At 57.8% G+C, this 43,174-nt stretch carries 32 protein-coding genes, 1 tRNA gene and 3 pseudogenes (1 of these 36 running past the window's edge); 17 read left to right on the forward strand and 19 right to left on the reverse strand.

Translation table 11 applies throughout. The features are described 5' to 3' along the window. On the forward strand, positions 1 to 1,089 hold the 3' portion of the coding sequence (locus CWM61_RS14505; protein WP_074386709.1) for an inosine/guanosine kinase. The gene continues 216 nt to the left of window position 1, outside the view; only the last 1,089 of its 1,305 coding nucleotides appear in the window; its start codon lies off the left edge, out of view; the stop codon is at positions 1,087 to 1,089. Positions 1,090 to 1,123: 34 nt separating this feature from the next. Here CWM61_RS14505 and ybaL read toward each other — a convergent pair whose 3' ends face one another. Further along, positions 1,124 to 2,800, reverse strand: a complete 1,677-nt coding sequence (gene ybaL, locus CWM61_RS14510) for a YbaL family putative K(+) efflux transporter (RefSeq protein ID WP_061155513.1) — start codon at positions 2,798 to 2,800, stop codon at positions 1,124 to 1,126. Between the two features lie 225 nt (positions 2,801 to 3,025). Beyond that, positions 3,026 to 4,246, reverse strand: a complete 1,221-nt coding sequence (locus tag CWM61_RS14515) for an MFS transporter (RefSeq protein WP_100631441.1) — start codon at positions 4,244 to 4,246, stop codon at positions 3,026 to 3,028. A gap of 369 nt (positions 4,247 to 4,615) precedes the next feature. Between CWM61_RS14515 and ushA the strand changes: the two genes are divergently transcribed. Then, the gene (gene ushA, locus CWM61_RS14520; RefSeq protein ID WP_032734896.1) at positions 4,616 to 6,268 is read left to right on the forward strand and encodes a bifunctional UDP-sugar hydrolase/5'-nucleotidase UshA; all 1,653 of its coding nucleotides are present in this window, start codon (positions 4,616 to 4,618) and stop codon (positions 6,266 to 6,268) included. A 105-nt stretch (positions 6,269 to 6,373) separates the two neighbouring features. On the opposite strand, the gene ybaK is transcribed toward ushA, so the two are convergent. The 3 genes from ybaK to copA all read right to left on the reverse strand — a co-directional run bounded on the left by ybaK (position 6,374) and on the right by copA (position 10,480). Continuing rightward, positions 6,374 to 6,853 carry a Cys-tRNA(Pro)/Cys-tRNA(Cys) deacylase YbaK gene (gene ybaK / locus CWM61_RS14525; protein ID WP_004204728.1) on the reverse strand — a complete coding sequence of 160 codons (480 nt, stop codon included), beginning with the start codon at positions 6,851 to 6,853 and terminating at the stop codon, positions 6,374 to 6,376. Positions 6,854 to 7,054: 201 nt separating this feature from the next. Beyond that, positions 7,055 to 7,849, reverse strand: a complete 795-nt coding sequence (locus CWM61_RS14530) for a TraB/GumN family protein (RefSeq protein WP_074386707.1) — start codon at positions 7,847 to 7,849, stop codon at positions 7,055 to 7,057. A 129-nt stretch (positions 7,850 to 7,978) separates the two neighbouring features. Beyond that, positions 7,979 to 10,480: a copper-exporting P-type ATPase CopA gene (gene copA / locus CWM61_RS14535; RefSeq protein ID WP_100631442.1), complete on the reverse strand. Its 2,502-nt coding sequence runs from the start codon at positions 10,478 to 10,480 to the stop codon at positions 7,979 to 7,981. Between the two features lie 107 nt (positions 10,481 to 10,587). Between copA and cueR the strand changes: the two genes are divergently transcribed. Further along, the gene (gene cueR / locus CWM61_RS14540; RefSeq protein ID WP_002892208.1) at positions 10,588 to 10,998 is read left to right on the forward strand and encodes a Cu(I)-responsive transcriptional regulator; all 411 of its coding nucleotides are present in this window, start codon (positions 10,588 to 10,590) and stop codon (positions 10,996 to 10,998) included. Here the strand turns inward: cueR and CWM61_RS14545 are convergent. After that, the gene (locus CWM61_RS14545; RefSeq protein WP_061155507.1) at positions 10,995 to 11,453 is read right to left on the reverse strand and encodes an NfeD family protein; all 459 of its coding nucleotides are present in this window, start codon (positions 11,451 to 11,453) and stop codon (positions 10,995 to 10,997) included. The two genes, cueR and CWM61_RS14545, sit on opposite strands and share 4 nt — an antisense overlap. Next, on the reverse strand, positions 11,450 to 12,367 hold the full coding sequence (locus CWM61_RS14550; protein WP_074386705.1) for an SPFH domain-containing protein: 918 nt from the start codon (positions 12,365 to 12,367) through the stop codon (positions 11,450 to 11,452). The genes CWM61_RS14545 and CWM61_RS14550 overlap by 4 nt, the downstream gene beginning before the upstream one ends. Positions 12,368 to 12,507: 140 nt before the next feature. Between CWM61_RS14550 and fetA the strand changes: the two genes are divergently transcribed. Together fetA and fetB are read left to right on the forward strand one after the other, a co-directional pair. After that, positions 12,508 to 13,185: an iron efflux ABC transporter ATP-binding subunit FetA gene (gene fetA, locus CWM61_RS14555; protein ID WP_074386704.1), complete on the forward strand. Its 678-nt coding sequence runs from the start codon at positions 12,508 to 12,510 to the stop codon at positions 13,183 to 13,185. Further along, positions 13,172 to 13,954 carry an iron efflux ABC transporter permease subunit FetB gene (fetB, locus tag CWM61_RS14560; protein ID WP_012968803.1) on the forward strand — a complete coding sequence of 261 codons (783 nt, stop codon included), beginning with the start codon at positions 13,172 to 13,174 and terminating at the stop codon, positions 13,952 to 13,954. Before fetA ends, fetB begins: the two co-directional genes overlap by 14 nt. A 96-nt stretch (positions 13,955 to 14,050) precedes the next feature. Here fetB and CWM61_RS14565 read toward each other — a convergent pair whose 3' ends face one another. The 3 genes from CWM61_RS14565 to tesA are packed head-to-tail and all read right to left on the reverse strand — an operon-like array spanning position 14,051 to position 16,386. Then, entirely contained in the window at positions 14,051 to 14,905 is an 855-nt protein-coding gene (locus tag CWM61_RS14565; protein ID WP_074386703.1) for a co-chaperone YbbN, read from the reverse strand. A gap of 58 nt (positions 14,906 to 14,963) precedes the next feature. Then, entirely contained in the window at positions 14,964 to 15,773 is an 810-nt protein-coding gene (locus CWM61_RS14570) for an SDR family oxidoreductase (protein ID WP_165785110.1), read from the reverse strand. Next, positions 15,763 to 16,386 (reverse strand): multifunctional acyl-CoA thioesterase I/protease I/lysophospholipase L1, encoded by a 624-nt coding sequence (gene tesA / locus CWM61_RS14575; protein WP_165785270.1) that lies wholly within the window; start codon positions 16,384 to 16,386, stop codon positions 15,763 to 15,765. The genes CWM61_RS14570 and tesA overlap by 11 nt, the downstream gene beginning before the upstream one ends. On the opposite strand from tesA, the gene ybbA reads away from it, so the two are divergent. Both ybbA and ybbP read left to right on the forward strand, forming a co-directional pair. Continuing rightward, positions 16,357 to 17,043, forward strand: a complete 687-nt coding sequence (gene ybbA / locus CWM61_RS14580) for a putative ABC transporter ATP-binding protein YbbA (protein WP_074386810.1) — start codon at positions 16,357 to 16,359, stop codon at positions 17,041 to 17,043. The genes tesA and ybbA overlap by 30 nt on opposite strands. Beyond that, on the forward strand, positions 17,040 to 19,454 hold the full coding sequence (gene ybbP / locus CWM61_RS14585) for a putative ABC transporter permease subunit YbbP (RefSeq protein ID WP_100631444.1): 2,415 nt from the start codon (positions 17,040 to 17,042) through the stop codon (positions 19,452 to 19,454). Before ybbA ends, ybbP begins: the two co-directional genes overlap by 4 nt. Here the strand turns inward: ybbP and CWM61_RS29260 are convergent. Beyond that, positions 19,416 to 19,544: a hypothetical protein gene (locus CWM61_RS29260; protein WP_165784178.1), complete on the reverse strand. Its 129-nt coding sequence runs from the start codon at positions 19,542 to 19,544 to the stop codon at positions 19,416 to 19,418. The two genes, ybbP and CWM61_RS29260, sit on opposite strands and share 39 nt — an antisense overlap. A gap of 91 nt (positions 19,545 to 19,635) precedes the next feature. On the opposite strand from CWM61_RS29260, the gene CWM61_RS14590 reads away from it, so the two are divergent. After that, positions 19,636 to 20,781 (forward strand): porin, encoded by a 1,146-nt coding sequence (locus CWM61_RS14590; protein ID WP_074386700.1) that lies wholly within the window; start codon positions 19,636 to 19,638, stop codon positions 20,779 to 20,781. Positions 20,782 to 20,888: 107 nt separating this feature from the next. On the opposite strand, the gene mnmH is transcribed toward CWM61_RS14590, so the two are convergent. The 6 genes from mnmH to ppiB form a co-directional block, all read right to left on the reverse strand. Then, positions 20,889 to 21,965: a tRNA 2-selenouridine(34) synthase MnmH gene (gene mnmH, locus CWM61_RS14595; RefSeq protein ID WP_100631445.1), complete on the reverse strand. Its 1,077-nt coding sequence runs from the start codon at positions 21,963 to 21,965 to the stop codon at positions 20,889 to 20,891. Positions 21,966 to 22,076: 111 nt separating this feature from the next. Continuing rightward, positions 22,077 to 23,144, reverse strand: a complete 1,068-nt coding sequence (gene purK / locus CWM61_RS14600) for a 5-(carboxyamino)imidazole ribonucleotide synthase (RefSeq protein ID WP_008805468.1) — start codon at positions 23,142 to 23,144, stop codon at positions 22,077 to 22,079. Beyond that, entirely contained in the window at positions 23,141 to 23,650 is a 510-nt protein-coding gene (purE, locus tag CWM61_RS14605) for a 5-(carboxyamino)imidazole ribonucleotide mutase (protein ID WP_074386698.1), read from the reverse strand. Before purE ends, purK begins: the two co-directional genes overlap by 4 nt. Positions 23,651 to 23,746: 96 nt before the next feature. Beyond that, on the reverse strand, positions 23,747 to 24,085 hold the full coding sequence (locus tag CWM61_RS14615) for a hypothetical protein (protein WP_060876188.1): 339 nt from the start codon (positions 24,083 to 24,085) through the stop codon (positions 23,747 to 23,749). 107 nt (positions 24,086 to 24,192) lie between these two features. After that, positions 24,193 to 24,915: a UDP-2,3-diacylglucosamine diphosphatase gene (gene lpxH, locus CWM61_RS14620; RefSeq protein WP_074386697.1), complete on the reverse strand. Its 723-nt coding sequence runs from the start codon at positions 24,913 to 24,915 to the stop codon at positions 24,193 to 24,195. A gap of 3 nt (positions 24,916 to 24,918) precedes the next feature. Further along, positions 24,919 to 25,413 (reverse strand): peptidylprolyl isomerase B, encoded by a 495-nt coding sequence (gene ppiB / locus CWM61_RS14625; RefSeq protein WP_008805471.1) that lies wholly within the window; start codon positions 25,411 to 25,413, stop codon positions 24,919 to 24,921. Positions 25,414 to 25,588: 175 nt separating this feature from the next. Between ppiB and cysS the strand changes: the two genes are divergently transcribed. Continuing rightward, the gene (cysS, locus tag CWM61_RS14630; RefSeq protein WP_100631446.1) at positions 25,589 to 26,974 is read left to right on the forward strand and encodes a cysteine--tRNA ligase; all 1,386 of its coding nucleotides are present in this window, start codon (positions 25,589 to 25,591) and stop codon (positions 26,972 to 26,974) included. A 45-nt stretch (positions 26,975 to 27,019) separates the two neighbouring features. Here cysS and ybcJ read toward each other — a convergent pair whose 3' ends face one another. Continuing rightward, positions 27,020 to 27,232, reverse strand: coding sequence for a ribosome-associated protein YbcJ (gene ybcJ, locus CWM61_RS14635; protein WP_004143016.1), 213 nt, complete (start codon positions 27,230 to 27,232; stop codon positions 27,020 to 27,022). Between the two features lies 1 nt (position 27,233). Further along, positions 27,234 to 28,100, reverse strand: a complete 867-nt coding sequence (gene folD, locus CWM61_RS14640) for a bifunctional methylenetetrahydrofolate dehydrogenase/methenyltetrahydrofolate cyclohydrolase FolD (RefSeq protein ID WP_004143017.1) — start codon at positions 28,098 to 28,100, stop codon at positions 27,234 to 27,236. A 339-nt stretch (positions 28,101 to 28,439) separates the two neighbouring features. On the opposite strand from folD, the gene CWM61_RS14650 reads away from it, so the two are divergent. The 8 genes and pseudogenes from CWM61_RS14650 to CWM61_RS30155 form a co-directional block, all read left to right on the forward strand. Next, positions 28,440 to 28,516: transfer RNA gene (locus CWM61_RS14650), tRNA-Arg, on the forward strand. 287 nt (positions 28,517 to 28,803) lie between these two features. Then, complete coding sequence (locus tag CWM61_RS14655; protein ID WP_100631447.1) at positions 28,804 to 30,465, forward strand: ShlB/FhaC/HecB family hemolysin secretion/activation protein; 1,662 nt, start codon at positions 28,804 to 28,806, stop codon at positions 30,463 to 30,465. A gap of 12 nt (positions 30,466 to 30,477) precedes the next feature. Continuing rightward, entirely contained in the window at positions 30,478 to 39,582 is a 9,105-nt protein-coding gene (locus CWM61_RS14660) for a hemagglutinin repeat-containing protein (protein WP_100631448.1), read from the forward strand. 9 nt (positions 39,583 to 39,591) lie between these two features. After that, a complete protein-coding gene (locus CWM61_RS14665) occupies positions 39,592 to 39,918 on the forward strand; it encodes a hypothetical protein (protein ID WP_032732632.1) in 327 nt (108 codons plus the stop codon). A gap of 324 nt (positions 39,919 to 40,242) precedes the next feature. Beyond that, positions 40,243 to 40,608 (forward strand): annotated as a pseudogene (locus tag CWM61_RS30150) (hypothetical protein); the annotation flags it as partial. Beyond that, positions 40,604 to 41,961: pseudogene (locus tag CWM61_RS30055) on the forward strand (VENN motif pre-toxin domain-containing protein); the annotation flags it as partial. The pseudogenes CWM61_RS30150 and CWM61_RS30055, both read left to right, overlap by 5 nt. 55 nt (positions 41,962 to 42,016) lie before the next feature. Beyond that, positions 42,017 to 42,367, forward strand: coding sequence for a hypothetical protein (locus CWM61_RS14685; protein WP_100631450.1), 351 nt, complete (start codon positions 42,017 to 42,019; stop codon positions 42,365 to 42,367). A gap of 24 nt (positions 42,368 to 42,391) precedes the next feature. Continuing rightward, positions 42,392 to 43,174: pseudogene (locus tag CWM61_RS30155) on the forward strand (VENN motif pre-toxin domain-containing protein); the annotation flags it as partial.

Genomic DNA, 43,174 nt, shown 5'->3' on the forward strand with positions numbered 1-43,174 from the left:
GCCGAGGCGCTGTACCAGGAGCTGGTACGCAACAATCTCATTACCCATCAGTTTGCCGGCGGCACCATCGGCAATACCATGCACAACTACTCGGTGCTGGCGGACGATCGCTCGGTGCTGCTTGGCGTGATGTGCAGCAATATCGACATCGGCGGCTATGCCTATCGCTACCTGTGCAATACCTCCAGCCGCACCGATCTGAACTACCTGCAGGGCGTCGACGGCGCCATTGGCCGCTGTTTTACCCTGATCAGCGACAGCGGCGAGCGCACCTTCGCCATCAGCCCGGGCCATATGAACAAGCTGCGCCCGGAAAGCATTCCGGAAGCGGTGATCGCCGGCGCCTCGGCGCTGGTGCTGACCTCTTACCTGGTACGCTGCAAGCCGGGCGAGCCAATGCCGGACGCCACGATGAAAGCCATCGAGTACGCCAAAAAGCACGATGTGCCGGTGGTGTTAACTCTCGGGACCAAATACGTGATTGCCGATAACCCGGCGTGGTGGCAGCAGTTCCTGCAGGAGCATGTCTCGATTCTGGCGATGAATGAAGAGGAAGGGGAAGCCCTGACCGGTTTTGCCGATCCGCTGTCGGCGGCGGATAAAGCGCTGGACTGGGTCGACCTGGTGCTGTGCACCGCCGGGCCGGCGGGCCTGTATATGGCGGGCTTTACCGAAGAAGAGGCGAAGCGGAAAACCCAGCATCCGCTGCTGCCGGGGGCGATCCCGGAGTTTAACCAGTTTGAATTCAGCCGTGCGATGCGCCACCAGGATTGCGTTAATCCGCTGCGTATCTATTCCCATATCGCCCCGTATATGGGCGGGCCTGAAAAAATCATGAATACCAACGGCGCAGGCGACGGCGCGCTGGCGGCGCTGCTACATGACATCACCGCCAATAACTACCATCGTAATAATGTGCCCAACTCCAGCAAGCACAAATGCAACTGGCTGACCTACTCGTCGCTGGCGCAGGTGTGTAAATATGCCAACCGCGTGAGCTATCAGGTGTTGAACCAGCACTCGCCGCGTTTAACCCGCGGCCTGCCGGAACGTGAGGACAGCCTGGAAGAGGCATACTGGGAGCGTTAAGCGAGCCCCTCTCCCGATGGGTGAGGGGAGTGCATCAGCCGGTGACCACTTCACCGGCCGGTGGCGTTTCCAGAAGCTGTAGCATGGCACGGGCAATTTCCCGCTCGCCCATCACCACCTGATTGGCCCCGCGTTCAATAATGTAGTCCACTTCATCATCATAATGGGCGCGGGCAATGATCTCGATGTTCGGGCATTTTTCCCGTGCGGAAGCGACAATCTCTCCGGCCTCGTAGCCGTTGGGGATAGTCAGCAGCAGCCAGCGGGCGCAGTCGAGATGCGCCAGCTCCATGATCTCTTCATTGGCGGCATTGCCCAGCACCGCGCTGATCCCGCGCTCGCGTAGCTCATCCACGCGGGTGCGCGAAGTCTCAACCACTACCAGCGGGATCCCCTGGGCCATCAGCTTCTCGCCCAGCAGGCTGCCGACGCGACCGAAGCCAACCAGCAGCGCGTGGTTGCAGATATCGACTGGCACCTGCTTCTCATCTTCCAGCACCTCTTCCAGTGTCTGCTCGTCGAGGGTTTCGGTTTTATCGAGATATTTTTCCAGCAGGGTAAACAGCACCGGGTTGAGCATAATCGAGATGATCGCCCCGGCCAGCACCAGGTTTTGTCCGGCCTGCGGCAGCAGGTTAAGCGCCATCCCCAGACCGGCGAGAATAAAGGCAAACTCACCAATCTGCGCCAGGCTGGCGGCAATGGTCAGTGCGGTACGCGGCGAATGACCAAACATACGCACGAGGAAAAAGGCGGCGGCGGATTTACCAAAGATAATAATCGCCAGCGTTGCCAGCACCGCCAGCGGCTGCTGGACCAGCACCATCGGGTCAAACAGCATGCCGACGGAGACAAAGAACAGCACCGCGAAGGCGTCGCGCAGCGGCAGGGTGTCATGGGCGGCACGGTGGCTCAGCTCAGATTCGTTAAGCACCATGCCGGCGAAAAAGGCGCCAAGGGCGAAGGAAACATCAAACAGCTCCACGGCGCCGAAGGCGATGCCCAGCGCCAGGGCCAGCACTGACAAGGTGAACAGCTCGCGTGATCCGGTGGCGGCGCTGCGCGACATGATCCACGGCACCAGCCGGCGACCGACCAGCATCATGATGGCGATAAAGGCTACCACTTTACCAATGGTGATCCCGAGGTCGAGGGCCAGAGAGGCGAAGCCGACGTCACCTTTCTCCGTCATCCCGGCAATCGCTGGCAGCAGGACCAACGTCAGGACCATCACCAGGTCTTCCACAATCAGCCAGCCGATGGCAATCTGCCCGCGCTGACTGTCAATCAGCTGTCGCTCCTCCAGCGCGCGCAGTAGCACCACGGTACTGGCGGTGGAGAGACACAGGCCAAAGACGATGCCGGTCATCAGCGACCAGCCAAGGGCGGCGGAGAGTGCCATACCCAGCAGCGTCGCCACGGCTATCTGGGCGATGGCCCCGGGAATGGCGATCGACTTTACCGCCATCAGATCTTTCAGGGAAAAATGCAGCCCGACGCCGAACATCAGCAGGATCACGCCGAGTTCTGCCAGTTCAGGAGCCAGTTTGGTGTCAGCAACAAAACCAGGGGTGAAAGGTCCGGCCAGCACGCCCGCTAAGAGATATCCCACCAGAGGAGAAATACGTAGCTTGTTGGCAATCATGCCGAGAATAAAGGCGAGCACGAGGCCGCCGACAATGGTGGTGATAAGCGGTGTTGCGTGGTGCATTCCGTCTCCTTTCCAGTGATGTATCGGTCCATTTTGCTACCCTATCCGGGTAATAGTTTATGACAAAAACGTTCACTTTGTTTATGAATAATTCTTGAATTGTGCAAAAAAATGGAATTAGCCAACTAAAAGGCACAGAAGGGAAAATCGCGGGGGCTATGTGCGCACCAGGCTGATGGCGCAAGGGATAACGGCGGCCAGCGTTGCACTTTGGCCGCCGGATAATCAGACTTTTTGCCGGTTATCAGGAAGAAATATCGTCAGGAAACCCAGCAGCGGCAGGAAGGCGCAGATTTTATACACCAGATCGATGCTGGTATGGTCCGCCAACAGGCCCAGCACCGCGGCGCCAAGGCCACCCATGCCAAAGGCGAAGCCGAAGAACAGGCCAGAAACCATGCCGATTCGGCCCGGCAGCAGCTCCTGCGCATAGACCAGGATAGCGGAAAAGGCCGAGGCGAGGATAAAACCAATAATCACCGTCAAAATCCCCGTCCATTCAAGGCTGGCGTAGGGTAAAACGAGGGTAAACGGTGCTACGCCGAGGATAGAGCCCCAAATCACATATTTACGTCCAATTTTATCGCCAACCGGCCCGCCGATCACCGTCCCGGCGGCAACCGCGAACAGGAAGGCAAACAGATGAAGCTGCGCGTTTTGCACCGATAATCCGAACTTATGCATCAGATAAAAGGTGTAATAGCTACTGATGCTCGCCATATAGAAATATTTCGAGAAAATCTGCATCAGCAGAATGCTTACCGCCAGAATGACCTTATTGCGCGGCAGCGGATTGACGATGACCGGCTTCGGTTTGCCCTTATTCATCCGGTGCTGCGCGGCATACCAGCGGCTGATTTGCGATAGCACCACAATAGCCAGCAGGGCGGCCAGCACGAACCAGGCGACATTGCCTTTGCCATAGGGGGCGATAATCACCGCCGCCAGCAATGGGCCAAGCGAGCTGCCGAAGTTGCCGCCGACCTGGAACAGCGACTGGGCCAGGCCGTGACGGCCACCGGAGGCCATCCGCGCCACGCGGGACGATTCCGGATGGAAAACCGAGGAGCCAGTACCTACCAGCGCGGCAGCCAGCAGCACCATGCCGAAACTCCCTGCCAGCGCCAGGAGAATCAAACCGCAGAGAGTGAAGCACATGCCCACCGGCAGGGACCACGGCATCGAGCGCTTATCGGTAATGTAACCAATCACTGGCTGGAATAGCGATGAGGTCAGCTGGAAAGTGAGGGTGATCATCCCGATCTGCACGAAGGAGAGGGAGAATTCAGCCTGCAGCAGCGGATAGATAGCCAGAATGAGCGACTGGATCATATCGTTAAGCAGATGGGACAGGCTGATCGCGCCTAAGATGCCAAACGAGGTGCGTGCTTTTTGCGGCGGCGCGTCGGTACTGGGTAAGGTCTGAGCGGATTGGTTGGTTGTCATAGGTTCACTTCAGCGAGTTCTATTTGTTGTAGAGAATGCAGGTTGATACCCTAAATAATTCGAGTTGCAGGAAGGCGGCGACGCAGCGAATCCCCAGGAGCTTACTCAAGTAAGTGACTGGGGTGAGCGAGGACAAATTCGTCAGGAACGAATTTGAACGCAGTTCACTGCGCCCGTAAGGGCGAGGCCCAGGGATGGGCCGAGTTATTGCCAACGCACATGCAACTTGAAGTATGACGGGTAGAATTATTATCCAACTAACATACCTGTTGATAAGGTTTGAAGGAAGTCGCAATTCTGAAAACATATTTGTCAACGCGGCTAACTCGCTATACTTTCGGCACTTGGGATTAAGTCAGGGAGTGAAGCATGCATTATTTCAAACACAGCGTGGCGCTGGCGTTATTTGCCGCCTTATCGCTGGGCAGCCTGTCCGCGCAGGCCTATGAGCAGGATAAAACCTATAAAATTACCATCCTGCACACCAACGATCACCACGGCCATTTCTGGCGCAATGACTATGGCGAATATGGTCTGGCGGCGCAGAAAACGCTGGTCGATGGCATCCGCAAAGAGGTGGCGGCGGAAGGGGGGAGCGTCCTGCTGTTATCCGGCGGCGATATTAATACCGGCGTGCCAGAATCTGATTTACAGGATGCAGAGCCCGATTTTCGCGGCATGAACCTGATCGGCTACGACGCGATGGCGGTGGGTAACCATGAATTTGATAATCCGCTGAGCGTGCTGCGCCAGCAGGAAAAGTGGGCTAAGTTCCCGTTCCTGTCGGCCAATATTTATCAGAAAAGCACGGGTGAACGGCTGTTTAAACCCTGGGCGCTGTTTAAGCGCGGCGGGCTGAAAATCGCGGTGATTGGCTTAACCACCGACGATACGGCCAAGATCGGTAATCCGGAATATTTCACCGATATCGAATTCCGCAAACCGGCGGAAGAGGCGAAGCTGGTTATCCAGGAGCTGCAGCAGAATGAAAAGCCGGACGTGATCCTGGCCACCACCCATATGGGTCATTACGACAATGGCAACCACGGCTCCAACGCGCCGGGCGACGTTGAAATGGCGCGGAGTTTACCTGCCGGATCGCTGGCGATGATCGTCGGCGGTCACTCGCAGGATCCGGTGTGCATGGCGTCGGAAAATAAAAAGCAGGTCGATTATGTGCCAGGTACGCCGTGCGCCCCGGATCGTCAGAACGGCATCTGGATCGTCCAGGCGCATGAGTGGGGAAAATATGTCGGCCGCGCCGATTTTGAGTTCCGCAACGGCGAGATGAAGCTGGTGCATTACCAGCTGATCCCGGTGAACCTGAAGAAAAAAGTGACTTACGATAACGGCCAAAGCGAGCGGGTGCTGTATACGCCGCAGATCGCGGAGAACCCGCAGATGATGTCGCTGCTGACGCCGTTCCAGAACAAAGGCAAAGCGCAACTGCAGGTCAAAATCGGCAGTGTGAATGGTCATCTGGAGGGCGATCGCAGTAAAGTGCGCTTCGTGCAGACTAATATGGGTCACCTGCTGCTGGCGGCGCAAATGGCGCGCAGCAACGCGGATTTCGCGGTGATGAGCGGCGGTGGGATCCGCGACTCCATCGAGGCGGGCGATATCACCTACAAGGATGTGATGAAGGTCCAGCCGTTCGGCAATGTGCTGACTTATGTCGATATGAGCGGCAAGGAGGTGGTGGATTATCTGACCGCCGTCGCGCAGATGAAGCCGGATTCCGGCGCCTATCCGCAGTTTGCTAACGTCAGCTTCGTGGCCAAAGATGGCAAGCTGAACGATCTGAAAATCAAAGGCGAACCGGTGGATCCGGCGAAGACCTACCGGATGGCGACGCTGAGCTTTAACGCCACCGGCGGCGATGGCTATCCGAACATCGCCGATAAACCCGGATATGTGAATACCGGCTTTATCGATGCCGAAGTGCTGAAAGAGTATATCGAGAAGAACTCGCCGCTGGATGCGGCAGCCTACGAGCCGAAAGGCGAGGTGAGCTGGCAGTAAGCCTGGGCTTCAGGTTGGCGATTTCCCCGGTGGCGCTGCGCTTACCGGGGCTACGAGTTGGGTAACCCGGATAAGGCGCGTGCGCCGCTATCCGGGATGGTGTGCTCAATCGCGGCGGGCGATATCGGCGAACTTAGCGTCCAGAAGCTGCGCCAGATCGCTGGCCGCCAGCTCAATATCCAGACCGCGTTTGCCGCCGGAAATATAGATGGTGGCAAATTCCTGCGCCGGAGCGTCAATCACCGTCGGCAGGCGCTTCTTCTGCCCCAGCGGGCTGATGCCGCCCACCAGATAGCCGGTGATACGCTGCGCCACCATCGGGTCGGCCATGTCGACTTTCTTAGCGCCCAGCGCTTTAGCCACTTTCTTCAAATCCAGCTGCCCGGCGACCGGGGTGACGGCGACCGCCAGATGCTTCATATCGCCGTTAACGGCGACCAGCAAGGTCTTGTAAACCTGGTCGGCATTGAGGCCGAGCTTGCGCACCACTTCATCACCGAAGTTGGTCTCATTGGGATCGTGATCGTAACTGTGGATTTGAAAGGGGATTTTGTTTTTTTCGAGTAATTTAACGGCGGGAGTCATAGCTATCCTTCTTACCAACCGGTTTTGCGTGGCGTCAGAATACGCCCGCAGGTTGTATAAAAAATAGTACCATCTTGCGCAATAGTATTGGCAGTGATGGTCACTTTGAGCGACAATCAGACGATCCGGGATGTATATCCCGGGATAATAATAATGATGAAATTCCTCTTTGACGGGCCAATAGCAATATTGGCCATTTTTTTATGTCAGCATGTCCGGCAGATTCCCTTCGCCATACAGGTGCAGCGCGCCGACGGCAACCACGTAGCGCCCCGGCGGCAAGGCCAGCAGCGTCTCGCGCCAGGCGAGATTGCGCTGGTGCATCAGCACATCATATAAAGACTGGCTGAAAGTCGTCGGCAGAGATACCGCACCGCGCGATGGCGGTTGTTCCAGCCACCAGCCGATCATCACCTGTAGCAGGCGGGCATTGGTCCGCCAGTGGCTCAGTGTGTCTTCCAGCAGGGCCATCCCCCCGTCGGGCAGATCGCGCAGCAGCGCGATTTGGCTGTCGGCGCCTTCCAGTTCCATCACCGTTATGTTGCTCTCGCGGGCGGCCATCAGCAACTGATAATCGATGCCGTAATCCGGTCGCAGTCCCAGCTTTTGCGCCTGGGTGGCCTGCAGGACCATCGCCACCTGCCACAGCGGCTGGTTATCGAACAGCCCGACCGACAGGCCCAGCTCGCCGGCTCGCGCCTCTAGCTCGCTCAGCTGCGCATCGCTCAGGCGTTCCGCCAGCGGTGGGTAAGTGGGGAGATTGCTAAAGGGGGTTTCATTGCCGCTGATATCGGCCTCGACGATTAACGCATCGGCCTGGCGTATTTTTTTCAGAAGCTTCGCTGGCGGCGGCGCCATGTCGCGGGTACCCATATGGATACTGCCGACGAGGTGCAAATAACGTTCGCCGGGCAGGACGATATCCATTGCAGGCCAGGAATAAGACGGGCCGACGGCGGCTCGCCACAGCATTTTTATCCGGTTTAACAGGCCCATACGCGCTCCGAAGTGTGAGGACTTCATGCTAGCGCATATGGTGATACACGTCACCCTTCCGGCGGGCTTTTCTTGTCTCAGCAAAAAACGGGCGCCGAACAACGTCGGTGCCCGTTTCATGTGACGGGTTTACTCTTTCGGTTTAAAGCGCAGCAGGCGGTTGGCGTTACTCACCACGGTGATCGATGACAGCGCCATCGCCGCACCGGCGACCACCGGGTTCAGCAGGGTGCCGGTCAGCGGCCAGAGGATCCCGGCGGCAATCGGGATACCCAGCGAGTTGTAGACAAACGCGCCCAGCAGGTTCTGCTTCATATTGCGTAACGTTGCTTTCGAAATTGCCAGCGCATCGGCCACGCCGTTGAGGCTATGGCGCATCAGGGTGATCGCCGCGGTTTCAATGGCGACATCGCTGCCGCCGCCCATGGCGATCCCGACATCGGCCTGGGCCAGCGCCGGAGCGTCGTTAATACCGTCGCCGACCATCGCGACTTTATGTCCCTGGCTCTGCAGACGTTTAATGGCATCGGCTTTACCGTCCGGCAGTACGCCAGCGATCACTTCATCAATGCCCGCTTCTTTGGCGATGGCATTCGCTGTAGTGGGGTTATCCCCGGTCAGCATCACCAGACGGTAACCCTGACGATGCAGGCGCGCCAGCGCGTCGACGCTATCCTCACGTAACGGGTCGCGGATGGCGAACAGCGCGGCGGCCTGGCCATCCACCGCCAGCAGCACCGGCGTGGCGCCGCGCGAGGCCTGCGCCGTCATCTCGCTTTCTATATCGCCGGTGGCGATATGCTGCTCGTTGAGCAGTGCCTGGTTGCCGAGCAGCAGGCGATGACCTTCCGCTTCGCCGCTGACGCCAAGGCCACGCAGGGTGCGGAAGCCACTGACTTCCGGCAACGAACTGTCGGCGGCTTTATCAAGGATCGCTCGCGCCAGCGGATGGCTTGAGCCCTGTTCCAGCGCGGCGGCAAGACGCACGACGGTGGATTCATCAAAGGTTGAGAAAGTTTTCACCGCCACCACCTGCGGCTTGCCTTCGGTCAGGGTGCCGGTTTTATCGAACACCAGGGTGTCGAGTTCGCTGGCGCGCTGCAGGGCATCGGCATCGCGCACCAGCACACCGTATTCCGCCGCCCGGCCAACACCGGAAATAATCGACATCGGCGTCGCCAGGCCTAAGGCACATGGACAGGCGATAATCAGTACCGTGGTGGCAATGACCAGGGTATAGACGATCTGCGGCGCCGGGCCGAAGAAGTACCAGATCGCGGCGCTGATCAGCGCAATGGCGACTACTGCCGGAACAAATACTGCAGAGATTTTATCCGCCAGCTGGCCGATCTCCGGCTTGCTGCTCTGCGCCTGGCGCACCATACGGATAATTCTTGCCAGCGTGGTCTGACTGCCGACGGCGCTGGCGGTGAACAGCACGCTGCCGTCCTGCACCACGGTGCCGGCGTGAATGGCATCGCCATCGCCTTTTTGCTGTGGCACCGGTTCGCCGGTGAGCATCGCTTCATCAAACCAGGCTTCGCCCTGGCTTATCACGCCGTCGACCGGAACGCGGTCGCCGGTGGTCAGGCGCAGGGTCATGCCGGCCTGAACTTCCGCGAGCGGCAGATCCTTTTCCCCCTCAGGGGTCACCACGAGGGCTGAAGGCGGCGTCAGATCGAGCAGTTTCTCCAGCGCTTTCGAGGAGCGCTGGCGAGCGCGGGCCTCCAGCATATGGCCGAGGTTAATCAGGCCGATAATCATCACGCTGGCTTCGTAATAGAGATGCCGGGCTTCCATCGGGAACCACTGTGGCCACAGGTTGACGCTCATGGAGTACAGCCAGGCGACGCCGGTGCCGAGCGCCACCAGCGTATCCATGGTGGCGGTGCCGTTTTTCAGGCTTTTCCACGCGCTGCGGTAGAAGTGGCCGCCGGCGAAGACCATGACGGCGAGGGTGACAAGACCGATGGCCAGCCACAGCGAACGGTTGTCGTCGCTGACCATCATGTTATCGCCGATCATCCCCCAGACCATCACCGGCACGCCGACCAGCAGGGCGACAATCGCCTGCCAGCGAAAACGCTTCATCGTAGCGATAGCGGTTTCCTGCTGACGTTCGCGGCGTTCCAGATCGTCTTCGATCGCCTCCGCGCCATAGCCGGCTTTTTCCACCGCCAGCACTAATTCTGCGGCGGACGCACTGCCCATCACCAGCGCCGTGCGTTCCGCCAGGTTAACCCGCGCCTGTGAGACGCCCGGCACCGCGGCAAGCGCGTTTTGTACCCGGGAGACGCAGCTGGCGCAGCTCATGCCGTTGATCAGCAGCTGTTGACTGTCATCTTCGTCATGGGCTGCCGGAAGCTCAGGAGTGGCCGCTGTCAGTGCTTCCGACGAGATTGATGATTCTGCCAGCGGTTTAGCCTTTGGGTGGCTGAGCTCCGCGCCGTATCCGGCTTGTTTCACGGTATCAATCAGCGCTTGCGCGCTGGCGCTACCCGTGACATGGGCTTCAGTGAGGGTCACCTCGGCTTGCTCAACGTCAGGACGCTGTTCCAGACTCTCTTTCACGCGTTTGACGCAATGCCCACAGGAGAGGCCATCCAGCGTCAGGTCGATAGTGTTAGACATACAAAAACTCCTGAATAATTTTCCGGTCAACGATTGACCAGACCCACTCTTTCATCGAGTATTAAGAAGGTTAAACCTTCCAGCAAGGGGAAGGTCAAGGAGAAAAAATGAATATCAGCGATGTGGCGAAAAAAACCGGTTTAACCAGCAAAGCGATTCGTTTTTACGAAGAGAAGGGGCTGGTGACGCCGCCGTTGCGGAGCGAAAACGGCTACCGCACCTACAGTCAGCAGCATCTCGATGAGCTGACGTTGCTGCGCCAGGCGCGACAGGTGGGGTTTAATCTGGAAGAGTGCCGCGAGCTGGTGGCCTTATTTAACGATCCGTCGCGCCACAGCGCCGATGTGAAAAAACGCACGCTGGAGAAAGTGGCGGATATCGAGAACCATATCCGCGAGCTGCAAAATATGCGCGCGCACCTGCTGGCGCTGGCCGAATCCTGCCCCGGCGATGACAGCGCGGAGTGCCCGATTATCGATAATCTTTCCGGCTGCTGTCATCGCAAGGCGCAGGCTTAACGGACAGCGGGCCTGATCCGTAGCGTAATCCCTTCGACGGCGACCACTTCGACCTTGCTGCCCGCCGCGAGGTCTTCGTCAGCAATTACCGGCCAGGAGCTGTCGCCCACGCGCACGTGGCCGCGGCCATTTACCAGCGGGGCATCCAGCGTCAGGCGGCGGCCAACCAGCTGCTGCCCGCGCTGGTTAAGCTGAGCATCGGCCGGGCGCTGCGTTTTGACGCGCTTGCGCAGCCATTTCGACCACAGCCACGCAGCAAGAAGGGTGAGAACGGCAAACAGCGTCCCTTGCCATTCCCAGCTCAGCGGCAGGAGCCAGGTGAGAGCGCCGGTCACCACGCCAGCGACGCCGCTCCACAGCAGGTATCCGCTGCCGCCAAGCATCTCGGCCGCCAGCAGCAGTCCGCCCAGGCTTAGCCAGAACAGATGGGGGTGGGCGAGGATCATGTCGATCATGATTTTTTCCGATCGCCAGCGCCTTCCTTAATCAGCTCGCTGATCCCGGCGATCGATCCCATCAGGCTGCTGGCATCCAGCGGCATCATCACTACTTTGCTGTTGTTAGCGGATCCAATCTGGAGCAGTGCGTCGGTATATTTCTGCGCCACGAAGTAGTTGATCGCCTGAATATCTCCCGAGGCGATCGCCGATGACACCATCTGGGTGGCGCGGGCTTCCGCTTCGGCGGAACGTTCGCGAGCTTCCGCCTGCAGGAACGCGGACTGCCGTTCGCCCTCGGCTTTGAGGATCTGCGACTGTTTTTCCCCTTCTGCTTTCAGAATTTCCGCCTGGCGGATCCCTTCCGCCTCCAGAATATAGGCACGCTTGGTACGTTCGGCTTTCATCTGGGCGTTCATCGAGGCGATAAGCTCCGCCGGTGGGCGAACGTCGCGAATTTCGACGCGGGTGATTTTCACCCCCCACGGGTTGGTTGCGTCGTCAACGATATGCAGTAGTCGGGTGTTAATACTGTCGCGCTGGGAGAGCATTTCATCCAGCTCCATCGAGCCGAGCACGGTACGGATGTTGGTCATCGTCAGGTTGACGATCGCCAGCTCAAGATTGCTGACCTCGTAGGCGGCCTTTGGCGCGTCAATCACCTGAATAAAGCAGACCGCGTCGATGGTGACGTTGGCGTTATCCCGGGAGATAACCTCCTGCGAGGGGATGTCGAGCACCTGCTCCATCATGTTCACTTTGCGGCCGATTCGGTCCATAAACGGCACGACTAAGCTTAATCCTGGCTGCAGCGTCTGGGTAAAGCGCCCAAAACGCTCTACCGTCCACTGATAGCCTTGCGGAACAATTTTCACCGCCGCGGCCACAATGACCAGCGCGACGAAAATAAGGATAGGAATAAAAATCAGCATCAAAAACCTCCTGTCTTGTTGCCTGGTGGGGCGCTACAAGGAAATAGCGCATGTTTAAACTGAGTATATCTTTCTCCTCATCCTGGAGAAAGGAAAGTGGGGTAAACTAGCGGTGTTTCAGAAAATAATCAGGAAGACTCATGAAGGAAAATAACGCGCTTTTGCGTCTCGAAGGTGTGGGGTTTAAGACCGACGACGCAGTTATTTTACACAATATCAATCTTCAGCTCAGACCCGGAGAATTTAAGCTGATTACCGGGCCTTCCGGCTGCGGGAAAAGCACCTTGCTGAAGATTATCGCCTCGCTGCTCAGCCCAACCTCCGGACGCCTGTTTTTTGACGATGTGGATATCGCGACGCTGTCGCCGGAAACCTATCGTCAGCAGGTGTCTTACTGCGCGCAGACGCCGGCGCTGTTCGGTGATTCAGTCTACGATAACCTGGTTTTTCCGTGGCAGATCCGCAATAAACAACCCGATCCGCAGGCGCTGGTGGCTGACCTGCAGCGCTTTGGCCTTGGCGAAAATATGCTGGAAAAGTCTATTAACGAACTGTCCGGCGGGGAAAAGCAGCGCGTATCGCTGATCCGCAATTTACAATTTCTGCCGCGCGTGCTGCTGCTGGACGAAATTACCAGCGCGCTGGATGAAAGTAATAAACAGAATGTGAATGAAATTATTCATGGCTACGCGACGGAAAAACAGGTCGCTGTTCTGTGGGTCACCCACGATCGCAATGAAATTTCGCATGCCGATGAAGTGATTACGCTGCAACCTGCCGGCGGAAACATGCAGGAGGTACAGCATGAACGGGCATAACATTACGAACGAATCGCTGGCGCTGTCGATGGTGCTGGTGCTGATCGCTATTCTGGTCAGCTATCGGGAAAAACTGGCACTGGAAAAAGATATTATCTGGAGCATTTGCCGGGCGATCGTGCAGCTGATTATCGTCGGCTATGTGCTGAAATATATCTTTAACGTCAATCATGCGGTTCTGACGCTGTTGATGGTGCTGTTTATCTGCTTTAACGCGGCGTGGAATGCGAAGAAGCGCAGTAAATATATCGATAAAGCTTTTGTCTCGTCGTTTATCGCTATTACCACTGGCGCCGGACTAACGTTGGCGGTACTGGTCTTCTCGGGGTCGATCGCCTTTGTGCCGATGCAGGTTATTCCAATTGCCGGGATGGTGGCCGGGAACGCCATGGTGGCGGTGGGGCTGTGCTACAACAATATGGGCCAGCGCTTCAGCAGCGAGCAGCAGCAGATTCAGGAGAAGCTGAGCCTCGGCGCGACGCCGAAGATGGCTGCGGCGCGGCTGATTCGCGAGAGCATTCGCGCGTCATTGATTCCCACCGTCGATTCAGCGAAAACGGTCGGGCTGGTGAGCTTGCCTGGGATGATGTCGGGGCTAATTTTTGCCGGTATTGACCCGGTGAAGGCGATTAAGTACCAGATCATGGTGACCTTTATGCTGCTGTCGACCGCCAGCTTGTCGACGATTATCGCCGGCTATCTGACCTACCGGAAGTTCTTCAATGCCCGCCATCAGCTGGTGGTGACACAGCTGAAAAAGCGCCCGTGAACGATCCCGGGTTGCGGTGTTCATGCCGTACCCGGGTTACCACGGCGTAATCTGTAGCCCGGGTAAGCGCAGCGCTATCCGGGTAAGGGCAACGGATTAGTACAGCAGCGAATACAGCTGACGACGATATTTGGCCGCCAGCGCATCGCCGGTACCGAGGGCGGCGAGGATCTCCTGCAGCATCTTGCGCGCCTGGCCATCGCCGGCGCCTAAATCCTTCTGCAGATGGCTGAACAGCAGCGCCAGCGCTTCTTCATTACGCCCGACCTGATGCAGCTGCAGCGCCAGCTGGGAGGCCAGTTGCGCATCGTCCGGATTCTGTTCCACCTGCTGCTGCAGTTGCTGGATTTCCGGGGTGTCGGCGGCCTGTTTGAGCAACTCAATCTGCGCCACCAGCCCCTGATAGTGGGTATCCTGATCCTGCAGCGGGATGGTTTTCAGCACGCTTTCCGCTTCATCAGACCGGTGCAGGGCAATCAGCGTTTCCGCCAGCAGCAGACCAATCTGGCTGTCCTGATTCGACAGCTGCCAGGCTTCCTTCAGCAGCGGTAATGCCTCGGCGTATTTTTCTTCCTGCATCAGGGCCAGCGCCTGCTGGGCTTTCAGCTCCTCTTCGCGCGGCAGGACTTTATCCAGCAGGGCGCGAATCGCTTCTTCCGGCTGCGGGCCTTCAAAACCGTCCACCGGCTGGCCGTTCTGGAACAGATAAACCGTAGGGATGGCGCGCAGACCAAACTGTGAAGCGAGCATCTGCTCGGCGTCGCAATCGACCTTCGCCAGCGTGAACTGGCCGTTGTACTGGGCGGCCAGTCGCTCGAGTACCGGGGTCAGCTGTTCGCAGTGCTGGCTGCGGGCAGACCAGAAATAAAACAGCACCGGGGCGTTCATGGACTGCTGTAGCGTCTGCTGCAGGTTCGCTTCGCTAATATTGACAATATTCTGTTCGGACATGGGCATTTCTCGTTAGTCGATTTCTGTTTTACATGGGGGCGGCATGCCGCGCTTCAACTCAGCCGTGGATAATTTTGTCCATCGCGCGGGCGGGAAGCAGGCGTTTGAGCAGCGCCACCGCATGGGTGACCAGGGTGACCGGATAGCGCAGCTTTGGCTTATCGCTGGTAAAAGCGTGGCGCACTTTTTCCACCACCGCCTCCGGCCCGAGGGTAAAGCGGGCGGCAATGCCCGGATTTTCTACGGGTTTATCGCTTTGCGTCTGGTTGACGTTATCGGTAAAGCGGGTGCGGATCGGGCCCGGTTCAATCAGGCTGACCTGAATACCACTGTGGCGCAGTTCCATGCGTAGCGCATCGGACCACGCCTCGAGGGCGTATTTACTGGCGGCATAGGCGCCGCGACCGGGACTGGCAATAAGCCCCATCACGGAGGAGGTCATCACGATACGCCCTTCGCCGTGCGGCGTCATCGCCGGCAGCAGCAGCATGGTCAGTTGATGCGCGCCGAAAAAGTTGGCGGAAAACTGCTGTTCCATCTGCTGGCGGCTGATGGTGTTCAGCGGGCCATAGACGCCGTATCCGGCGTTATTGAACAGGCCATAGAGATGATTATCGGTCAGCGCAATCACCTCCGCTGCCGCGCGCTCCACGCTCTGCGGGTCATCCAGATCGAGCAAAATACCGGTTAGCCCCCGCTCCTGCATCCGCGCGACGTCCTCCGCTTTGCGGCAGGCCGCCAGCACGCGAAAGCCCTGGCGGGTTAAATCCAGCGCGCTTTCCAGACCAATTCCGCTGGAACAGCCTGTCACTAAAACCGTTTTTTGCATAACTTTACCTGTCAGCGACCCCTGGCGTTCAGGAGTCATGATTAACTAAGGGAGCCAGCCGGTTCGCCATCCAGTCGGCGATAAACGGCTGCGCGTCGCGATTCGGGTGAATGCCGTCGTCTTGCATCCATTGCGGTTTCAGATACACCTCTTCCATAAAAAAGGGCAGGAGAGGAATCTTGAACTCCCTGGCCAGGGCCGGGTAAATCGCGCCGAAGGCTTCATTATAACGGCGGCCATAGTTCGCCGGCAGGTGAATTTGCATCAGCAGCGGCTCGGCGTTGGCCGCTTTGATATCCTTGATAATGGTGCGCAGCGTCTGCTCGGTTTGCTGCGGTGGAAAGCCTCGCAGTCCGTCATTGCCGCCGAGCTCAACCAGCACCCAGCGCGGCTGATGCTGCTTAAGCAGCGCAGGCAGGCGGGCCAGCCCCTGCTGCGAGGTATCGCCGCTGATGCTGGCGTTCACTACCGGCGTTTTCGCCTGCCACTTCTCATTGAGCAGCGCAGGCCAGGCGGCGCTGGCCGCCATTCGATAGCCAGCGCTCAGGCTGTCGCCGAGTATTAGCAGCGTGTCCGCCGCCATCGCGCGGCAGGTAAACAGGAACAAAAACAGGAAAGGCACATGCCAGCGGAAAACATACTTGAAGTTCATCATCTTAAGAAATCCGTCGGTCAGGGAGAGCATCAGCTCTCCATCCTCACCGGAGTTGAGCTGGTTGTCAAACCGCAGCAGACCATCGCCTTGATTGGTGAGTCGGGTTCCGGCAAATCGACCCTGCTGGCGATCCTCGCTGGCCTGGACGATGGTAGCAGCGGGGAAGTCTCAATGCTGGGCAAACCACTGCACCAAATGGATGAAGAGGCGCGGGCGGCGCTGCGGGCGCAGCACGTTGGCTTTGTTTTTCAGTCCTTTATGCTGATCCCAACGCTCAACGCCCTGGAGAACGTCGAGCTGCCGGCGCTGCTGCGCGGCGCCAGCGACAGCGAGAGTCAGGGCGATGCCCGCGCGCTGCTTGAGCAACTGGGGCTTGGCAAACGCCTGCACCACCTGCCGGCGCAACTCTCCGGCGGTGAACAGCAGCGGGTGGCGCTGGCCCGGGCCTTTAATGGTCGCCCGGCCCTCCTGTTCGCTGATGAACCCACCGGCAACCTCGATCGCCAGACCGGGGACAAAATTGCCGATCTGCTGTTCTCGCTTAATCGCGAACACGGTACCACCCTGATCCTCGTCACTCACGATCCGCTGCTGGCGGCGCGCTGCGATCGCCGTCTGCGCCTGGTGGATGGCCAATTGCGGGAGGAAGCATGATCGCCCGCTGGTTCTGGCGCGAATGGCGCTCGCCGTCGCTGCTGATCGTCTGGCTGGCGTTAAGTCTCTCTGTGGCCTGCGTGCTGGCTCTGGGGTCGATAAGCGATCGGATGGAGAAAGGCCTTAGCCAGCAAAGCCGGGAGTTTATGGCCGGCGACCGTACGCTGCGCAGTTCCCGCGAGGTACCCGCCGAGTGGATCGCGCAAGCGCGGAAGTCAGGGCTGACCGTCGGCGAGCAGCTGAGCTTCGCCACCATGACATTCGCCGGTGATACGCCGCAGCTGGCGGACGTTAAGGCGGTGGACGACCGCTATCCGCTGTATGGCACCCTCGAAACGCAACCGCCGGGGCTGAGGCCGCAGTCGGGGAGCGTGCTGCTGGCGCCAAGGCTGATGGCGCTCCTGAACCTGAAAACCGGCGATACGATTGACGTGGGCGATGCCACGCTGCGTATTGCCGGGGAAGTGATTCAGGAGCCAGACGCGGGGTTTAACCCCTTCCAGATGGCGCCGCGACTGATGATGAATATGGCCGACGTGGCAAAAACCGGGGCCGTGCAGCCCGGCAGTCGCGTCGCATGGCGCTATAAGTTCGCCGGTAACGCGCAACAGCTGGCGGATTATGAACAATGGCTGCTGCCGAAGCTCGGCGCGGAACATCGCTGGATTGGCCTCGAACAGGACGACAGCGCGCTGGGCAAATCCCTCGAACGCTCGCAGCAGTTCCTGCTGTTATCCGCGCTGTTGACGTTGCTGTTGGCCGTCGCCGCGGTGGCGGTGGCGATGAGCCACTACTGTCGCAGCCGCTACGATCTGGTCGCGATTTTGAAGACGCTGGGCGCGGGGCGGGCGCAGCTGCGCAAGCTTATCGTCGGTCAGTGGCTGCTGCTGCTGACGCTGTCGGTGATAACCGGTGGGGTTGTGGGCCTGGCGCTGGAGCGCCTGTTGTTGCTGATGCTCAAACCGGTGCTGCCCGCCGCACTACCCGCTGCCAGCGGTTGGCCGTGGCTGTGGGCTATCGGGGCGACAGGCGTCATTTCCCTGCTGGTGGGCCTGCGGCCGTATCGACTGCTGCTGGCGACCCTGCCGCTGCGGGTGCTGCGTCAGGATGTCGTGGCTAACGTCTGGCCGCTGAAACACTATATTCCTGTGGTCTGCGCGATAGTGGTCGGGGGGCTGGCCTGGCTGATGGGCGGCAGCCCGCTGCTGTGGTCTGTACTGGCCGGGGCAGTGGTACTGGCGCTGCTGTGCGGCCTGGTGGGCTGGGGATTGCTGTGGCTGCTCAAACGCCTGACGCTCAAAGCCTTGCCGCTGCGCCTGGCGGTGAACCGCCTGCTGCGCCAGCCGTGGTCGACCCTCAGCCAGCTGGCGGCGTTTTCCCTGTCGTTTATGCTGCTGGCGCTGCTGCTGGTGCTGCGCGGCGATCTGCTTGACCGCTGGCAGCAGCAGCTGCCCCCGGAAAGCCCGAACTACTTTCTGATCAATATCGCCCCTGAGCAGATAATGCCGGTGAAGACTTTCCTCGCCGAACACCAGACCCGGGCGGCGGAATTTTATCCGATCGTCCGGGCTCGTCTGACGCAGATCAACGGTCACTCCACGGACGGTAACAAAGATGAAGCGCTTAACCGGGAACTCAATCTGACCTGGAGCGCCGATCGTCCGGATCATAATCCGCTGGTGGCCGGCAACTGGCCGCCGAAGCCGGGCGAGGTGTCGATTGAAGAGGGACTGGCGCAGCGGCTGGGGGTGAAGATCGGCGATACGGTGACCTTTACCGGCGATACCCAGGACTTCAGCGCGAAGGTCAGCAGCGTGCGCAAAGTTGACTGGGAGAGCCTGCGGCCAAACTTCTTCTTTATTTTCCCCTCCGGGGCGCTGGACGGGCAGCCGCAGAGCTGGCTCACCAGCTTCCGCTGGGATAACGGTCCCGCGATGCTGACCCAGTTGAACCGCGAGTTTCCCACCGTTAGCCTGCTGGACATCGGCGCCATCCTGCGTCAGGTCGGCCAGGTGCTCTCCCAGGTCAGCCGGGCGCTGGAGGTGATGGTGGGCCTGGTGACGGCCTGCGGCGTGCTGTTGTTGCTGGCGCAGGTCCAGGTCGGTATGCGCCAGCGGCATCAGGAGCTGGTGGTCTGGCGCACGCTGGGGGCCGGTAAATCTCTGCTGCGTGCCACGCTGTGGGCGGAGTTTGCCCTGCTGGGGCTGGTTTCCGGACTGGTGGCGGCGATAGGCGCGGAAGTGGCGCTGGCGATGCTGCAGACCCGAGTCTTTGATTTCCCCTGGGCGCCGGACTGGCGCTTGTGGGTGATGCTGCCGCTGACGGGAGCGGTGTTGTTATCTCTGTGCGGCGGCGGGCTGGGGCTGCGTTTGTTAAAAGGGAAAGCGTTGTTCCGCCAGTTTAGCCAGTAAGATTATTGCATTTCGATGATGCGCCGCCGTTTTTGGCGGCGCTTTTATTTTAAGCGCACAAATTGATAACCAGTTGATTTTTAAGCGCACAAAACATTAAAAAACCGACAACACACTGTGTGGATTCGCGGTTAATATTCAGCTGGTAAATATAAGGTTGCTTATTAATCAAGGAAAAACTATGGCACATAAAATAAAAGCGCTGGCGATCTCGATCGGCGCAGCATTAGCGTTAACGTCATTTGCTTCCCACGCGGAGATCACGCTGCTGAAACAAGATCCGCAGGCGGGCGATCCGTTAAGTCGGCTTAACTTTACCGTCGGCGGGAGTATTCGTCCGCAGTTCAACATGATGAGCGGCGATGGTGATAAAGGATCCTATAAGCGTAACGGTTTCGACGGTGGCACCCGTTTCCGCTTCGCGGCGGATTACTACCTGTTCGATGATATTAGCTGGATCAGCTACTACGAACTGGGGGTGAACATTCCGGCACTGTTTGACTGGGATAACCACTACGCGGAAGGCGCAAACAATACCACCCGCCGCATGCTGTATACCGGCCTGAAAAGCGATACCTGGGGGACGTTAACCTACGGGCAGCAGAACAGCATTTACTATGATGTGGTCGGCGCGAAAACCGATATTTGGGACTACGATATGATCGGACAGGCCCCAGGCAACGGTATTAACGGCGATTACGATGGTTCTTATCGTTCACGTAATATGCTGAAATATAAGAAAACCGTGGGTGATGTCGATCTTTACGGCTCTTATCTGTTCGAAGATAGTGAGTATCTGCCTGGCAACGGCCTGCGCTACAAGCGTAAAGGCGGCGGTTCTATTGGTGCGGACTACCACATCATGAAGGACCTGACCTGGGGGACCGCGTGGAACTACACTCGCGCCGAAATGCGCGACCCGTCAAGTTCCGACAACAAAACCTATGACCAGAACATCGTCGGTACCGCGCTGAGCTGGACCCCGGATAACTGGACCTTCTCCTTCGGCGGCGGCTGGTATCAGAACTTCCTCACCACCAAAAAAACCGATGTGCATAACTACTTCGCCGGCGACGCCTGGGGGATTGAATATTTTGCGGGCTATAAATTCCCGATCAATCAATACGCTGTTAAATCTATTCAGCCGTACTTTATGGGTGACCGCCTGCAGTACGTGAATGGCCGCAACTACCAGCGTATCGATAACGGTCTGGGGATCAGCTTCCAGCTGGATTACGGTTTCCGCGTTGATTACGAACACGTGTTTACCTCCAGCACCGACAACCTGGGGGATATGAACCTGGTGCGCCTGCGCTACGACTTCTAAGCGGTCACAACTCCCCGGTCGCGCTGCGCTACCGGGGCTATAAATCGCGTCGACCAGTAGCCCGGCTAAGGCGTTTACGCCGCAAGCCGGGACAATAGAGCATGTGATTACTTCGCCAGCCAGGCGGCGACCTCCTGCCAGTTGCCACGAAAAATAATCTTCCCGGCTTTTTTCCCCAACTGATAGCGATACATTGGATCGTAATATTCTTCCAGCAGCGGCACCAGCCAGGCGAAGTGCGCCTCGGTGCTGGCTGTGCGCTGCTGCTGCGCCAGCGCCTCATCGAGCCGTTCAGTCAGCTGAGCAAAACGCTGCAGCCCCAGGCGACGGCGGATGGCAAACAGACCGTGATGGAGGTACTCGCCGTATGCCTGCCAGCCTTTCTCTTCGCCATACGCGGCGATAAAGTCGCGATACATGCGATCGAAATACTCTTCGCGCAGCCGTTCGAGGCGAACATCAAACGGATCTTCCACCACCGCCAGCGGCGATTGCGCCATGCGGAGGCGCAGGCACTCCGGCAGATGGTTGGCGCCGATCATATGGCCTTCATCTTCCAGCACCCAGCGGGTCTGCTGTTCGGCTTTTTTAAGCAGGCTGACCGCCAGATGGTTTTCAAAGGTGGCCTGTGGGTGCTGATCCTGCAGGGTTCGACCGAATGAAGAACCGCGGTGATGGGCAAGCCCTTCCAGATCGATACCGTCCGGTCGCGAGCAGACCAGCTGAGTTTTGCCATTGCCGGTGCAGCCGCCAATCAGCACAATCGGGCGCTGCACCAGTTCGTCGGTGGCCTGGATCGCCGCCTGGCGTAGCGCTTTATAGCCGCCGACGATCAGGGGGTAATCCACGCCAGCTTCTTTCAGCCACTGCTGGACGATATGCGATCGCTGGCCGCCGCGGGCGCAGCACAGGTAACCGTGCGGGTAACGGGCACAGGCTTCCAGCCACGCCTGGATCCGGCTGGCGCGCAGGTCGCCATCAACCAGCTTATGGCCGAGCGCCAGCGCCGCCTCTGGCCCCTGGCGCTTGTAGCAGGTGCCGACCGCGGCGCGTTCTTCATCATTCATCAGCGGCAGGTTGATCGCCGCCGGCATCGCGCTTTGGCTAAACTCCACCGGGGCGCGTACGTCAATCAGTGGCGTATCGCTGGCGAGAATGGCGCGATAATCCGTCCCATTGGTCATGGGGTATCCTCTGAAGTCAAAACAGAAATGGGCTTTATAGCAAGGGGGGGATTGTACGCGCCTCAAGGTGTGCCGGGGAAGGGGATAGATCAAATCCCCGGCACGAAGGGCTTAGCTGAGCTGCGATTGCGCCCAGAACAGGCCGCTGGTGTACTCCGGCGGCAGCAGTGGCTTGATCGCTTCCAGCGTCGCGCTCAGGCGATCGGTATCGCTGTCGGTGAGGTTCAGGTGGCCGACTTTGCGACCCGGACGCACCTCTTTATCGTACCAGTGCAGGTGCACCAGCGGCAGCTTCAGCCAGTCGTAGTTGAGATCGGTACCGATCAGGTTGATCATCACCGACGGGCTGTTGACCACCGGCGGCGGCAGCGGCAGGTCGGTAATCGCTCGCAGATGCAGTTCAAACTGGCTGATGGAGGCGCCATTTTGCGTCCAGTGGCCGCTGTTGTGCACGCGCGGCGCCAGCTCGTTGATCAGCAGCCCCTCGGCGGTGACGAAGCACTCCATCGCCATCACGCCGACGTAGTTCAGCTCGTTCATGATCGCCGTCAGCATGCTTTCCGCTTGTTCCTGCTGGCGGGCATTGGCCTGCGGGAAGGCCACGCTGGCGCGCAGAATACCGTCCTGATGCAGGTTGCGGGTCAGCGGGTAGAAGACGGTGCTACCGTCATGAGCGCGGGCGCCCACCAGCGACACTTCGCCGGAGAAGTTAATCCCCTGCTCGACGATGCACTCGCCGTAGTTATCCTCCGGGAGTTGCGCGGTTTCGTCAGCGCGCAGGCGCCACTGGCCGCGGCCGTCGTAGCCGCCGACGCGACGCTTAACGATCGCCAGCTCGCCGAGACGAGCAAACACCGCCGGCCATTCGCTTTTATCCGCCAGCAGCTGCCACGGGGCAGTGGCGAGGCCAAGCTTGTCGAATAGCTGCTTTTGCGTCAGGCGGTCAGCGATAATCGGGAAGACATCGCGGTTGACGAACGCCGGATGGCGGGCCAGCTCGCGGGTGAGGGCGGTTTCCGGCCAGCGTTCAATTTCTGCCGTGATGACACTCTGCTGGAAAGGCACCGCTTCCGGGTCGGCTTCCAGCCCCACCGGCCAGACGGCGATGCCCAGCGGTTCACCGGCCTGGCGCAGCATGCGACCTAACTGACCGTTACCGAGCACGCATACCTGTTTCATGCCGCACCCCGCGGATCCGGGTTATCCAGCACTTCATCCGTTTGCGCCTTACGCCAGGCGCTCAGGCGCTGGTGAAGTTCGGCATCATGCTGAGCGAGGATCTGCGCGGCGAGCAGGCCGGCGTTAGCGGCCCCGGCTTTGCCGATGGCCAGCGTACCGACCGGAATGCCGCGCGGCATTTGCACAATGGAGTAGAGGCTGTCGACACCGCTTAAGGCCGCGCTCTGAACCGGTACGCCGAGCACTGGCACCAGGGTTTTCGCCGCAATCATGCCCGGCAGATGTGCCGCGCCGCCTGCCCCTGCAATAATCACCTGATAGCCATTGCTTTCGGCGCTTTCAGCGAAGCTGAACAGCTTATCGGGCGTGCGATGGGCGGAGACCACCTCGACATGGTACGGAACGTTCAGGGCATCAAGGATTTCTGCGGTAAATTGCATGGTAGCCCAGTCGCTTTTGGACCCCATCACGATGGCGATACGCGCCGAATTATTGCGGGAAGACATGCGTCTTAAAACTCCTGTGGGTGTGTTTCACACTGCTTTAGAGGCCACAGAGAATAGCATGAACTGCCAGCAAGGAAAACGGTTGCGTGCGCATGGTTAGCCGTCTTTTGTCTCGTTCAGTGATGACGTCGATCGCGGCTTATTGGCCTTTATCTCATTCATGATACAGGTGATAAGCAGCACTAACCCCCACGGGAGCATCAGGGTGCCCATAATCAGTAAATAGATTTGTACCAGCCGACTATCGTGAGGGCGGGTACAGAGCAAATAAATGGCATAGAAATAGATGGCCCACGCCAGCATTGCACACCAGACAAACGTCAGCGTGTTGCCGATAGCGACGCCGATTAAGGCGATATAACTTACCCCTAACGGATTGAGGATCGCGATGATCATTCCCCACATCAGCGGCTGACTCCACTTTTTCCTGTTCATGCTCGTTCCTTGAGAGTGATGTCGTGGGAGACTAGCATGCAGGACGCGGGGAAGCGCGCACCTTCGCCCAGGCAAAAGGCGCTTTCGGAATTGTGCTCGCGGGGGAACTAGAACGGGAAGTGGATCAGTTTGACGTCGTCCGGCGTCACCTTGACCATCGAACCTTCGCTGTGCCAGGCGCCGAGTACCACGCGCCATGCGGGTTGGCCGTTGGCCTGCAGTTCATGGACCGCCGGGCGATGGGTATGGCCATGAATCAGCCACTGCACGTGATGCCGCTCCATAGCGTCAACCACCGCCTGTGGATTCACATCCATAATGTCCATTGATTTGCTGCTGTTGGCGGCTTTGCTGTCGGCGCGCATGCGGGCGGCGATGCGGCGGCGGATAAACAGCGGCAGGGCCAGGAACAGACGCTGGATCCACGGGGTGTGGACTTTGGCGCGAAACGCCAGATAGCCTGGGTCATCGGTGCACAATGTGTCGCCATGCATAATCAACACTTCACGGCCATAGAGGTCCAGTTGCTCTTCTTCGGCGAGCAGGAGCATCCCGCTCTGGCGGGCAAAGCGCTGGCCAACGAGAAAATCGCGGTTGCCGTGGATGAAATAGCAGGGCACGCCGGCGTCGACGACGGCTTTGATTGCCGCGGCAATCTGCTGGTGCAACGGGTTGGGATCGTCATCGCCGATCCACGCCTCAAATAGATCGCCAAGGATATACAGGGCGTCCGCCTGGCGGGCTTCACCCTGTAAAAAACGCAGAAAACCGGCGGTGATCGCCGGTTCTTCTGTTTGCAGGTGCAAATCTGCAATAAAAAGTGTCGCCACGAATTACTCGCTGACGGTGACGCTTTTGATGATCACATCATCTTTCGGCACATCCTGGTGCATGCCGCTGCGGCCGGTGGCAACCGCTTTGATTTTGTCTACCACGTCCATGCCTTCAACCACTTCGGCGAAAACGCAGTAGCCCCAACCCTGCAGGCTTTCGCCAGAGAAGTTCAGGAAGTCGTTGTCGGCCACGTTGATGAAGAACTGGGCAGTGGCGGAGTGCGGCGCCTGAGTACGGGCCATTGCCAGCGTACCACGGGTGTTTTTCAGGCCGTTGTTCGCTTCGTTCTGAATCGGAGATTTGGTTTCTTTTTGTTTCATGCCCGGTTCGAAACCGCCGCCCTGAATCATAAAGCCGTTGATAACACGGTGGAAAATGGTGTTGTCGTAGAAACCTTCGCGGCAGTAGTCCAGGAAGTTTTTAACTGTTTCCGGCGCTTTGTCGTCAAACGTTTTGATTACGATATCGCCATGATTGGTGTGGAAAGTAACCATTTTTGCATCCTGTTCCGATGAGTGTGGTGCCAGCACCCGATGTCGGGTGAGATATAGGGGGGTGTTATAGCATAACCGCGGGGGTCGATGCACCTTGCAATGTGTGCTGCGTCCGGTCTGAATTATGGGTATTATAGAGACTTCATTACCCACACACGTCTACACGGAATCTTCGATGTTAAAAATTTTTAATACACTGACGCGCCAGAAAGAGGAATTTAAACCTATCCATGCCGGGGAAGTCGGCATGTACGTGTGTGGTATTACCGTTTACGATCTCTGTCATATCGGCCATGGCCGTACCTTCGTCTCCTTTGACGTCGTGGCGCGTTATCTGCGTTTTCTCGGCTATAAGCTGAAGTACGTGCGTAATATCACCGATATTGACGACAAAATCATTAAGCGCGCTAATGAAAACGGCGAAAGCTTTGTCGCGCTGGTCGATCGCATGATCGCAGAAATGCACAAAGATTTTGACGCGCTGAATATTCTGCGTCCCGACAGCGAGCCGCGCGCGACGCACCATATTGCGGAGATCATTGAGATCACCGAGCAGCTGATCGCTAAAGGCCATGCTTACGTGGCAGATAACGGCGACGTGATGTTCGACGTGCCGACGGACCCGAACTACGGTTTGCTGTCACGCCAGGATCTCGATCAGCTGCAGGCGGGGGCGCGCGTCGACGTGGTTGACGTCAAGCGGAATCCGATGGACTTCGTCTTGTGGAAGATGTCGAAAGAGGGCGAGCCAAGCTGGCCGTCGCCGTGGGGCGCGGGCCGTCCGGGCTGGCATATCGAGTGCTCGGCGATGAACTGCAAGCAGCTTGGCAACCACTTCGATATTCACGGCGGCGGTTCGGATCTGATGTTCCCGCATCATGAAAACGAAATCGCCCAGTCCACCTGCGCCCATGACGGCGAGTACGTTAACTACTGGATGCACTCCGGCATGGTGATGGTTGACCGCGAGAAGATGTCGAAATCGCTGGGTAACTTCTTTACCGTCCGCGACGTGCTGAAGTATTACGATGCGGAGACGATTCGCTACTTTCTGATGTCCGGCCACTATCGCAGCCAGTTGAACTACAGCGAAGAGAACCTCAAGCAGGCGCGTTCGGCGCTGGAGCGTCTGTACACCGCGCTGCGCGGAACGGACAAATCCGTCGACGCGGTGGGTGGCGAAGCCTTCGAAGCACGCTTTATCGAGGCGATGGACGACGACTTCAACACCCCGGAAGCCTACTCGGTGCTGTTCGATATGGCGCGTGAAGTGAACCGCCTGAAAACCGAGGACGCCGCAGCGGCAAATGGCATGGCGGCCCACCTGCGTAAGCTGGGTTCTGTGCTGGGTCTGCTGGAGCAGGAGCCGGACGCGTTCCTGCAGAGCGGCGCGCAGGCCGACGACGCGGAAGTGGCGGAGATCGAATCGCTCATCCAGCAGCGTCTGGACGCGCGTAAAGCGAAAGACTGGGCGGCGGCGGATGCGGCGCGCGACCGTCTCAACGAGATGGGTATTGTGCTGGAAGATGGCCCGCAGGGCACCACCTGGCGCCGGAAGTAAGCCATAAAAAAACGCCCGCTAAAGCGGGCGTTTTTCTTTTCGCTGTCAGGCCGTGACGGTGACGCTCTGGCCTTCAAAGCTCACCGTCTGACCGGCGACGATTTTGCAGCGTTTGCGGGTTTCCACCGCGCCGTCAACTTTCACCAGCCCGTCAGCGATAGCGATTTTCGCCTGGGCGCCGCTTTCGCTCCAGCCTTCCAGCTTCAGCAGATCGCACAGCTCAACGTGCGGGTGTTTACCTAAGGAAAATGTCGCCATCTCAGGCCTCCTCAACGTCGTGATACTCTTCGCACGCCTGCAGCGTGTTCTGAATCAGGGTGGCGACGGTCATCGGGCCAACGCCGCCGGGAACCGGGGTGATGTAGGATGCGCGTTCGGCGGCGTCTTCATACACCACGTCGCCGACCACTTTGCCGCTTTCCAGACGGTTAATGCCGACATCGACCACAATCGCCCCTTCTTTAATCCACTCGCCAGGAATAAAGCCCGGTTTACCTACCGCGACGATCAGCAGGTCGGCGTTTTCGACGTGATGGCGCAGGTTTTTGGTAAAGCGGTGGGTCACGGTGGTGGTGCAGCCGGCCAGCAGCAGCTCCATGCTCATCGGGCGACCGACGATATTGGACGCGCCAATGACCACCGCATTGAGGCCGTAGGTGTCGATATTGTAGCGTTCCAGCAAGGTCACGATACCGCGCGGAGTGCACGGACGCAGGCGCGGCGCCCGCTGGCACAGGCGGCCAACGTTGTAGGGATGGAAGCCGTCGACGTCTTTATCCGGCGCGATGCGCTCGAGCACTTTGACGTTGTCGATCCCTGCGGGGAGGGGCAGCTGAACCAGAATACCGTCGATGGTCTTATCGGCATTCAGGGTGTCGATAAGCTCCAGCAGCTCGGCTTCGCTGGTGGTTTCCGGGAGATCGTAAGAGCGGGAGACGAAGCCCACTTCTTCACATGCTTTGCGCTTGCTGCCGACATAAATCTGCGAGGCCGGGTTGCTGCCGACCAGCACGACGGCCAGCCCAGGGGCGCGTTTTCCGGCCGCAACGCGAGCCTTCACTTTTTCCGCAACCTCAGAGCGTACCTGCTGCGCAATCGTTTTACCGTCAATAATTTTTGCTGCCATCAGAGAGAGGATTCCATCTGTATCTTTACGAAAGGGGGATGAGGATATTTTGTCAGAAGCGGGCCTCGCTGTCAGTCCTCGTTTGCGGTTTTATCCTGTCTGGGGTGAATTTAGCCTGTTTTGACCCTGTTCAGCTCAGGGATATTGGTGTGTTGCGCCTGGTCACTAAGTCGATTTACGCGCGTAAGCGCCCCGGTGGTATGCTTCTTGTACAGTTGCTGAGGGATATTTCGCCAGCATCGTATAAGCCCCGCAGTTTCCTGGCAAAATGGATTGACTCAACGGACGTGGACCGTATAATTCCAGGCGTTTCACTCCGCGAAGCACTCGCTTCTCAGGGCGCCCTTAGCTCAGCTGGATAGAGCAACGGCCTTCTAAGCCGTAGGTCACAGGTTCGAATCCTGTAGGGCGTACCATTCAATATCAGCTTCTTATCCTCTTGCAGCTTTTTCGTACCGGACACCATTTTCCCTATCCTGTAACCTGGCTGTGCTATTGCGGTTGAAAAACATATATCAACTACGTGTTAATACATTCGTTATTTTCCCCTGCCGTCTATTTTGCTGCGCAAAAAGTCATTATCCTAAAAACGATCCTCATTCATTATTTCATGTTCACATACCGTAAGTTTCATGCTTAAATCCGCGCAACATATAATGGAATATGTTTTTGCACTGCACGTTAAGTAATAACGAGAACACGGATGAAATCTCTGTATTTGGCTCTGGGACTAATGACGCTGAGTCTGACCACCTACGCCGCTTTTTTATCGCCAGCCGATCGCGACAGCGTTGAGCAACAGCAGCAACAATTACTGCGTCAGAACCAGCAGCAACGTGAATCGCTGGAGCGCGCCACGCCAAGCCTTCACGCGGCGATGCCTGCGCAGGCTGAAGCCTCTGATGGTCCCTGTTTTTCTATCCATCGCATCGCGTTAGATGGCGCGACGCTTATTGATCCGCGTCAGCAGCAAAAAATAGTCCGGCCCTGGCTTGGGCAGTGCATGGATATTGCGCGTATTACTAAACTCGTAAATATTATTTCCGACTGGTATATCAGTCGGGGATATATTACCAGCCGCGCTTTTCTGACCGAGCAGGATTTACGTTCCGGGGTATTACATCTGGCTATTCTTGAAGGAAAGCTCGAAAAAATCACCATGGAAGGCGCGACTAAACGTGAGTTAAAAATGGCGTTTCCAGGGCTGGAAGGCCATATTCTTAACCTGCGTGATATCGAACAGGGGATGGAGCAGATTAACCGCGCGCGCGCGACGCCTGTGCAAATTGAAATCCAGCCGGGCGAAAAACCTGGCGGTTCAATCGTTAACCTGACGGCGACAGCGGAGCGCCCACTTTTGTTGTCGATGAGCGTCGACAACAGCGGCCAGAAGAGTACAGGTAGCGGACAAATCAACGCGGGTTTAACAGGCAACAATCTTTTAGGGCTGGCCGATCGCTGGTTTGTCAGCGGCGGGCGCAGCAGCGCGTTTTCGAATGCCAAAGATGCGCAGAATGTTGCCGCAGGGGTCAGCATTCCTTACGGTTATACGCTGTTTGACTACAGCTACAGCTGGAATAACTACCTGAGTACACTCGATAACCACGGCTGGCTCTGGCGTACCAGCGGTGACACCGAAACCCACCGGCTAAACTTCTCACAGGTTCTCTTTCGCAACGGCGACCTGAAAACGGGCCTCTCCGCCGGACTGAGTTATCGGACCAACCACAATTATCTCGACGATGTTTTGCTGCAGAGCAGTAGCCGTAAGTTGACGACACTGCTGTTTGGCCTCAACCACACGCAAAAAGTGTTTGCCGGGATTGCCACCTTCAACCCCACGTTTTCCCGCGGAATGCCGTGGTTTGGTGCCGAAAGTGACGGTAATAAACCGGGCGATTTGCCAAAAGCGGAATTCAGAAAATGGAGTCTGAGCGCCAGCTTTCAGCGCCCGTTGCTCAACGATCTCTGGTGGCTTAGCAGCCTTTACGGCCAGTGGTCTCCGGACCGCTTATATGGCAGCGAGCGCCTGACCTTAGGCGGGGAAAGCTCAGTACGTGGTTTTAAAGAACAGTACATTTCAGGGGACAACGGCGGCTACTGGCGTAATGAACTGAACTACGCGCTTTTTACGCTCCCCGCCATTGGACAGGTCGGCGCTCTGGCCGCACTGGATGGCGGCTGGTTGCATGCTGACCGACTCGATCCCCGGGCCGCCGGAACCTTGTGGGGCGCAGCGGTAGGGTTCACCACGACGAATCGCTGGTTATCCACCTCTTTTACCGTGGCCGGTCCGCTGGCGTATCCGGACTGGCTTGGTCCCGATCGCCTCAATATCTACTACCGCGTTGCCGTGGCATTTTAAAGGATTATCGTCATGCATCAGCCTCCCATTCGCCTGTCATCGCGTCTGCTAAGTTACGTGATTAGCCTCCTGCTGGTCGGGCAGCCGCTCCTGCCCGCCATTGGCGCAGCGATCAATCCCGAGGGCGCCACCGGTGTGGATAGTGCCGCAAATGGCGTGCCGGTCGTTAATATTGTCACCCCGAACGGCAGCGGGATCTCGCATAACCAGTTTAAGGATTACCACGTTGGCCAGGAGGGTTTAATCCTCAACAATAATGCGACCGGGAAGCTGAATCAGACCCAGCTCGGTGGCCTGATCCAGAACAACCCGAATCTGCAGGCCGGGAGGGAAGCGAAGGGCATCATTAACGAAGTGACTGGTGGTCGCCGATCGCAGTTGAACGGGTACACCGAAGTCGCAGGCAAGGCGGCGAACGTGATGGTCGCCAACCCCTATGGCATCACCTGTAACGGCTGTGGCTTTATTAACACTCCCCAGGCAACCTTGACCACTGGCAAACCCGTGTTTGATGCGGCGGGGAATTTGCAGACGCTGGATGTCACAAAGGGTTCCATAACCATTGAAGGCAAAGGCATTGACGCCAGCGGCAGCGATGCGTTGTCGATTATTTCCCGAGCGACGGAAGTGAATGCGGCGGTTCAGGCCCGTGATTTATCGGTGATTGCCGGGGCTAACCGGGTAGATAGCCATGGCACTGTCACCCCAATGAGCGGAGAAGGTCAGACCCCGACGCTGGCGGTGGATACCGGGGCGCTGGGCGGTATGTACGCCAATCGTATTCGTCTGGTGTCGAGCGAAAACGGCGTGGGGGTGAACCTCGGCGACCTGAATGCGCGTCAGGGCGATATCACCCTTGAGGCGAATGGCAGGCTTGCTTTGCGTCACTCACTGGCCAGCGGCGCGATCGCCGCTCGCGGCCAGCATATTACGCTCACCGGCGATCACAAGGCCGGGGGAGCAATCACATTGCATAGTCAGAGCGATCTGGTATTGAGCAAAGGGTCCCTGACCAGCGATACCGATCTGCGGCTGACCGCGGGCGGTTCAATCACACAAAGCAGTGAAAAACTGACCGCCGGACAGGATGTCTCATTGACGGCCAGCGCCATCCGCCAGGATAGCGAGAGCCAAATCGATGCGGGTCGCCAGATCGTGCTGCGGGCCGGCGATAGCGTGACGAATGAGGGAAGAATGACGGCCACTGAAGATCTTTCGGTGACCGCGAAGACGCTGGCCCATCATGGCGCCCTGATCGCTGGCAATGCTATCTCCCTTGATGCCGCCCGCCAGACGTTGAATGGCGCGATAAACGCTACCGGCACTATCGCGGTGTCGGGGGAGACAATCGCCACCAGCGCGGCATCGCAAATCCAGGGAAAACACCTGCATATTGCGGCGAAACAGGTTGATTTAAAAGGGACTCAGGCGGCGAAATCCGCTCTCACCGTGCGCGCCAGCGAAAAACTGACCCACAGTGGTAAAAGCAGTGCTGATACCCTGTCATTGCAAGCCCCGCAACTCAGCAATAGCGGTGTGGCCATCGCCTCCAGGCTGACCACGCAATCGCAGTCTCTCACCAACAATGGCTTGCTACAGGGTGAGGCTCAACTTTCTGTTACCAGCCAAACGTTGAATAACCAGCAGGACGGCACGCTCTATAGCGCGGCAAATCTGACGCTCGATATCCCGGATATCCGCAATCGCGGGCTTATTACCAGCGACCACGCGCTCACCCTGGCCAGCACGACCCTGATCAATCCGGGTGCCATCATCGCCGATACGTTAACGGTTAAGACCGCCACCTTATCCAATGACGGTCTGCTTCAGGGTAATCAGGCACTCACGCTCACCGGCGATTCGCTGACTCAGGGGGCCACAGGACGTTGGCTGACCACAGGGGATATGTCGCTCACCGCGACGACGCTAAACGCCGCAGGCGTCATACAAGGGCAGCAACTGCGCATTAATGCGCAGGACTGGCGGCAAAGCGGTTCTCTCCTGGCGACAGGCAATCTGGATGCCACTGTCAGCGGCGCATTGCTCAATGATGGCGACATCATGAGCCAGCGAGATTTCATCCTTCGAACCCCCTCCCTGACAAACAGCGGCAAGCTCCTTGCCGCCGGCGATATGTCGTTAACGGGTGCTCTGTTCAACAACAATGGTTCGCTGCAGGCAAACCGGATCGCACTGGCGCAAGACAGGATCGGCAATCAAGGGACCGTTATCGGGCTTGACGCGCTCACGCTTAGCAGCAACGGAACCGTGGATAACCGCGGCGATCTGCTAAGCCAGGGCGACCTGACACTCTCCACTGGCGATATCGCTAACTATGGACGGGTGCACGGGAAAACCATCGTTATTGAGGGTGTGAACCTCATCAATAGCGGCGCGATCCAGAGCGCGGTCGATCTGGCGTTAACGCTCAGCGGCGATCTGCAGGCGATTAACGGCAGTAAAATGACTGCCCTGAGGGATGTCCATATCAGCGGCCACGCGCTCAGCAATGAGGGGCTGGTGAGCGCCAGTACACTGACGATGAAAGGCGACTCGCTGAGTAACAGCGGAGAGATTAGCGGGGTAAGCCATCTTGACGTATTGCTGAATGGCGATCTGCAGCAGCAGGGCAAATTGCTGACCGGGGGATCGCTTGTCCTCCATGCGCAAGACCTGAACAACAGCGGTCAGTTGCAGGGGGCGAATACGCAAATTAGCGTGGCCTCGCTCAGCAACAGCGGACGCCTGCAGGGTGACAGTAATCTGACGCTGAACTTGCTAAAAGTGCTCAACAACCAGGCCAACGGGGTCATCCTCAGTCAGGGGGAGCTGACGCTGACGGCGTCTGCGCTCAGCAATGACGGCACGATCCAAAGCCATGGCGCAACCAGCCTCAACAGTACCTTATATGCCCGCAACGCCGGCAACATTGTCTCTGGCGGAGACCTGACGCTTTCCACCCCAGACTACAGCGGCAGCGGCTGGCTGCAGGCAACCCATCTCCTTCTGGACGCGGCGAAGATCGCCAACGCAGGCACGATGCTGGCGGCAAATCAGGCCACGCTGACGGGGAGCACGCTGTTAAACAGCGGCACCGTTCAGGCCGCACAGTTAAGTGTCGACACCCGGACACTGGCCAACAGCGGCACCTTGTTCGGCAAGCAGAACCTGTTGCTTTACAGCGACAGCGTAAACAACGACGCGGGCAAACTCTTCAGCGGCGGCGATCTTCTGGCGAACGTCGCCTCCCTCAGCGGCGCGGGTCAGATAGTCGCCCTGGGTAATCTGACGCTGGCGCTGGTCAACAGCTGGACCGCTCAGGGAACTGTGGCCGCAAACAAACAGCTTGCCATCAGCAGCCAGAGCGATATCACCAACGCTGGCGCCTTACAGGGCAATGGCGTAACGCTGACCGCCGCCGGGCAGCTCATCAATAACGGTCAACTGGTAGCTGGCAACGGCAAGACGGCATTGTCCGGGCAACAGATTGCGATGAATGGGGAAGGTTCCCTGCAGGCGGGTGGGGACGTGAGCCTGACCAGCCTTGGCCATATCACGCTTGATGGCTTTACTGGTACAGCGGGAAACCTGGTGTTAACGGCCACCGGAACGATCCTCAACACCGCCTTGCTGTATGCGGGCCATAATCTCTCGCTGTTTGCCAACCGCATTCATAACCTGCGCGGCGACATACTGGCGGGTAATGACCTGGTGATGCAAAAAAACGCCAGCGGTGATGCCAATACTGAAGTGATTAACACCTCGGGAACGATTGAAACCACGCAGGGTGACATGACCATCAGCACCGGGTACTTGCTCAATCAGCGTGATGGGCTGGAGGTGAAGATCTCGCAGACTAGCGGCGAGCAGGCCATTCCGGGTCTCGGAGAGGCGAGAATCGATGTCGATATCAGCCAGCTGGCTGACGGGACGTACGGCCTGAGCAGCTATTTGGCGTCAAGCGAGTCAGGGGCATGTAACGGTCATGGCGCCTGCAGCTATCACAACTGGAACCAGCTCTATTATGCAATGTACGCCGAATCAGCACAGCAGAAGTTTATCGGCAGCCAGACGCGGACGGAGGTCACCAGCCGGGGCGGGGCAGCACGCCTTGCCGCGGGGAAAAATCTACATATTAGCGCCAGCACGCTGGAGAACGTTGCCAGCCATATTCTGGCAAATGGCGATATCGCGTTAACGGGAAATACGCTCAACAATCAGAGCTGGCAGGCCGGTACCGTCACTGACTGGTATATCTATCAGTACGACCCGCACCGCTATGGCTACAACATTGGCTTTGGCAAGGGCGCCGGCTACGCCGTTGCGCCGGGGGCGCCTTATCCCACGGATGACAATAACTATGAGGATGCGCAGCCCGAACGCTCTACCATTGGTTTTACCCTGGCCGGGCATGAATCCACGGCCGAACAGGGAGAGATTTACCGTTCGGTGATCCAGGCTGGCGGCAACGTCAGCGCCAGTTTCGCCAGCGACATCAGCAACACCAACAGCATCGCTAATGCGGATAAAATAAGCAACACGCTTGTCGCGCCTGACCTGAACACACCTTCAGCGCAACTCACTGACGACAGTGAGAGTCTGCAGTCCCTCGCCGGGGCTGATACCGCCGCGATGACTCGCCCGGACTGGAACGACACAACCGGTAGCGGCAGCCAGACCATCGGCAACGGTACGGCGCTCGTTCAGGAACCGCTGGGCGATAACTATCCACTGCCGTCCGGCATCAACGGCTATTTTGTCACGTCCGACGATCCGGACAGCCCATATCTGATCACGGTCAATCCGAAGCTCAATGGCCTGGGCCAGCTCGATCCGTCGCTGTTTGGCGATCTGTATAAGCTGGCTGGCATGAATCCAGGCAGCGCGCCACGCGAGACGGGCAGCCAGTACACCGATGGCGACTCGTTCCTTGGCTCGTCATATATGCTGGATCGCCTGGGGCTTAACCCTGACAGCGATTATCGTTTTCTGGGCGATGCGGCGTTTGATACTCGGTATGTCAGCAACGTGGTGCTGAACCAGACCGGGTCACGCTATCTTGATGGCCTCGGCTCTGATCTCGATCAGATGCGTTATCTGATGGACAACGCGGCCGACGTGCAGACCTCGCTTGGCCTGACGTTTGGCGTGGCGCTCACCGCCGCACAGGTGGCGGCGCTCAATCGCAGCATTCTGTGGTGGGAGCCCGCAACGCTTAATGGTCGGACCGTGATGGTGCCGAAAGTTTACCTGTCGCCGAAGGATGTTAGCGTCCGGAACGGTAGCGTAATCAGCGGCAATACCGTGCAACTGGCAGGGGGCAATATCAGCAACAGCGGCAGTACGTTGCTGGCGCGAGACGGCCTTGCCATTGACAGCAGTAATAGCTTCAGCAACCTTAACGCCGGACTTATCCGCGCGGATGGCCGTCTTGACCTGAGCGCGTCTGGCGATATCAATAACATTGGTTCGACGATATCGGCGAAAACGCTGCAGCTGGTAAGCACCGGCGGTAGCATCAATAACGTCACCCGCACTGAGCAGTGGCGTGTTGGCGATGACAGCCGCTGGGGCAATATCCAGTTCAGCGGTACCGATAGCGAGCAAACGGCTGCCATTACTGCCAGCGACGGCCTGTATATGGCCGCGGCGAACACGATCAACATAACCGGAGCGACGGTGAGCGCCGGCGGCGATCTGGTGATGGAAGCCGGGAGTAACATCAATATTGCCGCCAACCAGTTCACCGAGAGTCGCAGCCAGTCTGGCTTCTGGGGCCAGAAACACAGTCGTTCCTCATCCACAACGTATCAGAGCAGCAGCATTACGGCGGGCGGTAACGCGATAATGCGGGCGGGCAACGATCTGAACGTGACGGCCAGCGCCATCAATGCGGGTCACACCGCGCAGTTGGTGGCGGCCAATGACCTGAACCTGAACGCGGCGAGTAACGAACAGAGCAGCCGCACGGGCGGCAGCGAAAGCCATCAGAGCGGCGCAGAGCGTAGCACGGTGACCGCAGGCGACAAGGTAACGCTGGTGGCCGGGCGGGATGTGACCAGCCAGGCGGCGGGCATCGCAGCGGAAGGGAATGTCGGTATTCAGGCCGGACGCGATGTGAATCTGCGGGCGGAAGCCACCACCGCAGGCAGTAGTAGTCATAGCGGTAAGAAAACCGTTATCGATGAATCCGTGCGCCAGCAGGGTACCGACATTGCCAGCGGCGGCAGTACGACCATTGTCGCCGGGCGAGACGTCAACGCCGAAGCGGCGCAGGTGACTGCCAGCGGGAATATTGGCGTGGCGGCGGGCCGCGATGTGAACCTGACCACGGCGACGGAAAGTGATTACCACTACAAGGAAGAGACGAAGACCAAAAAGGGGTTCCTGAGTAAGAAAACCACGCATACCATCGAAGAGGAGAGCGCCACCCGTGAAGCCGGTACGCTGTTAAGCGGAGATCAGGTTCAGGTGCTGGCAGAGAATAATCTTCTGCTGCAGGGCTCGGCGGTGGTGGGTGAGGGTGATGTTCAGCTCCACGCAGGTAATAATGTCGATATCACGGCGGCGACCAATACCGATACCGCCTGGCGATTTAAAGAAGAGAAAAAATCCGGCCTGATGGGAACCGGGGGGATCGGGTTCTCCATAGGCAGCAGTAAAACCACGCACGAACTGCGTGAAGCGGGTACCACCCAGAGCCAGAGTGCTTCCACGACGGGAAGTACGGGCGGTAGCGTGGTGATTTCTGCCGGTAAGCAGGCGCATATCGGTGGTTCTGATGTGGTTGCGGGCCGGGATATCCGCATCACCGGCGACAGCGTGGTGATTGACCCCGGGCAGGACACCCGGACAGTCGACGAGAAGTTTGAGCAGAAATCCAGCGGGCTGACGGTGGCCCTGTCAGGCAGCGCAGGCGGTGCGGTGAACAATACGGTTTCCGCCGCGCAGAAGGCGAAAGAGGTCAGTGATGGCCGCCTGAGTGCGCTCCAGGGAACAAAAGCGGCACTTTCCGGTGTCCAGGCCGCCCAGGCCGTCGCGCTGGATGGGGCCAGAGGCGGCAGCGATAAGGACAATAATAATACGATTGGTATCAGCGCGTCGCTGGGTTCGCAGTCCTCTTCCTCCCGGTCACATTCGGAGCAGGTGACGACCAGCGGCAGCACCCTGAATGCCGGAAATAACCTCGCTGTTACGGCAACGGGCGGCGACATCACGGTCGCGGGCGGCCAGATGAAAGCCGGTAAGGATGTCACGCTGGATGCGCTCAGGGATGTGAACCTCATTGCGGCGCAGGATACACAGCAGACTACCGGCAGCAACAAAAGCAGCGGCGGCAGTATTGGCGTCGGCGTGGGGGTGGGCTCCGGCGGAGCCGGTATCAGCATCTCGGCAAACGCCAGCAGCAGCAAAGGGCATGAGAGCGGCAACGGCACCTGGCAGAATGAAACCACGGTGGATGCCGGTCATCAGGTCATCATCAGCAGCGGACGGGATACCACGCTGGCCGGCGCGCAGGTCAGCGGTCACCAGGTGACCGCTGATGTCGGCCGCGACCTGACGATAACCAGTCTTCAGGACAGCGACCACTATGACAGCACACAGAGCAGCCTCAGCGGTGGCCTGGGCTACACCTCCGGCGCCGGGTCGTGGTCGGGAAGCCTGAATGCCAGTCGCGACAAAATGACCAGTGACTGGTCCTCGGTACAGGAGCAGAGCGGGATATTTGCCGGTCAGGGAGGCTTTGATGTCACTGTGGGCAGCCACACGCAGCTGAATGGCGGGGTCATTGCTTCCACAGGAAGCGCAGATAAAAACGGCCTCGATACCGGCACGCTGGGTTTCAGCGATATCCACAACCAGGCGGATTATAAGACGCAGCATCAGGGCGGCGGTATCAGCACCGGGGGCAGCATCGGCTCTCAGTTCGCCGGGAACATGACCAGCGCCCTGCTGGCGGGGGGCGGCAGCAAAGGCCATGCGGAAGGTACGACGCAGGCCGCAGTGGCTGATGGCAGCCTTATCATTCGCGACAGGGAGAATCAGAAGCAGGACGTGGCTGACCTGAGTCGCGACACGGAACACGCCAGCGGCAGTATCGGGCCGATATTTGACAAGGAGAAAGAGCAGCGGCGTCTGCAGGAAGTGCAGCTGACAGGGGAGATTGGCAGCCAGGCGGCAGATATTGCGCGCACGCAGGGGCAAATAAACGCGCTGGAAGCGGCGCGCAAGGTTCATCCGGCAATGTCAGCGGAGCAGCTGAAAGAGACGCAGACGTACAAAGATGAACAGGCGAAATACGGCGCGGGCAGCGATATCCAGCGGGGTATCCAGGCAGCGACTGCAGCGCTGCAGGGACTGGCGGGCGGTGATATCGCCGGGGCGCTGGCGGGGGCATCGGCGCCGGAGCTGGCGAATCTTATCGGTCACGGTTCAGGGCTGAGTGACGGTGCCGCGGTGGTGGCGCACGCTATCCTGGGCGGTGCGGTGGCGGCGCTGCAGGGCAACAGTGCCGCGGCGGGCGCAGCGGGCGCGGCAGCAGGTGAACTGGCCGCAAAGGCAATAGCGGGCATGCTGTACCCGGATGTGACGGATTTGTCCACACTGACAGAAGCACAGAAGCAGACGGTCAGTACGCTGGCCACTATTTCAGCGGGAATGGCAGGCGGTCTGGCCGGGAACAGTACGTCATCAGCGGTGGCGGGCGCGCAGGGCGGTAAGAACGCGGTTGAGAATAACTCGCTCAGCAAGAAAGACAAAATTAACATCTTTGATATCAACCCGATGCTGAAAATCGGGGTTGAGGATGCTGACGGAGAGTTACTGAAAGGCGGTGGCGGGGGGATCTCTAAAGGTGGAAAACCAATAAAATTAGAGGGAGGTTTTTACTCTGTTGACGGCATGAAGATAAGTCAAAGTTATTATGATCGTTTATGGAACCAAGGCCGTTCGGCTCCATTCTTGCAAGCCAAAGAGATATTAAATAGCAATCCCAAAGTTACTTCTGATCCAAGAGGGGCTCCGGGGTACTTTAAGTATGAAAGTAATGGATTAGAGATGATCTATAATCCTACTACCGGGCAAATTGGTCATATTCAGCCAATTAAGAAAAAGTAAGGTGAAGAAATGGATATGTGGTCTGATTTAGAAGAAGAGTTGATACGATATAGAGATATATCTATCTCAATAAAAAGAATTTTGTGTCTTTATGAAAAGGAGTGCCAAACTCTCATTAAACAAATGAAAGGTAAGTCTTTTGATGACGTACAAATGCTTTTTGAAAGACTTTATGATATTCAAGGGGAATTATCTATTGCATTATATAAATATGATTTTATGCTGAGTGATGAGTTACGTAATTTTGTCTATCATTTTGAGAGAGACGATATTTACTCTCGTAAGCATTGGTATCAGAAATTTAATGAAGGCATGACGTGGCCAAATGATGATTAAAATGATCTGGACATACTTACCGAGATCTTCTTGTTAACCGGCAGCCCTTAATCGGTTTAATCACCAGTCTTCACTCTTCCTTACTGACAATTACCGGCGTGTCAGTGTGGAATCCCGCCCCTCCCTGCCAGTTTCTAGGCTGAGGCTGCAGGAATAGTACGTGGTCATTTGGAACAGGCTCTTTAACAGCAGTGGGAAAATGGGGAGCAAAACCGCGTATCGGGATGTTGCGTTCGGTTCAGTGGAATGCACCCGGAAAAGTGGTCGTAACCGTATGATATAAAATAAAAAAATTATGTTTCCGCGGCAGGCTTCGCAACGGATAAAATTATTGTGGAGAATAATTTACTTGGGGGTAGTGAAGATGCGCAGGCGCCATGGTGGCGCCAGCACGGCATTGGTATGGCGAGTTGTTCCGATAACCCAGGCGGGACGGCATGTCAGAAAGCGATAAATGAGCGTAATGCGGTAGGACTTGCGCTGGCAACAGGTGGTGTAGTGTTCTTACCTGGTAGTGCTCAGGCCATGTGGGGTCTTGGTGCAGCCGCAAACGCAGGGATCGGATACTGGGCAGATGGCAGTCTGGATCCAGCAAACGCAGCAATTGCGGGTTGGGTGAACGTACTCAGTATGGGGAATGGCATAGCAGGGACGATCGGCTGGAATGCAGCCGGTGGCGCGCTAACCAATCTTTGACAAGGAGAAGGAGCAGCGGCGCCTGCAGGAAGTGCAGCTGACAGGGGAGATTGGAAGCCAGGCGGCGGATATTGCACGCACGCAGGGGCAAATAAACGCGCTGGAAGCGGCGCGCAAGGTTCATCCGGCAATGTCAGCGGAGCAGCTGAAAGAGACGCAGACGTACAAAGATGAACAGGCGAAATACGGCACGGGCAGCGATATCCAGCGGGGTATCCAGGCAGCGACTGCAGCGCTTCAGGGGCTGGCGGGCGGTGATATCGCCGGGGCGCTGGCAGGGGCGCGCCGGAGCTGGCGAATCTTATCGGTCACGGTTCAGGGCTGAGTGACGGTGCCGCGGTGGTGGCGCACGCCATCCTGGGCGGTGCGGTGGCGGCGCTGCAGGGCAACAGTGCGGCAGCGGGCGCAGCGGGCGCGGCAGCAGGTGAACTGGCCGCAAAGGCAATAGCCGGTATGCTGTATCCGGGCGTGACGGACTTGTCCACGCTGACGGAAGCACAGAAGCAGACGGTCAGTACGCTGGCCACCATTTCAGCAGGGATGGCAGGCGGTCTGGCCGGGGACAGTACGGCGTCAGCGGTGGCGGGCGCGCAGGGCGGGAAGAACGCGGTGGAGAATAACTCGTTGGCGGGCGAACAGGCTCGTGCAACAGTAAAACAGGCTGCTGAATCCCTGAAAAATCAGGTCAGGGACAAGCTTGGCGAGGGTACAACTTCTTCCATCGCGAACGGTATTATCAATGCCCTTGCGGATACCGGCGATGCGGCATTAGGCTCAGCGGATTACGCCGCTGATGCGGTGATGGCGCTGGCCTCCTGTGCGGTCGGCGACAGCTACTGTAATAAAGCGCTGAGCGACCTGTCAGGCAAGAATCAGGCCGTGGCCGACAGTGTCGCCGCTCTGATGAAAAGCGAAACCTGGTCAGCGGTTGTGGATACGGTCAAACAAGCGGCCGGAGGAAATCAGGCGGCGCTGGAAGCCACGGGGGGAATGCTGGCAGGTATTATCCTGCCAGGGAAGAAAGTGCCGGAAATTACCACAGCGCAGACGATAGCAAATTCTGTAGTTGATGCGAAAAAATTTGATTATCTTTTTGGTAAAGCAACAGGTAATAGCCATACGCTGGATCGTACAAATCAACTTGCTCTGGAAATGAAACGATTAGGTGTGGCTGATGATATTAATGGTCATGCGGTTTTGGCTGAGCATTTCACTCAAGCGACAAAAGATTCAAATAACATCGTGAAAAATATACGGATCAATATGGTAGTTTTGAAATCAGGGAATCTTTCTTTATTGGCCCTTCAGGAAAGGCCACAGTGTTTGAAAGTACTTTCGAAGTTATGAAAGACGGCTCTCATCGATTCATTACGACCATACCGAAAAATGGAGTAACTAAGTAATGTTCATAGAAAATAAGCCAGACGAAATTGAGTTGCTTTCATTCTTTGAAAGTGAACCTGTCTCGTTTGAACGAGATAATATCAGTTTTTTATATACTGCAAAAAATAAATGCGGCCTTAGTGTTGACTTTTCATTTAGTGTTGTTGAAGGTTGGATTCAATGCACGGTGAGGTTACATGAAAATGAAATTTTACATAACTCTATCGATGGTGTTAGTTCATTTAGTATAAGGAATGATAATTTAGGTGATTATATTTATGCCGAAATTCTTACAAAAGAATTAATAAATAAGGTTGAAATACGTATAAGACCGGATATAAAAATAAAAAGTAGCTCTGTCATTAGATAACTAAAATCCCGCCCTCTTGAGGCAGGATATTTTTATCTACAGTCAAATCGTAATCAGAAGCAGGACGTGGCTGACCTGAGTCGCGACACGGAACACGCCAGCGGCAGTATCGGGCCGATATTTGACAAGGAGAAGGAGCAGCGGCGCCTGCAGGAAGTGCAGCTGACAGGGGAGATTGGCAGCCAGGCGGCAGATATTGCGCGCACGCAGGGGCAAATAAACGCGCTGGAAGCGTATTGCGCGCACGCAGGGCGAGATAGCAAAACAGAAGGCGATAAAAGACCCTGCAGCCCTGACGGCGGCGGAAGCGAAGCTGAAGGCAGAGGGTAACAGCAGTCCGACGGCAGAACAGATTGCGGACCAGGCGGGTCGTACCGCGATGGCTGCATACGGAACCGGCAGTGACCTGCAGCGGGGTATCCAGGCAGCGACTGCAGCGCTGCAGGGACTGGCGGGCGGTGATATCGCCGGGGCGCTGGCAGGGGCATCGGCGCCGGAGCTGGCGAATCTTATCGGTCACGGTTCAGGGCTGAGTGACGGTGCCGCGGTGGTGGCGCACGCCATCCTGGGCGGTGCGGTGGCGGCGCTGCAGGGCAACAGTGCGGCGGCGGGCGCAGCGGGCGCGGCAGCAGGTGAACTGGCCGCGAAGGCAATAGCGGGCATGCTGTACCCGGATGTGACGGATTTGTCCACACTGACGGAAGCACAGAAGCAGACGGTCAGTACGCTGGCCACTATTTCAGCGGGAATGGCAGGCGGTCTGGCCGGGGACAGTACGGCGTCAGCCGTGGCGGGCGCGCAGGGCGG

The organism is Klebsiella sp. K-Nf6, from assembly GCF_002806655.1.
Classification (GTDB): domain Bacteria; phylum Pseudomonadota; class Gammaproteobacteria; order Enterobacterales; family Enterobacteriaceae; genus Klebsiella; species Klebsiella variicola.

Bases quoted from the DNA above. Each gene is read 5' to 3' on its own strand.
- ybaL (WP_061155513.1), bottom strand. From the start codon at position 2,800: ATGCACCACGCAACACCGCTTATCACCACCATTGTCGGCGGCCTCGTG.
- CWM61_RS14515 (WP_100631441.1), bottom strand. From the start codon at position 4,246: ATGACAACCAACCAATCCGCTCAGACCTTACCCAGTACCGACGCGCCG.
- ushA (WP_032734896.1), top strand. From the start codon at position 4,616: ATGCATTATTTCAAACACAGCGTGGCGCTGGCGTTATTTGCCGCCTTA.
- ybaK (WP_004204728.1), bottom strand. From the start codon at position 6,853: ATGACTCCCGCCGTTAAATTACTCGAAAAAAACAAAATCCCCTTTCAA.
- CWM61_RS14530 (WP_074386707.1), bottom strand. From the start codon at position 7,849: ATGGGCCTGTTAAACCGGATAAAAATGCTGTGGCGAGCCGCCGTCGGC.
- copA (WP_100631442.1), bottom strand. From the start codon at position 10,480: ATGTCTAACACTATCGACCTGACGCTGGATGGCCTCTCCTGTGGGCAT.
- cueR (WP_002892208.1), top strand. From the start codon at position 10,588: ATGAATATCAGCGATGTGGCGAAAAAAACCGGTTTAACCAGCAAAGCG.
- CWM61_RS14545 (WP_061155507.1), bottom strand. From the start codon at position 11,453: ATGATCGACATGATCCTCGCCCACCCCCATCTGTTCTGGCTAAGCCTG.
- CWM61_RS14550 (WP_074386705.1), bottom strand. From the start codon at position 12,367: ATGCTGATTTTTATTCCTATCCTTATTTTCGTCGCGCTGGTCATTGTG.
- fetA (WP_074386704.1), top strand. From the start codon at position 12,508: ATGAAGGAAAATAACGCGCTTTTGCGTCTCGAAGGTGTGGGGTTTAAG.
- fetB (WP_012968803.1), top strand. From the start codon at position 13,172: ATGAACGGGCATAACATTACGAACGAATCGCTGGCGCTGTCGATGGTG.
- CWM61_RS14565 (WP_074386703.1), bottom strand. From the start codon at position 14,905: ATGTCCGAACAGAATATTGTCAATATTAGCGAAGCGAACCTGCAGCAG.
- CWM61_RS14570 (WP_165785110.1), bottom strand. From the start codon at position 15,773: ATGACTCCTGAACGCCAGGGGTCGCTGACAGGTAAAGTTATGCAAAAA.
- ybbA (WP_074386810.1), top strand. From the start codon at position 16,357: ATGCCAGCGGAAAACATACTTGAAGTTCATCATCTTAAGAAATCCGTC.
- tesA (WP_165785270.1), bottom strand. From the start codon at position 16,386: ATGAACTTCAAGTATGTTTTCCGCTGGCATGTGCCTTTCCTGTTTTTG.
- ybbP (WP_100631444.1), top strand. From the start codon at position 17,040: ATGATCGCCCGCTGGTTCTGGCGCGAATGGCGCTCGCCGTCGCTGCTG.
- CWM61_RS14590 (WP_074386700.1), top strand. From the start codon at position 19,636: ATGGCACATAAAATAAAAGCGCTGGCGATCTCGATCGGCGCAGCATTA.
- mnmH (WP_100631445.1), bottom strand. From the start codon at position 21,965: ATGACCAATGGGACGGATTATCGCGCCATTCTCGCCAGCGATACGCCA.
- purK (WP_008805468.1), bottom strand. From the start codon at position 23,144: ATGAAACAGGTATGCGTGCTCGGTAACGGTCAGTTAGGTCGCATGCTG.
- purE (WP_074386698.1), bottom strand. From the start codon at position 23,650: ATGTCTTCCCGCAATAATTCGGCGCGTATCGCCATCGTGATGGGGTCC.
- CWM61_RS14615 (WP_060876188.1), bottom strand. From the start codon at position 24,085: ATGAACAGGAAAAAGTGGAGTCAGCCGCTGATGTGGGGAATGATCATC.
- ppiB (WP_008805471.1), bottom strand. From the start codon at position 25,413: ATGGTTACTTTCCACACCAATCATGGCGATATCGTAATCAAAACGTTT.
- cysS (WP_100631446.1), top strand. From the start codon at position 25,589: ATGTTAAAAATTTTTAATACACTGACGCGCCAGAAAGAGGAATTTAAA.
- ybcJ (WP_004143016.1), bottom strand. From the start codon at position 27,232: ATGGCGACATTTTCCTTAGGTAAACACCCGCACGTTGAGCTGTGCGAT.
- folD (WP_004143017.1), bottom strand. From the start codon at position 28,100: ATGGCAGCAAAAATTATTGACGGTAAAACGATTGCGCAGCAGGTACGC.
- CWM61_RS14655 (WP_100631447.1), top strand. From the start codon at position 28,804: ATGAAATCTCTGTATTTGGCTCTGGGACTAATGACGCTGAGTCTGACC.
- CWM61_RS14660 (WP_100631448.1), top strand. From the start codon at position 30,478: ATGCATCAGCCTCCCATTCGCCTGTCATCGCGTCTGCTAAGTTACGTG.
- CWM61_RS14665 (WP_032732632.1), top strand. From the start codon at position 39,592: ATGGATATGTGGTCTGATTTAGAAGAAGAGTTGATACGATATAGAGAT.
- CWM61_RS14685 (WP_100631450.1), top strand. From the start codon at position 42,017: ATGTTCATAGAAAATAAGCCAGACGAAATTGAGTTGCTTTCATTCTTT.